This window comes from Agrobacterium sp. 22-221-1, from assembly GCF_053522445.1.
Map to the genome: position 1 here is coordinate 172,782 of NZ_JBNWCL010000006.1, position 57,671 is coordinate 230,452.

Here is a 57,671-nt window from a genome sequence, read left to right on the forward strand (position 1 = left end):
CGCCTCGATTGCCGCCGCCTCGTGCGGCCTCTTGCGTTTCATCGGCCAGCCGCGCGGAATGATCCAGCGTCCGCTGGTACGGGACGTGACAAGGAGGATTTCGACATCCTCGCCATTGCCGGCATAACGGAAGCAGAGCGCGGCATATTGCTGCCGGAAAGCGCCGGTGAAGAGCTTTTCCGGAACCGCAGCAAGCTGCTGGAGCAATGTCAGTGCACGAGCCGGGCGGGTTTTCCGGCTTTTCTTGGTGGGTTTCATATCCGTTGATAGTGCTGATTTTCCGGGTTGCATCAATGCCCCGCGTGCATTTATGACAGTTTTATGACAATCACCCCCCACAACTAGTAAAGCGCCATTGAGGGCCAATTCGCATGATGAGTATTTTTCGCAAGCTGATGCCGCGCGAGGACCGTTTCTTCGACATGTTCAGCAAACATTCCGAAACCGTCATCAAAGCGGCCCAGGCCCTTGACCAACTTTTGAGCGGCATCGACGTCGAGAAGAACTGCGACCTCATCGTCGCCCTTGAACATCAGGCGGACGACATCACCCGCGAGGTGCTGCTCGCCGTCAGGCGCAGCTTCATCACCCCCTTCGACCGCGGCGACATCAAGGATCTCATCCAGTCGATGGATGACGCCATCGACATGATGCACAAGACCGTCAAGACCATCCGTCTTTTCGAGCAAACGGAATTCGATCCGCTGATGAAGGAAATGGGTCATGAGATCGTGCGCGCAGCCGGCCTCATCGCGGAAGCCATTCCGCTTCTCAACAAGGTCGGCACGAATGCGCATCGCCTGTCATCCATCGCCGAAGAGGTGACCCGCGTCGAAGGCCGCTCCGACGAACTTCACGATTTGGGTCTCAAGGACCTCTTTCGCCGCCACGGCGCAAGCGGCAATGCCATGGCCTATATGATCGGCAGCGAGATCTACGGCGAACTCGAAAAGGTCGTCGACCGCTTCGAGGATGTGGCCAACGAGATCAGCGGCATCGTTATCGAGAACGTCTGATGGATGTCGCACTTGCCCTGCCGCTGCTAATCGGCCTTATCGCCATCGCGCTGTTCTTCGATTTTCTGAACGGTCTGCACGATGCCGCCAATTCCATCGCCACCATCGTCTCCACCCGTGTGCTGCGCCCGCAATATGCGGTCGCCTGGGCGGCCTTCTTCAACTTCATCGCCTTCCTGTTCTTCGGCCTGCATGTGGCAGAAACGCTCGGCACCGGCATCATCGATCCGGCCATCGTGTCGCCGCAGGTGATCTTCGCGGCGCTGATCGGCGCCATCGTCTGGAACATCGTCACCTGGATTTTCGGCATTCCCTCCAGCTCGTCGCACGCGCTGATCGGCGGGCTCGTGGGTGCGGGATTTGCGAAGGTGGGCTTCAATTCCATCGTCTGGTCGGGCCTGCTGAAAACCGTGGGCGCCATCTTCATGTCGCCGGCCATCGGCTTCTTCCTCGCCCTGCTTCTGGTGCTCACCGTCTCCTGGCTGTTCGTGCGGCAGACGCCCTTTGCCGTGGACCGCACCTTCCGCGTGATGCAGTTCATCTCCGCCTCGCTTTATTCGCTGGGACATGGCGGCAACGACGCGCAGAAAACCATGGGCATCATTGCCGTGCTGCTCTTCAGCCAGGGACATCTGGGCGAGAGTTTCTACGTGCCCTTCTGGGTGGTGATTTCCTGCCAGTCGGCCATGGCGCTCGGCACGCTGTTCGGCGGCTGGCGCATCGTCCATACGATGGGATCGAAGATCACCCGGCTGAACCCGATGCAGGGTTTCTGCGCCGAAACCGGCGGTGCGTTGACGCTGTTCGGTGCGACATGGCTCGGCATTCCGGTCTCGACCACCCACACGATCACCGGCGCCATCGTCGGCGTCGGTGCGGCCCGCCGCGTCTCGGCGGTGCGCTGGGGCCTTGCCGGCAACATCGTCATCGCCTGGATCGTGACCATGCCGGCGGCTGCGCTGATCTCCGCCGCGGTTTACGGGCTGACGTCGCTGTTCGGCTGACGCTTCATCCCTGCCCCGATTTGCCGCTCCTCCCGGAACAAAAGCCCCCCGTGGCTGTTGTTCCGGGGGACCAATGCGGATCGCGGACATGGCACGACAGGTTTTCTGGAAGGGTTATCTCAAGCTGTCACTGGTGACGGCCTCCGTCTCGCTGACGCCCGCGACGACGGAAGGCAACAAATACACCTTCCACATCCTCAATCGCAAAACCGGCAACCGCGTCGAAAGCCGTTATGTCGACAGCATCACCCACCGACCGGTCGCCGCCAAAAACCAGGTAAAAGGTTTTCCCCGCGCCGAGGACGATTACGTTCTGCTGGAAGATGACGAGATCGATGCGGTGGCGCTGGAAAGCACCCGCACCATCGATATCAAGACCTTCGTGCCGAAAGGATCGATCGACTGGATCTGGTACGACCGTCCGCATTTTCTGCGCCCGGAAGACAAGATCGGCACCGAAGCCTTCAGCGTCATTCGCGAAGCCATGAAGGTGAACGATGTTTTCGGCATCGCGCGCCTGGTAATCTACCGTCGTGAAAGGGCTGTGCTCCTCGAACCGTCGGGAAAAGGCATCATCCTGTGGACGCTGCATTACGGCGAAGAGGTACGCGAAAGCATCGACGCGCTGGAGCCGAAGATGAAAATCGACCGGCCATTGCTGGAAGCCATGGAAAAACGCATCGGCAAACAGGTGACGGGTTGGAAACCGGCTTTGGTGCAGGACCCCATTCAGAAGAAGATCAAGTCCCTGCTGAAGACCAAGGGCGAGGAGGTCTCCTCCTCGAAAAAGAAAACCGGCACGAAGGCACGCACCGGCGGCAATGTCATCAACATCATGGATGCGCTGAAGAAAAGCCTTGCTTCCGAAAAGAGAAGCTAAGGCTCACTGCCTTCAGCGGGCCTTTTTCGGAAGCGGCTCGGCAGCAGCAAAAAAGCCGTCCCAAGGGTCTTTTTTCAGCGCGGAAAGACGCGCGCCGATATTGTTGACGGTGAAATGGGCCGGGCCGATCTCGGCGGTGAGTTCCGACCATTCGAGCGGCGCTGAAATGGCGGCTCCCGGCCGCGCACGCGTCGAATAGGCCGCAACCGCCGTATTGCCCCTGCCATTGCGCAGATAGTCGATGAAAATACGGCCCTGCCGTTTCGCCTTGGTGGCGACTGAGAGATATTTCTCCGGCTCGGCCTTCGACATATCCGCCGCCATGGCCTTGGCAAAGGCTTTTACCGGGGCCCAGCCCGCCTGCGGCTTCAAGGGTGCGACGACATGCAACCCCTTGCCGCCCGACGTCTTGACGAAAGCGGCAAGTCCGGCCTCTTCGAAACGCCGCTTCAGTTCAAGTGCCGCTTCGATCACCTCTTCCCAAGCCACATCCTCGCCGGGGTCTATATCCATGGTGATCATGTCCGGCTTTTCCCAATTGGCAGTGGTCGCGCCCCATGGGTGGATTTCAAGCGCGGCGGACTGCACAAGCGCCATCAGGCCATCGAAATCGGTGATGCGGATCAGCGGTTCGCCGCCCTTGTCCTTGGGATCCCGGATCTGCTCGACGGCCTTGTTGATGCCGCGCCAGGCATGTTTCTGGAAAAATCGCTGCCCCTCTATGCCCTCCGGGCAGCGCAACAATGCCAGCGGCCGGTTGACGACAAAGGGCGCCATGTGCCGCCAGACCTGCGCATAATAATCGGCAAGCCCCTCCTTCTTCACACCGTCCTCCGGCCAATAAAGCCGGTCCGGATGGGTGAACTTGATCTTCGATTGCGGCGCCTGGGTATCGGACACGGCCTTCTCCTCGCGTTCGATTTCTGCTGCGGGTTTGTCTTCGCGCAGCCCCCGGAAGGAGGCGTGACGCAGATTGCCATCTCCCGACCATGCACGAAACTCCACTTCAGCGACCAGTTCCGGCTTGACGAAATGAAGATCGCGGCGGGCGAGCGCGGTGAGTTTCTCACCGAACGGGCTTTCCTTGCGCTCCAGCGGCTTCAGCCGGCCAAGCAGCATCTCCGCCATTTCGCCCGTATAACCCGTCCCGACACGCCCGACATGGCGCAGCTTGCCATTTTCATAAACACCGAGCGCCAGCGATCCGATGGCATGGTCGGATGTGGAAGAGACGGTATAACCGCCGATGACGAATTCCTGTCGCATCGAGCATTTGGATTTTACCCATTCGCCCTTGCGGCCTGAAACATATTTGCTGTTCCTGACTTTGGAAATGACACCCTCGAGGCTGAGCCGGCAGGCATGGTCCAGAACAAGCGCGCCACTTTCTTCGAAATGCTGGCTGTAGCGGAGATGAGGGTCACCCGCCGGCAGCAGCTTTTCGAGCAGCGCCTTTCGCTCGCTCAATGCCGCACCGCGCAGATCGCTGCCATCGAGATAGAGAAGGTCGAAGGCGTAAAACACGAAGCGGTCGCTGCGCCCTTCGCTCAGATCCTGCTGCAAGGCGGAGAAATCGGAGGCCCCGCTGTCGCGTTCAACGACGATTTCGCCGTCGATCAACACCGTTTCCACCGGCAGCGCCGTGAGAGCTCCTGTCACGGCGCTGCCGAATTTCTCCGTCCAGTCCAGCCCGCTGCGGGTCAGCAGTTGAAGCTTGCCCTGATCGACGCGCGCCTGCAGACGATAGCCGTCAAATTTGATTTCATGCAGCCAGCGATCTCCGTTAGGCGGTTTCGGCTTAAGCGTGGCGAGCGCCGGCTGCACGAAGGATGGCATGGCCAGTTTGCGTGCGCCTTTGGGCAGCGCATGCGCCTGTTTCCTGCCGGAGGCAGAAGCCACGGTCTTTTTCGATACCGTTTTGGAGTTCCAGGTATCTTTCGGTTTGGCTGCAACTTCCTCGACACTACGCCCGGTCTTTACGGATTCTGGCCGTTCTTCGAGAATATCCGCGCCGCCCTTATGCCTCGCCTCCTCGTCATCGCCCTTGATCAGCAGCCAGTTCTCCCGGCTTTCTCCGGGCTTTCCGTGCATGCGTACCAGATGCCATCGGCCTTTGAGCTTTTCGCCTTCCAGTTCGAATTCCAGATGGCCTTTGCGATAACCTTTCCGGGCGTCACCGATCGGTTGCCAGGTGCCACGATCCCAGACGATCACGGTGCCGCCGCCATATTGTCCTTTCGGGATGACGCCCTCGAAATCGCCATAGCTGAGCGGATGGTCCTCGACATGCACGGCAAGGCGCTTGTCCTCGGGATCGAGGCTCGGGCCGCGCGTCACCGCCCAGCTTTTCAGCACCCCGTCCATTTCCAGCCGAAAATCATAATGCAGGCGGCGGGCATCGTGTTTCTGTATCACGAAGCTCGAGCCCTGCTGTTCGGCCGTCGTCCCTTTGGGCTCCGGCGTCTTGTCGAAACTGCGCTTGGCGTTATAGGTCTGCAATCCCATGGATCAGCTCGCTTTCCGCGGGGCCTTGCGGCCCGCTGCCGTCGCCCTTTTCCTGCTGCCCGCTTCGGCCCCCGCGCTGCGACGCAGGGCCTCCTTGAGATCAATGATATTGTCTTCCTTGCGCGGCGGCGGCCTGGCGATTTCCCGGCCTTCGATCTTGGCTTTCACGAGTTCTGCGAGTGCATCATTATATCGATCGCTATAGTCTGCCGGGTCAAATGTGCCCGCACGCTTTTCGATGATGTGACCGGCCAGCTCCAGCATTTCCTCATCGAACTCGATATCGGGGATCGACTTGAAGACGGATGTCTGCGAACGGACTTCGTAGCTGAAGTTCAGCGTCGTAGCGACGAGAGCCTTACCGCTCGGACGGATCAGCAGGACACGGTTGCGGCGGAAAAGCACCGCTTCGCCGAGAGCTGCGACATTCTCGTCGTCCATTGCCCTGGCAAGAAGCGTAAGCGCCTCTTCGCCGCCCTCCCCGCTCGGCGCGAGATAATAGGACTTGTCGAAATAAAGCTTGTCGATCTCGTCACAGGGCAGGAAATGCCTAACGCTGATGACCTTGTCGCTTTCCGGCATCAGCTTCGCAATCTCGTCTCCCTCGATGACGATGTGGTCGCCATTGTCCAGCTCGTATCCCTTGACCTGATCCTCGCGGAGAACCGCGTCGCCGGTATCGCTGTCTACATATTGCCGCTCGACGCGGTGGCCGGTCTTGCGGTTGACGATATTGAAAGAGATTTTCTCCGCCGAGGTCAGCGCGGAATAAAGGCCGACTTCGCAGTTGAAATCGGCAAAGGCCAGATGGCCTCTCCAGCTCGCTCTCCGGTTCATGTCCGTCGTCCCTCGTCATCGCTGCGGGAAGACATGTCTCCGCGTCGGCCCTTGGCCAGAATACGCTCGATGGCGGGCACGTCCGCCTCCGCCAGAACCGGCACCGGATCGGACGCCATGGCTTCCAGCACCTCCGTCGACAGCCCGCCATTGCGTATAACCCATTCCATGGCCTCGCGGGTCTGCCGCTCCGCCTTCAACTGCGCATAAAGCGCCAGTATCAGCCGGTCGCGAACATCGAAGCTCTTCAAATTTCTGTCTGAACGTTCTGACTGCCGTTTCATTTCGAAATCCTCGAAGGCCTATCCGGCATTAGCGGGCATCGCCTCAGGCAATGCCCCTGCCGCCGGTCACACCATAAACCTCGCCATTGATGAAGCTCGCATCCTGCGACGCCAGCAGCACGTAAACGGGCGCCAGTTCCACCGGCTGTCCCGGGCGGCCGAAATCGCTGTCCTTGCCGAAATTCCTCACCTTCTCGTCCGGCTGGCCGCCGCTTGGCTGAAGAACCGTCCAGAACGGGCCGGGGGCGACGGAATTGGCGCGCACGCCCTTTTCGATAAGCTGCTTTGCAAGCGCTTTCGTATAAGCAACGATGCCGGCTTTCGTGGTGGCGTAGTCCAGCAGGATGGCGGAGGGCTCATAAGCCTGTATCGACGCTGTGGTGATTACCGACGAGCCCGGCTTGAGGTGGGGAACCGCCGCCTGCGCTATCCAGTGCAGTGCGTAGAGATTGGTCTTCATGGTAAGATCGAAATCGACTGTCGATAAGTCGTCGACGCTTTCTCGATATTGCTGCCTTGCCGCGTTGACGACCAGAATGTCCAGCCCGTTGAGATCGCCGGCCGCTTTCTCGACCAGTTCGCGGCACCAGGCCTCGTTGGTAATATCGCCGGGCAGCGCGACCGCCACGCGGCCCTCCGCCTCGATGAGCGCCACGACCTCCTCGGCGTCGGATTCTTCTTCCGGCAGATAGGAGATCGCCACATCCGCGCCTTCCCGCGCGAAGGCGATGGCAACCGCGCGGCCGATACCGGAATCGCCGCCGGTAATCAGCGCCTTGCGACCGGCAAGCTTGCCGGTGCCCTTATAGCTTTTTTCGCCATGATCGGGGAAAGGCGTCATATTCGTCACCAGACCCGGCATCTCCTGGGTCGGTGTCGAAAAGGGCGGGCGCGGATATTGGCTGCGTGGATCCTGAGGCTCGAGGCGGTCTGTCATCGCGGTCTCTCCCATCGATAGAGGTGCATCCGAGGCGCGTTCAGGACAGGCAATCGAACTATCCCGTCATGCTGATCGCCGGTGTCGCCGGGGTAACCGCGGCATGGACGCGCCATACGCAAGCCTAACGATCTGCCGTCGCTCTCGTTCCATGGGATGTGGGAAAGGCGGGGCGACGGCGTCTGCGCCGTCACCTCTTTTTATCAAACGGAATGTTTCTTCCGTGTGGTGGCGCTGACGACCTGAGCAGGCGCGACATCCGGTTTGCCGAAGAGATAACCCTGCGCCTGCGCGCAGCCCTCGTCGACCACCATGCGATATTGCGCATCCGTTTCAATTCCCTCCGCCGTCACCGGCAGATCGAGGCTGCGGCCGAGGCCGATCACCGCGCGCACGATGGCGCGGGCATTGTCATCGTCGCTCATGGCGGCGATGAAGCTGCGGTCGATCTTGATCTTGTCGAAGGGGAAGCTCTGCAGGTTGCTGAGCGAGGAATAACCCGTGCCGAAATCGTCCATGACGATGGCGACGCCGAGCGCCTTCAACTGGTTGAGGATGATCAACGTCGCCTTGCGGTCTTTCAGAAGCGCGGCTTCGGTGATTTCCAGTTCCAGCCGGTTGGGCGAAAGTCCGGTCTGCATCAGCACGGTGCAGACGACATGACCGAGATTGGCCAGCGAAAACTGCAATGGCGAAACGTTCACCGCGATCTTCAGGTGCGGCGCCCAGCCGGCCGCCTGACGGCAGGCCTCGCGCAGCACCCATTCACCGAGCGAGATGATGATACCGCTCTCCTCGGCAATTGGAATGAAGACATCCGGCGGCACCACACCTCGTGTCGGGTGCTGCCAGCGCACGAGCGCCTCGTAACCGACGACCTGGCCGCATTCGACCGAAAGGACCGGCTGATAATTCAACAGCAGCTCGTTGCGATTGATGGCAAGCCGCAAATCCGTTTCGAGCTGGCGGCGTTCTCGCGCCTCCTGATCCATCACCGGATCGTAGAAGGCCAATATGCCGCGCCCGCCCACCTTGGCGCGGTAGAGCGCCAGATCGGCGGCGTGCATGATGCTCTCATGGTCCTTCCCGTCCCGCGGGAAGACGGCGATGCCGATGCTGACGCCGACGGAGGTCGGATCGTTGGCAACATTCATCTTCAGCGCAAACATGCCAAGGATCGTTTCGGCCAGCAGGCGCGCCTCTTCCGCTTTGGTGTGCCGGGCAGTCAGGATGACGAATTCATCGCCGCCGAGACGGGCGACCACATCGCCTGCCCTTGCGCATTCATCGAGAATGGCGGCAACCTTTTTCAGAACGCGGTCCCCTTCGGCATGGCCGAATATGTCGTTGACCGCCTTGAACCGGTCGAGGTCGAGCGCCAGCAGCGCGAATTCGTCCTCCTCGTCGCAATGCTCGATCTGCTGGTGAAGACGGGTCTGGAACATGGTGCGGTTGGACAGGCCCGTCAGGACGTCGTGACGGGCGAGATATTCGATTTCCCGCTGCGCTTCGCGCTTTTCCGTCAGGTCACGGATAGCCATTACCTCGCAGGGGCGGCCGCGATATTCGATCGTGCGTACGCCGAGCTCGAATATCTGCGCCTGCCCGGCGCGCTCGCGAACCGCCTCCACCGGTGCGTGGCGTGGCAGATAAGCGGGCTGCCCGTCGATGGCCTTGAAGAGATCGTCGGGGTTTTGTCCGACCAGCGACGCTTCCTCCCGGCCCAGAAGGCCGGCAAAGCGGGTGTTAAGCTCCACGATCCGCCCATCGCGGACGACCGCGAGACCATCGAGCGTCGCATCCACAAGACCCTTGAGATCGACAAGGTAACGATCCACAAGAGCAGCGGCGGCAGTGGTGGACAGGATCAGGAACGTGACGCCGGAAATGGCGCAGATCATGATCAGCCGGGCGACATTGTCGGGGTCCGGCCCCGACACGGACGGATCCGGCGAAAGCACCGTGGCCGACATGGTCGTGAAATGCAGCGCGCAGATCGCGAAGATCGCCGATCCGGCCGGCGCGGCGATGCGCTGCCAGGAGCCGAGGCGGCGAAAAAGGAAAAAGGCGAGGAGAAAAGACGCCCAGGCAACCGCAAAACCACCCAGCACCGGCCCCCACCGATAGCTGATCGTGGCGGCGACATCCATTCCCGCCATGCCGACGAAATGCATGACGGCAACCGACAGCGTGACCAGCGTGCCGACGATCGCCGGGCTGTAAGCGGCCTGCGAGCGGCTGGTGAGCGCCAGCCAGAAACCGAAAACCGGAAGAACCGCCGAAAGAGCCGTGAAGGCGAAATCATAACCAATCGGGACCGCGCCCTTATAGGCGAGCATGGCGACGAAATGCGTGGCCCAGACGCTGAGCCCTCCGGCAAAGGCGGCAACCAGCACCCAATAGGGCTTGCGGCCAGCCGGACTTTCCTCCGCACGCAATAAAAGATGAAAAAAAGCAAACATGCCAAGCAGGCAGATAACAGCCGCAAGAAGCACGACCACCCGGTCGTGTTGTACGACAACGCATTCCAGAACCGTGAACATGACGCACTCTCCCAGCCTCTGAAGAACCGCTCACGGTGGCACTATGGGAGTGGTTTATTTATAAATCTCTAATGCAACTAATGATAAATGTAACGATCTGTTCTGCAACGTACAGAAAGGAACGGGCCGCACGCGGCGGCCCGTAAGGTTTTTCGCGTGCGACGCGACGGGGACCAAAGGAAAAGCCGTTTATTTCCAGCTTCGATAATCGGCTGCGGTGCATCCGAAAGGCGCCGGGCCATCGGCGAAACGCTCCTGCAGACGGGCGCATCCCCACTGGTTGAGCGCTGCCGGCAACATGTTGTTGATGTCCATTCCGGGCGAGTTGAACTGCGACGGGGCGCTGGTGACGTACCACAGCCAATAACCGATAACCGCGACGACGATGACAGCCACGATGGCAACGAAAGTCCCCAGTCTGCGCAGGAGGCCCGGTCCTTTCTTTATCGCCGAGGCCTGGGCCGCTGCAGCCTCCTGTGTCTCACGCGCGACCAACGGGGCAAGCGATGTCAGAGCTTCCGCCCGCTCCTGCTCCGTAAGGTCGATCCGTTCCAGCTGATCATCGAGCAGGACCGGCAAGGCGCTGTTTCCATGCAGGACCGCGAGCGCCACATCATGTTTGCCGGTATGGCCGACGACAACGGGAATGCAACCCCGCTCCAGATGCGTGAAGGATTGCCGCTTGGTTTTATCGTCCCTTACCGTATCGGCATAGGTGACGAAAAGACGGCTGCGTTTTTCGGCAACCGCCGTCAGCGCCACCGGAATGACGGTCAACGGTGCGGGTTTGCGCAGCTGCAGGCGAACCCGCAGGACCCGGATAAGCGTGAACAGCATCGCCAAACTGCCGAAACCGAGCAGGGCGACGAACACGCCGAGCGTGATGATGCGGTTCCAGAGCATGTCGAGACCCAGCGAAATCGTTGCGAGTTCCGGGTTCTTGGCGGAGATGACCAGCCCGGTTTCATAATCGCCGGAATGGAAATCGACGAACATGACCTCGACATCCTTCTTGTAGCTCACACCCGCATGGTCATAGGAAAGATCCGCCTCACAGGTCGTGAAGATTGCCTTGCGCGTCTTGCAGCTGCCGCTGATATCGCCGTTTTCAATCTCCAGCGGATCTTTGCTGATCTGATAGTCGCGCAATATGCCCGGGCCTTCGGCGACGAGCATGACGGCCGTGATGACCAGAAGCACCGGAATGGAAAAATAATAGGCTGCCGGCACTGAAATGACGCCACGTTTGAGGCTCAGCGGCCGCGACGGAAGTTTTATCTGTGCAAGGTTCATGGTCGTCAACGCATTCTTCGGGAGGTGGGTGAGCGGAGTTCACGACTCTCGCCCGACGGAAGGAATAGTGATCGGACGATCTAACCCGGTGAACTCCTTGAGAAAACCCCCGAAATTCCGGGATAATGACGATAATTCACCGCCCCGGCCGGGCTTCACGCCTGGCGGCGAATAAAAACGGGCGGTAAAACCGCCCGTTACAGTTTTTCAGAGGCTGTGGTTTGCCCTTAGTCCTTCGTGACCTTTTCCAGCCGGGTCGTCTGGCTGGGATGGCCCACATAATCCTTCACGCGCGCATTCAGCACGATCGGCTCAAACCTCTCGAACATCGGCAGCACCGCCGGCTTCTGGGCGACGAACATTTCCTGCATCTGGGTGTAGATTTCCCCGCGCTTCTTGGCGTCCGGCTCCAGCGAAGCCTTTGCCGTGAGCGCCGTCAGTTCCGGAATGTCCCAGGCCGAGCGCCAGACGAAATTGCCGGCGTTGTTGGCTGCCAGCGAATTGTCGGGGTTGCTGGAAAACTGCTCCATCGAGCCCAGCACATTCGGCATGTAGGCGCCGGTCTGCGGAATGAGCAGATCGAAATCCCGCGCGCGGTGGGCGGCAATCACGTCCGAACCGTTACCCTGCTGGATATTGACCTTGATGCCGATCTGGCTCAGCGAGGCCTGGATTGCGGTGGCGAGATCGATGCGCGGCGTCTGTGCAATCGTTTTCAGATTAAGCGTGAAGCCGTTCTCATAACCGGCCTCCTTGAGGAGGGCCTTCGCCTTCTCCACATCGAGCTTCCAGTCGGGGCTCGGAATGGCGTATTCGAAGTTTTCCGGCACCGGCACCGTGCGCGCCCGGCCATAGGGACCCATGATGGTCTTTTCCATGCCCTTGTAGTCGATGCCATAGGCAATCGCTTCGCGGACCTTGGGGTTGGACAAGGGCTCCTTGCCGGCATTCATGGACAGGACGTAGAAGCCGCCCGTCGGCACGCGCTGGATCTGGAAAACTTCCTTGTTGTTGAAGGTTGCAAGGTCGGCAGCCGTCAGCGCACTGGCGATGTCGATATCGCCGCGCTCCAGCATCAGGCGCTCCACCTGGCTTTCCGGCACATGCCTCACGATGACGCGGCGCATTTTCGGGCTGCCGGCCACATAATTCTTGTTGGCCTCGAGGATGATGATCTCGTTGGGCGACCAGCGATTGAGCGTAAAGGGACCGGAACCGGCGGAATTGGTTCTCAGCCAGCCATTGCCCCAGTCGCCACTGCTTTCATGCGACTTGAGTTCCTTGCTGTCGACGACGCTGGCAATGACCATGGCCAGACGGTAAAGAAGCAGCTCGGACGTGGTTTCGCCGGAAAGATCGATGCGTACCGTTTTTTCATCCGGCGCGCTCACCAGCTTGTCGACATTATCGGCATTATAGCCAACGCGCTTGAGGTTGGCCGCGGCCGCCTGGTTCATCTTCAACAGCCGGCTGAGCGAATAGACGACGTCTGCCGAGGTTACCGGATTGCCCGAGGCGAAATTGGCTTCGCGAAGATGGAAGGTGATGCCCTTGTCATCTATCTCCCAGCGCTCGGCAAGCTGCGGAGAAACCTTGCCCGAACCATCGACCGAAATCAGACGGTCATAAAGGTTGGACATGATTTCGTTGGCTTTTCCTTCGGTGGCCTGATGGGGATCAAGCGACAGCACCTGAGCCAGCGAGGTTCCGATGACAAGCTGGTCATTCGGTGTTTTGGCCAAGGCCGGCGCTGCCTGCACCAGCATGGCGCCCAGGGCCGTGGTGAATGCGAGACGGATCAATGATTTTCTCATACCTGCTCCTCCTACAGATCGGTAATTCATGTTTGTGAAAAAGCCCGCGACGCAGCGCGGCGTCGCGGGTCAGAACGGTCATAGATGTTTGTTATCAAGCGCTTCTATCAGCGCGGCGATGTAGCCGTAGCAGAAGGCGAAAGCGACACCGACGGCATCGCGCCCGGCAATCGTCGGCACATGGTCTGGCATGATCATGTAGCGATAACCGAGTTCGTGATAGAGTTTCAGCGAACGCACCATGTCCATGTCGCCCTCATCGGGGAACGTCTCCATGAAGGAGAGTTTGCCGCCGCTGATATTGCGGAAGTGGACGTTGAAGATCTTGTCGCGGCTGCCGAACCACCTGATAATGTCGTCGATTTCCTCGCGCGGATTGTCAAGCATCTCGCCGATCGACCCCTGGCAGAAATTCAGGCCGTGATAGGGGCTCTCGCGCATCTGCACGAATTTCTTCAGCCCCTCGACCGTGCCGAGAACGCGGGTGACGCCCCTGTAGCCCGGCGGCGTATAGGGATCATGCGGATGGCATGCCAGGCGCACGCGGTTGCTTTCGGCCACCGGCACCACACGCTCGAGGAAGTAATCGATGCGTTCCCAGTTCTCGTCTTCGGAAAGAACGCCAGCGAGACCCGGCGCTGCATCATGGTCCGCCTTGTCCCAGCGCCAGGCCTCGTTGAGCGAGCCGCCGCGGCCGCGCTCCATTTCGGTGCGCGGAATGCCGATGAGGTTGAGATTGTATTTCGCGGCAGGGATTCCGGCCCTGGCGATATTCTCTATCATCGTGCAGACGGCATCGATCTGCCGGTCGCGATCAGGACCGGCAAGCAGGATATCGGGATACGACGCCTGTTCGATGGGCCGCGACGGCAGCGGCAACTGCACCATGTCGAGAACGAGGCCAAAGCTTTCGACCTTGTCACGGTGGCGCTCAAAGTCCTCGAAAGTCCAGCTCGCGGGCTTTCCGGGCGGATCCGCGTTGATATTTTTGACGCCGAGCTGCGCCCAAACCTTAAAATCCTCGTCATCGCGCGCAGCAACCTGGGTGCCGACATACATCGATTCTCTCCTCTCTCCATGCAAGTCATCATATGACATCGCATGAAATAAGATGAGTGTCGAGATGCTATTGCGCTTCTGAAAGCAACCTGTATCGGCGCTGGCTCGCAAGCATATGTTCGCGCATAGCTTTTCGCGCCGCTTCCGGATCCTGTTCGACGATGGCGCGCAGGATTGCCTCGTGCTCGGCCTGCACTTTGCGAAGATAATTCGCGTCACCGGTTTCCGGCAGCGTCGGGAACTGTCCGCGCGGTATAGAGCGCGAACCGAACTGACGCAGAGCCTCCAGATAAAAGCGGTTGTTCGTGGCGATCGCGATGGCCGTGTGAAACTCGTAATCGGCATCGACAGTGGTTTCACGCGCATCGATGGCGCGGGCCATTTTCCGGTGCGCCGCAGAGATTGCTGCCTCCTGCTGGGCGGTGCGGCGATAGGCGGCGATTGCCGCCGCCTCCCCTTCCGTCGCAAGCCGGAACTCCAGCATTTCCAGCGTTTCCGCAATGGTTCCGACTTCGGATTGCGTCAGTTTCACGCCGGCCCATTCACTGGCATTACTGACGAAAACCCCCTTGCCCTGGATGGGAACGACATAGCCGGCGGAACGCAAATCTGCGATCGCCTCGCGAACGACGGTGCGGCTCACGCCGTAGCTGCGTTCAAGCTCCGGTTCGGTGGGAAGTTGATCACCGTTTTTCAGTTTTCCACTGCGAATTTCTGCGCTGAGATTATCGATGATCTGTTGTGCCCGCCTCTCCCGCGGCCTCGCTTTGTCGCCCATCATGCCACTCTTCCCTCTTGCAGAATACGAATCCCTTCGCTACTCATATTATGACATTGTCGCACATCATATGTTTTCATGTTAGCTCAGGGAGGAGTTGGGATGAAGTACCATCAAGAGTTTTTGCAAAGGAGAATTGCGCGTCTGTGGCGAGCAGTGCGCAATGGCTCGGCCGCTGACGGCGTTCTCACAGGAAAGTGCGGCCAGCAATGACGGAAATCTCACTGCGCGGGCTTGGACATCGTTTTCTGCAACTGATCGTCAGCCTCTTCATCCTGCTCTGCATCACCTTCATCATTGGCCGGGTCATGCCGAGCGATCCGGTCGGGGCAATCGTCGGCGAACTTGCCGATCCCAAGGCCTATGAGGCCATGCGAGCGCGGCTGGGGCTCGACCTGCCGCTTTACCAGCAATTCTTCATCTATCTGCGCGGCCTGCTGCATGGCGATTTCGGCATTGCGATCCTGACCGGCAACCCCGTGACCCGCGATCTGGCGCAGGCTTTCCCCGCCACTTTCGAACTCGCCACGCTGGCGATCATCATCTCGACGGTCATCGGCGTCCCGCTCGGTCTCGCCGCCGCCCTCTTCCGCGACACCTTCATCGACAAGTTCGCGCGCGTTTTTGCGCTGGTGGGACATTCGATACCGGTCTTCTGGTTCGGCATCGTCGGGCTGGTGATTTTCTATGCAAACCTCAACCTTGTCGCGGGGCCCGGCCGGGTCGATGTCTTTTACGAAGGCCTTGTGGAGCCGAATACGGGATTGATGCTCGTCGACACCCTCCTTGCGGGCGAGACGGAAATCTTCTGGAATGCGCTTGGACACATCATCCTGCCGGCGATCATCCTCGCCTATATGGCCATGGCCTATATTACCCGCATGACGAGGGCCTTCACCCTCGAACAGCTCAGCCAGGATTACGTCATCGCGGCACGGGCCAAGGGTGTCAGCCCCGCACGCACCATAACCCGCCATGTGCTGCCCAACATCGCCGTGCAGCTCATCACCGTGCTGGCGATCTCCTATGGCAACCTGCTGGAAGGCGCCGTGGTCACGGAGATCGTCTTCTCCTGGCCCGGCATCGGCCAATACATGACGAATGCGCTGCTCATCGGCGACATGAATGCGATTCTGGCCGCCACGATTGTCATCGGCTTCATTTTCATGTTGCTCAACTTCCTCGCCGATCTGGCCTACACCACGCTCGATCCCCGTACACGGGAGGCCGCACGATGACCGATATCGCGCACAACAACACCGTTGATCGTCCCAGCGCCCTGTCGCGCATCTCAACCACCACCGCGCGGACACTTCGAAAGCTCGCGGATGAACCGCTTGGAATGTTCGGCTTCGCCATTCTGGCCATTCTGGTTCTGGTCGCCATTTTCGCGCCGCTCATCGCGCCTTACGATCCTGCCCGTCAGGCTCTGGAAAACGCGCTTCAACCACCCAGCTGGACACATCTCGCCGGAACCGACGAATTCGGCCGCGATATTTTCAGCCGGCTTGTTTACGGCACCCGCATCACCATCCAGACGGTACTGTCAGTCTCGGTCATCGTCGGTCCTATCGGCCTTGCCATTGGCGTGATGGCCGGTTTCTTCGGCGGGCGAACCGACGCGATCCTGATGCGCGCGACCGATATCGTCCTGTCCTTCCCCTCGCTCGTGCTGGCGCTTGCCTTTGCGGCCGCCATGGGCGCCGGCCTCGGCACGGCGATCATTGCGATCTCGTTGACCGCGTGGCCGCCGATTGCGCGTCTTGCTCGGGCGGAAGCGCTTGTCGTGCGCAATACCGACTACGTCGCCGCCGCCCGTCTCTATGGCGCTTCGCCGCTGCGCATCCTTTTTCTATACATTGCGCCTATGTGCATTCCCTCGGTCATCGTTCGCCTGACGCTGAACATGGCCGGCATCATCCTGACGGCCGCTTCACTCGGCTTCCTTGGTCTCGGAGCCCAGCCGCCGCTGCCGGAATGGGGCGCGATGATCTCCAGCGGCCGTAAGTTCATGCTCGACTACTGGTGGGTCGCCGTCATGCCAGGCATCGCCATCCTGCTGACGAGCCTTGCCTTCAACATCGCCGGCGATACGCTGCGCGACCTTCTGGATCCGCGTCATGCCCGTTCCTGATAGCTCCCCCATCCTCTCGGTCCGCGACCTCAATGTCCGTTTCGGCCGCAACACCATTCCGGCGGTGTCCAACGTCAATTTCGACGTCGGGCGCGAAAGGGTCGGCATAGTCGGTGAGTCCGGTTCCGGAAAATCCACCACCGGCCGGGCCGCCATGCGGCTCCTGCCGAAAAGCGCAACGGTGACGGCGGAGCGGATGGATTTCCTGTCCGAACCGTTGCTCGAAAAATCCGAGCGGCAGATGGGTGCGATCCGCGGCAGCGAGATGGCGCTTATCATGCAGGACCCGCGTTATTCGCTGAACCCGGTGCTGCCCATCGGAAAGCAGGTGGCGGAGGCCGCCGAACTGCATCTGGCGCTGACCGGCAAGGCGGCGAGAGGTGCAGCACGCGACATGTTGCTGCGCGTGCGCATCAACGACCCCGACCGCGTGATGGCGCTTTATCCGCACCAGATATCGGGCGGCATGGGCCAGCGCGTGATGATCGCCATGATGCTGCTCGCCAAGCCCAAGCTGGTCATTGCCGACGAACCGACCTCGGCCCTCGATGTCAGCGTCCGCAAGGATGTGCTTTTGCTTCTGGACGAGATGGTGCGCGAGAATAATTCCGGCCTGATCCTCATCAGCCATGACATCCGCATGGTCGCGGCCTTCTGTGAGCGCGTGCTGGTCATGTATGGCGGGCGCGTCGTGGAAACGCTGACCAAGCTGGAAGATGCTCAGCATCCCTATACGCGGGGCCTGATCGCGGCGATGCCAGATCCCCGCAATCCGGTGCGGCGTCTCAGGGTGCTGGACCGTCAGGCCATCGATGCGGAGGTGATGCGATGATCACGGTAGACAAGCTCGACGTCGTCTACGGCGCAAGGGAAAACCGCAATCACGTCGTGCGCGGCGTCAGCCTCACGGTCAACAGGGGTGAAACGCTCGGCATCGTCGGCGAAAGCGGCTGCGGCAAGTCTACCTTGCTGCGGTCGCTGGCGGGGCTGGAAGCCGGCTGGACCGGCTCCATCAGCTTTAACGGCAAACCGGTCGGCAAGACCCGCAGTCGCGACGAACTGAAACTGGCGCAGATGGTGTTTCAGGACCCCTACGGTTCGCTGCACCCACGCCACCGCATCGGCCGGGCCCTCGCCGAACCGATCCGCGCCATGGGACTTGGCGATGGCTGGTCGAAAGTGCCTGCCGCCCTGCAACAGGTGGGCTTGCCCCCACATTTCGCCGAGCGCTTCCCGCATGAACTTTCCGGCGGCCAGCGGCAGCGCGTGGCAATCGCCCGCGCGCTGATCCTCGAACCGCCGATCCTGCTGCTCGACGAGCCGACATCCGCGCTCGACGTCTCCATCCAGGCGGAAATCCTGAACCTGCTTGCCGACCAGCGCGAAGAACGCGACCTCACCTTCGTTCTCGTCAGCCACGACCTCGCGGTGATCGCCCATATGTGCGACCGGGTGCTAGTCATGCAGAACGGCGTTTTTGTCGATGAGCTGACCAAGGCCGATCTTGAAGCGGGCGTTACCCATTCGGCCTATTCAGGCGAGCTGTTCGAAAGCAGTTTCCTGTAACGATCTCCCCCACAACGCTCACACCGGGCGGCCCATCCACGGCCGCCCGCTTTCTCCCATGGCGTAATTTCGGGGATTTCGCCCGACCGGCAGCGGCCAATCGCCGGCAACGGACGAGCGACCTTTTGGGCCGATAAATTTCACCACCGACTGCGCTCGAACCACCGAAACAATGCGTTCAGCATTTGTTCTGGATTGCTGTTTGAGTCTTTGCTAATCATTGCGACGACGGGGCAGACAATGGCCGGACATTCCGACGACTGCCATCTCTGAAGAAGGTTCTCACCCGTGGGGACAGGCAGGTTATCTAAGGATTGCTGGCATGGCGGTTGCCTATCTGGAAAAGCTCAACGAACAGCAACGCAGGGCGGTGGAGCATGGCGTTGGGCTGGCAGACGGGCACACGGCCGGGCCCCTGCTGATCATCGCCGGGGCCGGTTCGGGCAAGACCAATACGCTCGCCCACCGGGTTGCGCATCTGATCGTGAATGGCGCCGATCCCCGCCGCATTCTGCTGATGACGTTTTCCAGACGTGCCGCCACGGAAATGTCGCGGCGGGTCGAGCGTATCTGCAAACACGTTATCGGGGCGAATTCGGCAATCATGACAGACGCGCTGGCCTGGTCCGGCACGTTTCACGGCATCGGCGCGCGCCTGTTGCGCATCTATGCCGAGCAGATCGGGCTCAACATCGATTTCACTATCCATGACCGCGAGGATAGCGCCGACCTGATGAACCTCGCCCGGCACGAGCTGGGTTTTTCCAAAACCGAAAGCCGCTTTCCAACGAAGGGTACCTGTCTCGCGATCTATTCGCGTGTGGTGAATTCCCAGACACCGCTCAAGGAGATATTGCGCCAGCATTATCCCTGGGTCGCCAACTGGGAGAGCGAACTTAAGGAACTGTTTGCAGCCTATGTGGAGGCCAAGCAGGTCCAGAACGTGCTCGATTATGACGATCTCCTGCTTTACTGGGCCCAGATGGTCAGCGATCCCGTCCTTGCGGACGATATCGGCAACCGCTTCGATCATGTGATGGTCGACGAATATCAGGATACCAACCGGCTGCAGGCCTCGGTGCTGATGGCGCTCAAACCGGGCGGCCGCGGCCTGACCGTGGTGGGTGACGATGCGCAGTCGATCTATTCCTTCCGGGCGGCGACGGTGCGAAACATCCTCGATTTTCCGGCTTCCTTCAGCCCTGCTGCCGACATCATCACGCTAGACCGCAACTATCGCTCGACGCAGCCGATCCTTGCGGCCGCCAACGGCGTCATCGATCTGGCGCGCGAGCGGTTCACCAAGAACCTCTGGACCGAGCGGCAGTCGCTTGAGCGCCCGAAACTCGTGACGGTGAAGGACGAGACCGAACAGGCGAATTTCATCATCGACCAGATCCTCGCCAACCGCGAAACCGGCATGACGCTGAAACAGCAGGCCGTGCTGTTCCGCACCTCCAGCCATAGCGGCCCGCTTGAGGTGGAACTGACCCGCCGCAACATCCCCTTCGTCAAATTCGGCGGCCTGAAATTCCTGGACAGCGCCCATGTAAAGGACATGCTGGCCGTGCTGCGCTTCGCGCAGAACCCGCGCGACCGCGTCGCCGGTTTTCGCTTGCTACAGATGCTGCCCGGCGTCGGACCGAAAAAGGCCGGCAATATTCTCGATGCGATTGCGACAGACCCCGAGCCGCTGCTTGCCCTTGCCGAAATTCCGCCGCCACCGAAGACCGGCGACGACTGGGTGGCCTTCACGCAAATGCTGGCGGTCCTGCGACAGGCGCCGAATGACTGGCCGGGCCAGATCGGGCAGGCGCGACTGTGGTACGAACCGCATCTGGAACGCATCCATGAGGATGCGGACACCCGCAAGGCCGATTTGCTGCAGCTCGAGCAGATCGCCGGCGGCTACCCCTCGCGCGAGCGCTTTCTGACCGAGTTGACGCTCGATCCGCCCGACGCCACCAGCGATCAGGCCGGCGTGCCGCTGCTTGACGAGGATTATCTCAGCCTCTCCACCATCCATTCGGCAAAAGGCCAGGAATGGCGCTCCGTCTTCATCCTGAACGTGGTCGATGGCTGCATTCCCTCCGATCTCGGAGTCGGCACCACCCAGGAACTGGAGGAGGAACGCCGGCTGCTCTATGTCGCCATGACGCGCGCCAAGGACAGTCTGGCGCTGATCACGCCGCAACGTTTCTTCACCGGCGGCCAGAACCAGCAGGGCGACAGGCATGTCTACGCCGCAAGAACCCGCTTCATCCCGGCGACATTGCTGCAATTCTTCGAAACGGCAACCTGGCCACTGGTATCGGCCACCGCTTCCGAGCGCAGCGCGCAGCAGATCCGCATCGATGTGGGTGCGCGGATGCGGGCGATGTGGAAGTAAAAAGCGGGGCGTTCACCCCGCTCTCATGACTGGCGATGTCAGAACGTAACGCTGGCCGTGAGGCTGACATTGAAGGGCTCGCCTACGGCATTGGCATAGCTGGTGGAGCCGATGGACGAGGTGTAATAGGTCTTGTCGAAGATGTTCTTCAGATTGAGCTGCAGCGTCACCGGCTTTTCGAACTGAAGCGTGTAGGTGGCGAAGGCGTCGAAGACCGCATAGCCCGGCAGATTATAGGAATTGTCGTTGATGCCGGCGCGCTCACCCACCGCCCGCACACCGCCGCCGATGCGCAGCGTATTGCCGTTCGGACCGACCTCGCCGACATCATAGGCAAGGAAGAGCGAACCGGTGTGGCGCGCCACATTCGGCAAGCGCTTGCCGGCATAGGTGGGATCTTCGAGCACAAGCGCATCCGTATAGGCATAACTTGCGATGAGATCGAGATCGTCGGTCAGGCTGCCGGCAATATCGACCTCGACACCGCGTGAACGGACGAGGCCGGCGGCCTTCACCGTCGAGATGCCGCCGATATCTTCCGAATAGGCGACATTGCGCTTGCGGGAGTTGAACAGGGCGATATTGGCGTTCAGCCCGGCGAAGAGATCGAACTTGGCGCCCACTTCGTAGGAAATTCCCTCTTCCGGATCGAGCCCGCCATAATAGGCGCCGATGGATGATTGCGGACGGAAGGTTTTCGCCACATTGGCGTAAAGCGAGGCATTCGGAGTGAGCTTGTAGACCAGACCGGCATTGGGAATAAGCTCCCCACCATCCTTCTCGGTATTGACGACGAAGGGACGACCCTTGCCGGCATAAATGTCGTAATACTGGTAACGCAAACCGCCGACCGCGATCCATTGATCGTTAAGATGCAGGGCGTCCTGCATATAGATCGAGGCGGTGGAGAGCTCTTCCGTCTGGTCGCTGTCGACCGGCCTTACCGTGGTGCAGACCGGCAGGCGGCCATAGACAGGATTGTTGACGTTGAAATTCGTGGAATTCGCGCATCGCAACATGTCGGTGCGCAGGGTATCGCTGTAATCGTAGGACGCGCCGAACAGCAGGTCGTTGCGCAGTCCGCCGATTTCGGCCTCGCCCGTCAGGTCCGCCCGCAGCGCGTGATTGTAGATCGTGGAATATTGCGTCGCATCGGCCCGTCGCGTCACCTGCCCGGTGCGGGAATTATAACCCATCACGCGCGCCTGATTGTCCGAATATTCGTTGCGGCTATAGGCGTAATTCAGCGACAGCTTCCAGTCATCGGAGAGTTGGCGGTCTATGGCGATGCTCGCCAGATCGGATTTGCCGTCGGTGATGTTATAGGCTTCATCAAGGCGCAGGCGGCGGCTGATATTGATCGCCCTGCCGGTCGCCGGATCGAAGATCGTGCCGCGATCGAACGGTACGCTGTAATCCTCATACATATAGGAAACCGTAATATCGGTGTCCTCGCCGCTCCATTTCAGCGAAGGCGCGATCAGCCAGTTCTTTTTCTCACCGAAATTACGCCAGTAATCGCTGTTTTCCCCCTCGCCGATCAGGCGATAGGAGAAATCCGTGCCCGCAATCGGGCCGGTCACATCGAAACCGCCCGATGTGCCGTATTTGCCCGCCCCATAGGCGGAAAAGCGCGAATAGGCCTCCGCCGTGAACGTGTCTTCCGGCTTCTTCGTCACGACATTCACCATGCCGCCGGGATCGAGAATGCCGTAAAGCGTGGAGGCAGGCCCCTTCAGCACTTCCACCCGCTCGACCGTATCGTTGAAGGAATGCGGCAAGGCCGTCTTCAGCCCGTTGACGAGGATGGAGCCGTCGCGATTATCACCGAAACCACGGCGGATGACGGCATCCTGCGTGCCGCCGAGCGTATTTGCCTGGGTGACGCCGCTGACATTGGCCAGCGCTTCGTCCAGCGAGCGCGCCTGCTGGTCGCGCAGCACCTCGGCCGTCACCACATTGACCGATTGCGGAATGTCGAGGAGCGGCGTTTCGGTGCGTGTCGCCGTGCCCGTCGTCACCGGCTGATAACCGCGCGCACCTTTTTTGACATCGGCATTGACGGTTATGGTTTCGAGCACCGTCGTTCCATCAACATTTTTCTTCGGTGCCGCACTCTCCTGCGCGTAAGCAGGCAGGGCGACCCCGGCCAGAAGAAACGCCAGCAGCGCCCGCGAGCGCACCCCAATGATCATCGAACCGTCATGCATCGTATCTTGTCCCCGGCTGTCCCAAATCGTCATCGCGACGATGCACCGCTCTTTCAATTGATGAATGTAGTAGTCAACTTTATTTCCGCTTCAGCGCGGCAAAACGTCGGTACCGAAGGGTGCTTTCGCGCTTCCTGGCGTGTCATTTCAGCCCATGACAGCCGCTTTTTGCTCAAATCGACCGGCAAAAACTGCATTTTTGAACGCTATATACTTGACTACTACAGTCATCAATAATTCTGGTGGCAACGCATTCAGACGGTGACGAATTTGAACGACGGCATGAGACCCATAAGCACGGATACAGGCCTTGCGGCGCAGGCAATCGAGCTTGCCTATGGCGACACGCCGGTGCTTGCGGATATGTCCATCGATGTCACGCCGAACCGCTTCACCGTTCTGCTTGGCCCGAACGGCTCAGGAAAATCCACGCTTCTCAGCGCGCTTGCCCGCCTGCACCGGCCCGCGCGGGGCCATATTCTTCTCAACGGCAGCGATATCTTCCGCCACCCCACCAAGGAGGTGGCGAAAAAGCTCGGCATGCTGGCGCAGCAGAACCATACGCCGGAAGGGCTTTCGGTTTTCGATCTCGTCTCCCGGGGCCGTTACCCGCATCAGGGATTTCTGAAGCAATGGAGTGAGGAAGACGCCCGCGCGGTGGAAGAGGCGCTGTCCGTGACCGGCATGTCCGAACTGGCGGATCGAGCAGTCGACAGCCTTTCCGGCGGCCAGCGCCAGCGCGCCTGGATCGCCATGGCGCTGGCCCAGCAGACGGATATAATTCTTCTCGACGAGCCGACGACCTTTCTCGATCTGCACCACCAGATAGAGGTGCTGGACATGCTGGCGGGCCTCGTCAGCCGCCACAACCGCACGATCGTCGCGGTGCTGCATGACATCAATCTCGCCCTGCAATATGCCGATCACCTGATTTTCCTGAAGGACGGGCGGCTGCGGCACCGGCTGGAAACAGCGTCGGCCTGCGATGCCGGCATCATTGCCGATGTCTTCGACATGGCAGTTGCCCAGCTCACGCATCCGGTGACGGCGCGGCCGGTATTTCTTCCCCTGCCCGGACGGACCGGCGCGGCATGATGCCCAACGGAACCAGCGCAAGCACCCTTGCCCTGCGGGAGCGGGCCTATGGTCGCACACTAGCGGCAGCACTTCTCCTGCTGCTCACCATGCTGCTTCTGGTGCTGGCGCATATGGCCACCGGCCCGCGCCCCATCGCGCCGCACGTTCTGCAAGACCTGATATTCGCTTATGACGCCCGCAATTTCGACCAGCAGGTTTTGATGCGCCTGCGCCTGCCGCGTCTGCTGGCTGCGCTGCAGGCCGGGGCCTGCCTTGGAACAGCGGGGCTTCTGCTGCAGACCCTGCTTCGAAATCCGCTCGGCGAACCGCATATTCTGGGGTTGAATGCCGGGGCAAGCCTCGCTGTCGTTCTGGCGACAGTGCTGCCGCTCGGGCTGATCGCAACGCCGCTGCTCCGCCCATTACTGGCGGCCACGGGCGCGGGCATCAGCTTTTCGCTCGTGCTTCTCCTTGCTTCCGCTGGGCGGCAGGGGCTGACACCGGCAAAACTCGTCTTTTGCGGCATTGCGCTTTCCACGCTTGCCGCAACCCTCACCTCCGCCATCCTCATTCTCAATGAGGAAACATTGCAGCAGATGCGTTTCTGGCTGGTGGGCGATACGGCCGGCGTTTCGATCACAACCATCGCCGCCGCCCTGCCCGCGGCCGCGATCGCGCTCATCCTCGCTTTCGCCGTCGCTCCCCCGCTCGATCTTCTGGGGCTGGGCGAGAGCGCTGCCGCAGCACTCGGTGTGCCGGTCCGTTCGACGCGGATTCTGGCGCTTGTCTCCATATCGCTGTTCTGCGGCGCGGCCATCGCCGTCGTCGGCCCCATCGGCTTCGTCGGTCTGGTGGTGCCGCCGCTCGTCGCGCGCCTGAAAACGGGGCGGCTTCTGCTTGCCATACCCATCGCTGCACTCGGCGGCGCGGTTCTCCTGATCGCCGCCGATCTCGCCGCCCGCCTCATTCTCCTGCCGAAAGAACTACCGACGGGCGCGATGACCGGCCTTGTCGGCGCGCCGGTCTTTCTCTGGCTGGTGCGCAGGGTGCTGAAATGAACCGTTACCAAGTTGTCCGACTGGGGCGCTTTTCCGTCCGCTTCATGCCGTCGCGGCTCATCATTCTGCTGGCGCTTTTCCTCTGCCTCATGCTTGTCGCCCTGTGGTCGCTCACCGCCGGCAGCCAGCATATCCCCGCCTCCGCCCTGTGGTCGCTTATCACCACAACCAACACCGATCCCGCCATGACCCACGCACTCGTGGTTCTCGACTTCCGGCTCTCGCGTCTGGCGCTTGCGATGGTGGCCGGCGCCATGCTCGGCATTGCCGGCGCCATCATGCAGGCCACGACCCGCAACGGCCTTGCCGATCCCGGCCTGCTCGGCGTGCGCGAAGGCGCATCCCTTGCCGTGCTGGGCTGCCTGTTCCTGCTGCCTTCCCTGCCGGTCATGTTGCGCCCCGTTGCGGGCATTGCCGGCGGCATGGCAAGTGCCGCAATCGTTCTGACGCTCTCCGGCGCAACCTCGCGCCTGCGCTTCGTTCTGACCGGCATCGGCTTTTCATGGTTTTTATCAGCTTTGCTGCTTATCCTCATGGCATCGCTCGATATTCGCAATTTGCAGACAGCGATGATCTGGATGGCTGGCAACCTGCAGGGCGCAAGCTGGACTGCCGTTTCAATCCTCTCCGTCATCCTCGTCATCGCCCTTGGCCTTCTGCTGTTGACGGCGCGCGCCGCCGACGTGCAGGCGCTCGGCGATCATGCGGCAACCGCGCTTGGCGTCCATAGCCGCCTCCTTTCGGTGCTTCATGTCACGCTTGCCGTCACCCTCACCGCATCCTGCGTTTCCTTCACCGGCAGCATCGGTTTTGTCGGCCTGATCGGGCCGCATATCGCCCGGCTTCTGTTGCCCGGCGGCTCCTATCCCGGGCTTGTCTTAGGTGCAGGCCTGACAGGCGCAATTCTGGTCGCAGCCTCCGACACCATCGCCCGAACCGCCTTTTCACCTCTGGAGCTGCCGACCGGCCTCGTTCTTTCCGCCGTCGGCGCACCCACGCTCCTTACTCTTCTCTGGTTTCACCGGCATCGCCTATAGGTCCCCCATGCGCAAAACACTTCTCGCCCTTCTCCCGGCCGCCGCTTTTCTCCTCGGCACAGCCACCGCTCAGGCCGAAGAGACCAGCCGAAGCTTTACCGACGACCTCGGCCGCAGCGTTTCCATTCCGGCAAAGCCGAAGCGCATCGTAACGCTGCACGATATCGACCTCACCATTCCGCTGATCGAGCTGGGCGTGACGCCGGTGGGTAGCCACGGCCGCATGGGGGCGGACGGCAAACCCTATCTGCGCTCCAGCGCTATTCTGACCGGTGTTGATTTCGACAATAGCGACATCGCCTATATCGGCTCCATCAATGCCGATCTGGAGGCGATTATCGCCCTCAAGCCCGATCTCATCCTGACCGAACCGGATCGCCCCACCCCCGTTGAAAAACTGGCGCAGATCGCCCCCACCGTCGCCATCGACAATACCAAAGACGGCGCACCGCATATTTACAAGGTGCTGGCCGAACTCACCGGCACGCAGGAGCGTCTGGCCGTGCTGGACCGGCGCTACCGCGCGCAGATCGAAGCGCTGAAGGCATCGGTCGACACCGGCGCCACCACCGTTTCGGTGTTCCAGCCGCTCAACGGCAAGATCAGCGTCTACCACACCTATCGCGCGCTCGGCCGCGTGCTGCGGGACGCAGGGTTTCGTTTCCCGACCATCATCGACGCCATTCCGGAAGGCGACCGTATCGAGATCAGCGCCGAACGGCTGCCGGAACTCGATGCCGATATCATCTTCGATCCCTATCGTTCCGATACCGGCGCTTCGCCGCAGGCGGAAATCGACATGATGGAAACCGTGATACCGGGCTTCTGCAATTTTCTTCAGGCATGCCGCAACGGTCGGTACATCCTCCTGCCGCGCGAAGAAGCGATTTCCAACTCCTATGCCGCGCTCAGCCTCATGGTCTCCGCCGTCCAGTCGCATTTGACGGTGCGGCCGGCGCACGAAAAGTGACGGCAATGACCACTACGGACAAAAGCGCTTGCCTCCCGGCTTGGCGCGCTGCTAATTCGTGAAGAAGAGTAGAAAACTCAGCTTCACGGAAGAATCCATGCCGGCTGGCGAAACGCATACATCAAGGCTTCGGCGCACCGACCGTTTCGGAGAGCAGCTGCGCAAGCGTCGCGACCGCCTGTCGCCGGGCCTGCTTGCCGTTGCCGAATATATTGACGGCCATCGCCATGCCGTTCTCGCCAAATCGGCGCTGGAAATCGGCTTCGAGACCAATACCTCCGATGCGACCGTCATCCGCGCCATACAGGCGCTCGGCTTCCAGGGGCTGGTCGATCTCAAGGAAACGCTGGAGGCCTATCTGGGCGTGACGGATTCGCCCGTCGAAAAAATGGCGGCGACGACAAAATCCATATCCGGCAACTGCGATGCAGCGATAGATTTCGTGCTCGACAATCAGAATAACACGTTGGAGATGCTTTCAAGCGCTGAAAACCGCGAAGCCATGGCGGCGGCCGTGCGGCTTCTCTCGCAAGCGCGCGGCATCGGCGTGCTCGGCATCGGCGCCTCCGGCATCATCGCCACCTATGCGGCAAGGCTGTTCCAACGCTCGGGCGTCCATTCCTATGCGCTCAACGCCACCGGCATCGCGCTTGCCGAACAGTTGCTCGAGCTTGAAAACGGCCACGTCCTCATCATGCTCCTGCACGGCCGCGCCCACCGCGAAGCCCAGACCGCCATAGCCGAAGCCGGCCGCCTCGACATCCCGATCATCATGCTGCTCGGCCAGGAAGACAGCGTGCTCAAAAAACACGCCAACGCCAGCCTCTTCCTGCCCCGCGCCAAAAACGAAGGCGTGGCGCTCCATGCCCCCACCTTCATCGCCATGGAAACCATGGCTCTCGCCCTCTCCGCCGCCTGCCCCGAGCGAAGCCTTGAGACGCTGGAGCGGCTGGTGGAACTGAGGACGTCGATCAGGCCGCATAAGCGGTTATAAGAGCAGTTTTATTTGGCAATCTGTTGGCCGCCATAGACTTGCACCGAGAACGGATTGAACTGACGGGGATGCCCCCTTCGTCCGGCATCGGCGTATGATGCCTGCCTAGCGCCATTGTGACGCTCACGGAGGGAAGGCAGATGACACAGGTGCATATCCTCGCGATCGACCTCGCGAAGCGGAGCTTCCAAGTCTGTGGAACGGATGGCGGCGGGGCGGTTCTATTCAACAGGGTCCTATCACGGGCTCGTTTACAGCAGTTTTAAGCGAGCAGTCGCCTTGCATCGTTGCTATGGAAGCCTGCACCGCCAGCCATTTCTGGGGCCGGTTTGCTCAAAATCGCGACCACGACGTGCGGCTGATCCCGCCGATTTACGTGAAGCCGTTCGTCAAACGCCAGAAGAATGACGCAGCCGATCCGGCCGCGATCGCGGGGGCCGCGCTGCGCTCGAACATACACTACGTTGCGGTCAAGAGCACCGAGCATCAGGCAAGAGCGGAGGCGTTCCGGACCCATCAATGTTTTGTGCGCCAACGTACCCAACTCATCAATGCACTGCGCGGTCATCTGGCGGAGTTCGGAATAGTCATTGCCCAAGGCCCTGCCAATCTCAGTGCGGTTGCAGGCATGCTGTAAGCCTCCGGTGAAGCTTGCAATTACCCACATTTGAGTGTCGCTGCCATTTCGGTTCCGAGGCGAATATCTGTTAGCAGACTGAGGCCGTTGATCTGCCTGACACTGTTCGGGAGATTGACCGGCCTTATCTGGACCAGATTGGGTTGCTCACCGAAAAGATCGATGAGCTGAACCTCAAGCTTCGCGAGGCGACGACATCGAACGCCGAGAAGCGCCGGCTCTGCACCGTTCCCGGGGTTGGCCCTGTGACCGCCGGCGCGATCCTCGCCTTTGCACCTGACCTTCATACTTTCAAGAGCGGTAGGAACTTCGCCGCCTGGCTCGGTCTCGTCCCAAGGCAGCATTCAACGGGTGGGAAGACCCGCCTTGGTGGTGTCAGCAAGATGGGACAGACCGATATTCGCAGGTTGCTGGTTGTCGGAGCCATGAGCATTGTTCGATGGATCGTCCATAAGGGCGTCTTTCCCGACAACTGGCTCGGGCATATGCTCGGCCGGAAACCGAGAATGGTTGCCGCCGTCGCGCTGGCCAATAAGATGCCGCGCATCATATGGGCCATGATGATAAGGGAGCAGAATTACAGAATGGCGCGATCCGCTGCCTCTCTCGAAAGGCAATGGGGTAATGCCTGCGGCGTTAAGCCCCGGTGAGACGATCGACTGACGGAACGATGCGGAAAGGACTTCAATGTTCAGAATGGGGTAAACCAGTCCCGGGGCTCGAGCCAACCAAGCTCTCCGAACCGATGTGGACCCTGTTCTTCGAACTACATCCCGGCCCGTGGCTAATCGGGCCACATCGAGAGGCCCGACACACGACCGATAGAATTCCTCGTCCGCAAACATTCGTCAGAAAATTCTTCTTGCCAAACCGGGGCATCCACATACGCCACATCGTTTAGCATCCGGTACCTTTCCAGACATCTCCCTAAAACTGATGAAACAACGTTCACTACACTTCGTTCGGTAAGAATGCACAAGGGAGAACTACCAATTCCAACTCCAAACGCAGCGTCCTATCGACACTCTCTATCGAGATATCATAAAGTCCTTCATTGGATGGTACTTTAATCATGAGGTTTGTCCTACTGTGTAATTTCTGCACATCATTGCGTCCATCAATAATTATATTCCCACTTTGACTGATACAGTAGACAAAGTCTTGTTCATCTCGGATGCGCATCGGTATGAAAACCCAAATTCCTCTCAGCGCGTAAATCCGAACCCCGTCTGCCTCCAATCCTGCATCAGAAAGAGAAACAGAAACCACAGAATCTACAAAATTCTCGCAAAACATTCTTTGAAAATGGTACAAATTATATTCATATGCTTTTTTTAATATTATTTTTTCAGAATTAATACCTCCAAAATCGGGATAATAGTTGAGAAAGGTAACACGATCACTAAACCAATTAGGCATCCATGACGCAAAATTAGCTGGCCAATTCAAGACTGTAGATTGTTTGGCTTCAATGGCAAACGGGTACCTGTGAATCGCTATATTAAAATAAGTAGCCCACTCATCAAGGTTTCTACCCACAATATACTTAAGTTCGTTAGCTATCTCCATAGCCCACTTCGATTTAACAATCTGCGGACGATGAGCCGCAAAGCCATCATTGTTATAGCCAAAGTCATTAAGTATAGCGCCGGTATACCATTGCCCGCGATCAAAAGACGTTATACCAAATGAACTAGACTTCCATTCCGAGATGCTATCGTAATATTGATAAGCTTGATACTTACCTTCCTTTAAGAATTCTTCGGGCACGATAGCCGAAATAAGAATAGCGTCATCATCACATGCCAAAAATACATCATAGTCTTTATACAGGCGCTTATAAAAAACATTTCGAAGAGTATAATTACGCTCCTGATGATCCTCTGGCATACTGATCCCGGCCTCAGCCAGCAACTCCTCTTCATTAAAAATCTCGTATTTCACCTTGAAATTATCGAGGATTAGCTCGAATTCCGACGCAAATTTTTCCGACGTCAGAACCGAAACAGTACCAAAGGGGAAATTCCAATTCAAAAAAGATTCTATGGATTTCGAAAAATTGCTCGGATGAATGCTAATATAAACGAGCGGTATCTTTTCAGGAAGGTCAGAGGCAGACTGCCAATGATCTTCTATTGTGGAGTATATGAGTTTAGCGGCGGCACTCCAACTTTGACTTACGTCAGCAGACCTTTCATCACCGCGCAGCGATGGACTCTTGACCTCCAAAGCGAGCACTATCTTCAACTGTCGAAGAAAGCTGCTTTCTTCTTCCAGCTGAAATATTACGCCATTGCCAGCACTAAGCGCCTCGGGAAGAGCCCCGCCATTACTGACTAGAACACGACAACCTCTTGCCAATCCCTCTAAAACAGGCAAACCGTACCCCTCATAGAAAGACGGAACGATAAGCGCCGAAGCATTTAGATAAAGGTCCTCAAGAATTTGGTCATCAGCATTATTGAGCCAAATCAATTTATCAGAACTTTCATTCAGATATTCCAAGCGCTCAAAAAAACTCTGGCTTTCCCATCCTCGCTTCCCTACAATTATGACTTTGTATCCAAGTTCTGAAATAGCATCAATATTATCCAGGACAAGTTTGTAGTTTTTTCTTGGCTCTACAGTACCAACGCAAAGTACATATGGGGTCTTATACAGATGATTTCCTACAAAATTATCGACGACACTCTGACGGGATCCAAAATGATATCCCATCTCAATGACTTTAGTCGTCGGAATCCGAATATTCATACTGGCACATAATTTATCCAGATCCTCACACACGACTCGAGATATGCAGAACATTACATCCACATATGTAGTGACAGCCGCAAAATGTTCAGCGTAGCGCAGTACTGTCGTGGGATGCGAAAACTGCGGGAACAATATTGGCGCTGCATCATAATGAATGGCGAAAATAATAACACCATTCTTTTTTAGTTCGTAATATAGGCTGGATCGAGAGAGCGAATCCCCCCAAGATCCATCAACATCAAAAAATATGTCTCCCTTGGAAAACTCAACTTTTTCCGATGAGCATTTCTCGCAAGATTGTATTTCATCAATATTTTCAATTAAAAAATAACAGTCATTCTCCTTATTATAATAACAATAATTAACATCAACTAGATCTTCTAGCGCAAAGGATATATTTCGTACAACCCTTTGGATTCCCGTACGAGCTTTAGTGTCAATAGTGTTCGAGACGTCAATATAAATATTTCCACGAGATGAATCACTGTTGTTCTTGAAATTTCCGTGAAAACTACGACGGCCGTGCAGTCGTGCTTCAACCGAATTTGAAAGCGCCACACTCCTATCCAGTGCGGTTTGTCGATCAAACTCTTGCGTAGACCAAGCGGTTAAAGCTCCAGCGTCTGGAATTCTACGCAAATGTCTCCAATATAAAGCATAGCATAGCTCCCTTGAAGACAATTTTTCAAAATACTCATCCTCCTCTAATGGCATTCCAGCAGACGCGAGCGCCATACTTTTTAACGCCTCCATTGAAAGATTTTTCAGATCATGACTATCATAGGCTGAATTTTGAAGGCGATTAAATATATTTAAATACACCAAATCCAAAGTCTCAATATACTTCACCGCTTTTCTCCATACATACCTATAAACATTCGCGCCTTGTCGTAGGTTAGCGAGGCATTTCTAAAAACAACATCGCCATAATTCTTCTGATCAACACCAATTCCCTTGCCGTCATAGTTTTTTGCGATGCAATCCACATCGAAATCTTTTTGAGGTTTTGCTACTTTTGATTGAGGATCAATTTCTCTTTCTATCGGAGCCGTCAACGCTATCGAAGGAGATTCGAGAGCAACTAGGTTTGCAGAGTCTTGGGGCGATTGTTGGCGGCTTGGCCAAGGCATGGATTGATACTGCGGGCTATCCATCCATCGACGAAAGACACGATGAGGACGATTGTCTGACTTCAGCACCCAACTGCGAAACATACCGCGGGGCTTTCCATTTGCGTGAAACAAAAGACGCCTCACCGCTCTCCTTGGCATCCCTGAGCTATGCAGAAGCAAGCGCGCATAGGCCGGCTCATTAATACGTGTTTGAAGAGCCGTTACCGCGCTCCGCAAATGCGAAGCGCCAGCTTCCAAGGCGCCTGTTTTTTCGGAAAGTGCAGTTCTGATTTCTCTCCTGAATGTTGCGATCTCATCCCGCAGAGCATCGGCCTCACACCGCAAGTCAGAAACCTCAGAATTCAAATTTTCTGTTTGGACAACCAAAGCTGATGAGGTTGCCTTCAGCGCATCGGCCTCACACCGCAAATCAGAAACCTCAGAATTCAAATTTTCCGTTTGGACAACCAAAGCTGATGAGGTTGCCTTCAGCGCATCTGTCTGTGCGGCAAAAGCCGCGTCGAACCGACGAACACCGCCCAATAAGTCAAGTCCCAAACGAAGTTCAAATGCGGAATCAAGTTCGTGTGCTAGCGGTCCTGCGACCTGAGCTACAACGGCATAATCAAGAGAAACGGTCGTCAAGACGCTTTCAAAGTTGATTTCCGTCTCCGCCCTCCTCTCTGCTCCTTGAAGGCGCAGTATTATGTTTCTAAAAAAACCTGTATGCTCGGCTAAGAAGCTCGTAAGCAGAGGCGGGAGCGGTTTTCTATGGGTGGGGTCCAGATGGAAATTTACCAACCCAACAATTAGGTTTTCGGGATTAGGTGTTTCAAGAATCATAATGCCGCCCGGACGAAGAACGCGGCGGGCGTTGGCAATGAGTTCTCGCAGATCATCAAATGATATGTGCTCAATCAGATGGAAAGCTGACACAACTGCTAATGTGCCATCAGGAACTGCACGAAGAGCTTCCAAGCAATCCATGTTTTCAACTGCTAATCCTCGCTTTCGCGCCGCCGATAGCATATTTTCGTCGAGATCGACACCTCGCGCATCCAGCCCCACATCACCAGCCAGTTCCAGCCATTCGCCTCGCCCGCAGCCAAGGTCTAGCAATCGAGCGTCAGATTGCGCGGCCAAAGGCCTTAAAAAGGCTTCATAAACGCGCAAGCGCTCTCGAATTACAGCCGGATCCCCTCGAAAGCGAGCCTCAAAGTCCAAATAGAATGTGTCCGCCATTTCCCATCCGTCTTGTGTTATTCGAATACCCTCCTACAATTTGCAACGGTGCTGAATCAGAGATAGCATTCCACTTCAGAAAATATTAGGTCCGATATCCCGTTCATGTCCACCTTTCAATCTGTCTCTATGATTTCCAATAGTTCACGACAGACGTCATCCCAGCTACGCAGACGGGCTTGCCGGATTTTTGCTTCCAATTGCTCCAGATGCGCCGAATCCACAATCAGACGCTCACAAGCGGCCGCTATACTTTCAATGGATTCAGGATCACAATACTCGACCAAATCGCCGCCAACTTCCGGCAGTGAACTGCAGTTAGAGACAACAGCTGTCTTTCCATAAGAGAGAGCCTCCCCAACCGGCAATCCCCAACCTTCGTAAAGACTTGCCATGATAGTGAATTTGCAATTTCGATAAAGAAAAGCCAACTCTTCATCGCTCGGACTATCCACAATTTCAATCCAGCCGTAGAGATTTCCTGTCGCACTCAAAAGTCCCTCCAGCGACTGGATAAGCCACCCTTTGCGTCCGGCGAAAATCAAGCGAGGCAAATTATAGTTGCCTTTTTCCAGTAACATTTTCCAACAGTGTGCAATTCGCCAGACATTTTTGCGGGCCTCAATAGTACCAGCGCACAGGACATAAGGCACCGTTGCTATATGGCGAACAGTCTCCGAGAGTTCCGCCGTCTCGCAAAGAAAAGGGTAACTTTCCTTGTTCACTTCCTCTAACAATGGACCAAGTTTCCGTGGCTGAATTTCATTGTCGATACCTTGCTGAACAAGGGGCAGAGTGAGAACATCAAAGTTCAGGTTATAGCTTTTAAAAAAAGCAAGAAGGTCATTTTTTGTGGCATTGCTTATGGACAAATATTTGGTTGTATATCCCGCGCTATTAAGAAGCCAACTGTGGAAAGCAAGCGGCATCATACCCTGAGTCACATTTGGCATTAAAATAGGAATAAGATCATATACAAGCGTATAGCAGGTTATACCTGCCTCCTTTACCCGTTTAAATGTCTTTTCATGCATTGGAAGCCATGAAGCATCAAAATTCACCATAACTTCTCCGGGCTGACAATTTGCAAAAAAGTCATTCTTCGGCGCTTTTTCGAGTTTATTTTTCCTTTTCCGGGGGAATCTTTTTTCAAGCCACATTTCCGGCGTCATATTAAACCGGACGAAGCGGTCTTTCTGAGACAGGAGTGCAAATATATCAAATTTTGTGCGCTGAAAATAATACTTTAGCGTTTCCGATTTATATTTGAAAAGGACGTCAATATTTGTGCGCTCCCTGCCCCCATCAATATCCAGCGCATCGCGAAGCGCCTTTGGATTTGCAAGGTTTGCAACACCAAAATCGACAAGATTCACACAGACATAATTGTTTGTTGCGCGCTCATGAAAGCAAACAAAGACGTCAACATCATTTGTGTAATTCTTTAAACCAATAATGATATTGACTAGAACCCGCTGGATACCTGAAAATCTGTCGATCTTGAAGACATAATTTACCAAGCTGGATATATCAAAATATATTTTTCTTTTTTTCACCAACGGAGCCATTATTACCTCATAATCTGTATGTTGATCACAGACCAACACCGAATTTCATTGGCGTTGCTCAGACACGAATTCCCCAGTCGTCCAGAATTGACTGCAACGTGTTTCCCCAGTTTATCTTGGCCGCCATCCAAGTATTTCATTTGCCAAGCGCTTATCTCCAGCAGCGTGGGATACGTCGATAAGGCGCATTATGGCCGGGTCATCCTACATCGATGCTCGAGCGGGAAATACCCAGCAACAATTTAAGGATGTCTCCGATACGCGTTGACACGCTGGAAAACAAGGTCATATTAGTCATAGGTGATAAATCTCGTGAATAATTAAGGGCAATCAACACATACGTCACACAATATCCCTGACGTAACGAAGTCCCGTTTCGCCTTAAGATGATCGATCCCGGTTTGATTGCTCGATATTTCCCACCGAATAGAAGGAAGCACTTGGAACCAAATTCGTCACGGGTACGCCACGGTCCAAGTTGGCGGGCCACCAAGGTACGCGCCGTTTCACGGCCACACCGGTTTATTATTGACGGAATGAAATAACGTTGTTGCCGCGCATGAACGTGAGAGCGTCCTCTGCATCGATGGTTTTCGCGGCGACGTCCCAAGCCTCTACGTCGAATTCAAATTGCTAGTCCCAAGCATGACTAAAACATGTACGCATCGATCCTCGTTCCAGCGGTAAAAAGTCCTTGGCTCGAAAAAGAAATCCAAACATGAGAAGTGACCCGGCATTTGCGCCGCGACGCGACTCTGACTGCAGCGCAACAACCAAGGTGAGACGAAGGGTCAATGAAAGCTTTCCGCCCGCCGATTTCTTCCGAGCCGTCTATAGTTCTTGTTCTTCCGCAGGCCGATCGTGAGCGTCCGGCGAAGGCATTTTCGCTTGATCGAGAGGCCGATATTATAGGCCGCGTTTCATCTCGTCTGCCATAACGCGTTCGACCACATCCGGATCGCATTGTTCATCGACGAGAAACTGGCGGATTCCACCATCCCATGTCCGTATGTCGGCGAGGAGATTTTGGAGCTCGTCCACGCCGTTCTCGGTCAGGCCCTTTGTGCCGTATTCGCAGCCGTCGCGGACATAAAGCAATTCGCCTTCGCTGATATTATCCGAGTTGACGGTCACCTCTTCGATCAACTCGAGGTTCTCGCCGATCATCTCAGCGACCTCTTTGAGGGTATAGATGATCCTTGAGCGTGCCATCACGCAGCCTCGTAGCGTTTTTTTGCCGGAGTCCACTGCCACGGGAGCAGTTCTGTTGGTTTCCGCGCAGAACTGAGCCGGTGGGGATGCGGACTAAAACTTGGACCACCAGGAGGTAGTTCATGTATTCCCATGCTGACAGAATTCGCGCGGTCGAGCTGTATATCAAGCTCGGCAAGCGGGTTAAGGCGACGATCCGCCAGTTGGGTTATCCGACCAAGAATGCGCTGCGGAACTGGTATCGCGAGTACCAGCAGCATCAAGACCTACGCGTTCGTTGTGTGGCTCGCGCGCCGAAGTTTACTGAGGCCCAGAAGCAGACGGTGCTTGAGCACTACCGCACTCATGATCGCTGTATCTCTGCGACGATGAGAGCGTTGGGCTATCCGGGTCGTGGAACTTTGACCGCATGGGTTCGAGAGGCGTTTCCGGAGGCGAGAACTTCGATGATTGGTCGATCCTGGCGCCCGGCCTATCCCGACGCTTTGAAACAAGTCGCAGTTCTTGATCTTTGCAGTGGAGAGGAAAGTGCCCAGCAAATAGCCGAGCGGCTAGGTGTATGCCGGCCGACGTTGTACGCTTGGAGGAATGAGTTACTCGGTCAAGAGGCTGCCTCATCCATGAAACGCCGCAACACTTCTGCGCCAGCGCCGGAGTGCGAAGAACTCGAGCGACAGCTTGAAGCCCTCCAGCGCGATGTCCGACAATTACAGCTTGAACATGATCTGCTGAAGAAGGCCAATGAATTGCTAAAAAAAGGCCTGGGCGTCGATCTGCAACTCCTGAGTAATCGGGAAAAGACACAGCTGATTGACGCCCTCAAAGATACCTATCGATTGCCAGAACTGCTTTTGCAGGTGGGGATTGCGCGGAGCTCGTACTTCTACCACCGCACCCGAGTGAATCTGGAAGACAAGTATGTCGCCATCCGCCGCAGCCTGACGGAAATCTTCGAAAGCAACCATCGCTGCTACGGCTACCGCAGACTGCAGGCGTCACTGGCCAGGCAGAGCGTAACAATCTCGGAAAAGGTTGTGCAGCGATTGATGAAGCAGGAGAGTTTGGTGGTCGCCAGACCGCGGCGACGGCGTTTTGGCTCGTATATGGGAGAAATCAGTCCTGCGCCGGAGAACCTGATCAACCGGGACTTCAGAGCGAAAACACCGAACGAGAAATGGCTCACAGACATCACCGAATTCCAAATTCCAGCTGGAAAGGTGTACCTGTCGCCCATCATAGATTGCTTCGATGGCATGGTGATCAGTTGGTCAATTGGAACGCAACCGGATGCGGGGCTGGTCAACACGATGCTGGACGCCGCCATCGAGACCGTTACCGACGGCGAAGGCAGGACGATCGTCCACTGGAGTGCCCCCGTTTCGCCGGACATGTCGGCTAGAGCGCGTCCGCTTTACTCGGGATCATATCCGCACGATTTGAAGTAGTTGGCGCACTCTTGTGGTTCGAACAGCGTGACGATCTGGCCGACGGTATTCCATAAGCCCTCGACAGTCCGCTCGGCTTTGGCGCGTCGACGCGAGGCAGATGGGAGGGAAGTGAGCCCCGATTGGCTGCGCGTGGTTTTGGCTGCGGCGTAGCGCTGTCTGCCTCGTCCTCGGCATGAACGGCCGCCATGGCCGTTTCCAGGTCTTCCAGTGCGAGGTCGAATTGCTCGGGATCAGACTTCTCGGATTTGCGGCCAAAGGCTGCCTGTTTGAAAGCGGCGACTAGCTTCTCCAGCCGCTCGATCCGATCATCCTTGCGGACTTCACGAAGCTGCGACGCGATCAGCATCGCCTTTAGGGCAGCAATATCGTCTGGAAGATCGACCACATCCAACATTCTGGAAGTCTATCAAATTGGCCGTCATCTCGCTGCCGGAATTTGCGACCGAGTCATCGTGACGCACCTACTCGATTGCTCTCGGCGCTCTTGTCTCAACGGAGCGGACCCGCCGCCAGTCGAGCCCCGCAAATAGCGCCTCGAACTGGGCATGGCCCAAGGTCATCAGGCCGTCCCGAATGTCTGGCCAAGTGAACGTGTGCTCCTCCAGCCGTTTGTAGGCCATCACCAAGCCGCTGCCATCCCAGTAGATCAGCTTCAATCGGTCCGCCTTGCGTGATCGGAATACGAAGACCGTTCCCGTGAACGGGTCCTTGTGCAGTTCGTTCTTTACCAGCGCCGCCAATCCGTCGTGACCCTTGCGGAAATCGACAGGCTTGGTCGCCATCATGATCCGCACGCGGTTCGAGGGAAAGATCATGCCGGAACCGCACAAGCCCGCGCGACAGCGGCGATCCGGGCAACAGACGCGCCTTCTTCCAGACGGATCGTGACAGAGCCGACAATGATCTCGGGTCGGTTGGCTTTCTTGATAGGCGGCTCCGCAACGGGCGGTTCGACAATCACCGCAGCGAACTCTACCGCATCCTCGGGTGCGGGCAGAACCAACTTGCCCTGCCGTGCCATCGTCCGCCAGGTGGACAGGTGGTTCGGCTTCAGGCCGTGTCGCTCTGCGACCTCATTGACCAAGGCTCCGGGCCGAAGGCTCTCCGAAACGATCTGCGCCTTGACCTCGTCTGGCCAATGCCTATGCAGCTCACGTCCAGACTTCCTGGTCGTGAGAACCTCCAATGTACTCTCCATGGAGAAACTCCCGTTGCTCGTCCATGGATAGGCGATCACAGATCAGGGCGGCGAGGACAATGTGGGATTGGAACAGCGGTTACCGCTTTCGCAGCCAGACGTCAAGTGCACTGCGGCCGATCAATACGGCTCTCTCCTCATGCAATCGCAGAACCATCTCGTTGAGCGTGATATCCTTTTCATCTTCGATCATGCCGATGATGAAGTCCTCGTGAGCATCCAGGCGCGAGCCGCAGCGTCGGCCTTGTTTCGCCGGGGTCAACCGACCCTGCCGCGCACTCGCAATCCAGGCGATTGCTGTCGAAATTCCAATCCCAAATCGTGCTGCTGCTGAACGCGCCGACATGCCATTCCGTGACGCAACCAGTACGCGGCTACGCAGATCATCGCTGAACGCTCGGGTCATATTGCCTCCGACCAAATCACCAGTCGGAGGGAAGGAATCAGAATTCGGCAGCCAAGGGAATCCTCAACGCGATTCCGCGTTTAATGGACGCGCTCTAGGCACGCCGGTCAGCAGCGACATGATATTACAGATCGTGAGGATGTCTCTTTGTGCCGATATCGACACCGCGTGTTGTCGGGATTAATGACTGGGCCTGGCGCAAGGGTCAACACTATCGAACGATTATCTTCGATTTGGAGCGCAACCGTGTCCTTGCCCTGCTGCCGGATCGCAATGCCGAATCGCTCGCATGATAACTGAGGCGATACCCAGGCATCGAGGTGAACGCACCGGCGTCTACGGCGAAGGCGCTCTTCGTTAGCGTTTTTGCGTCAGCAAAAAATGCGTTAGAGTCACTTCTCAGCACAAATCAACAAACAGCCCTCATAATTCAGTCGGGTGGTTTCACTCCAGGCCATCCTGCTCTACATCGACTCTTCGCAAATCCGAAAAAAATCGCAACAGACTGAAATCGCTCACATTTTTTCGGGGGCAGTCTCTAAAATACTGAGCAAGTCGCGACACACTTCCTCCCAATTACGCATTTTCGCAGTGGAGATCCTCTTTTCCAACTCCTGGAGGCGCTGAGGATCGTTGATAAGGCGACGACAAGCCGCAGCAATACTCTCAATCGAGGTCGCATCACAATATTCGACATACTCACCACCAACCTCCGGCAGGGAGCTATTATTGGCCACGACTGCCGTTTTTCCATAGGAAAGCGCCTCGCCGACGGGCAATCCCCAGCCCTCGTAAAGACTTGCCATAATCGAAAATTTGCAGTTCCTGTATAGGAACGCCAACTCAGCGTCGCTGGGCGCTTCGACTACCTGAATCCAACCATCAAGATTACCCGAGCCTTTCAGGAAATTTTCGAACGCCTCAATGTGCCAGCCTTTTCTACCAGCGAACACAAGCCGTGGAAGGTCGTAGTTCCCTTCTTGAAGCAAGCGCTGCCAACTCTGAGCGATACGCCATACATTTTTCCGTGCCTCAATTGTTCCGGCACATAAAACATAAGGAACAGTCGTCACATTGCGTACATCGTCAGAAATTTCCGCCACTTCGTGCAGCCACGGATACGCATCTTTGTTAACTTGTGTAGACATAGGCCCCAAGGCCGTGGGAGAGATTTTCTTATCTATCCCCTGCTGCACTAGGGACAAGACCGCGACCTCGCGTTCGAAACCGTATTTGGCCAAAAAATCCTGTAGATCCCTTTTTGTAGCATTACTAATACACAGATATTTCGAGGTGTAGTCGACACTGTTTGCCAGCCATTTATGAAAGATAAGAGGCATCATCCCGTGGGTCGTCTGCGGTAGCAAAATGGGAATCAGGTCGTAGACAAGCGTATAGCATATTACGCCTTTCTCCTTGGCGGCGGAGAATGTTCTTTCATGTAAAGGCAACCACGAACTATCGAGATTGACCAAGGCATCTCCAGGACGACATATGGCTAGAAAACTCTTTCTTACCGTGTCCCTCCGAGCCCTTCCATCCTTAGGAAAGCGCATTTCCAGCCAACGCTCAGGCGTTATGTTGTATCTGAGAAACGAACTTTTCGAGCCAAGGAATGCCAAGATATCCAGTCTCGTTCGATGGAAGTAATATTTTGCAGCGTTCGATTTATATTTTGAAATTATACCTACATCTGCCGTACCTTTCGATTTTCCGACATTCAAAGCACCTCGAAGCGTCCGGGGATCATCGAAATTAGCTAAGTCAAACTCGTCAAAAGAAACGCACACATATTTTTTCCCCACACCTTCGTGGAAACATAAATAAAACTCTGCGTCCGACGTCGCATTCTCAAGCTTCGTTATTATGTTTACGAGAACTCGCTGAATTCCGGAGTACCGATCTATTTTCGAAACATACTCCACAAGGCTGGATATATCGAAAAACACGCGCTTTTTTTTATGTTCACTAGACATAGTGTCCCCAACTTCATATTGGACTCAAAGTAAAGTCGCGCATATAGAAAAATAAATTCTTCTTCGCTTGGTGCTTTCTATGGAGGAAATTTAAGGCTCCTTTCAGGCAAGTAACAAGGACAAGAAAAACTTCCCAGAAATCTTTACAGACTGCAGAGCATAAAAGGCAACGCGCAAACTTGAAACCTCAATGAGACTAATCGGTGACTGTAATGCAGCAGTGATTCTTTTTTCGATATAACGCTGCCAATACAAGATCCATATATATTTGACGCGTAAATCAATCCAATCGATCTCGTGACCGGCCTGAATTTATTCGCGCGCTCGCCAATAATCCAAAACCGAACGTAACGTTGTTTCCCAGGGGATTTGCGGCGACCATTGGAGAAGATGACCAGCTTTGGCCGAACTCCCTGCCACATAGCTCACTTCACTCGCTCGCATTCGAGCGGGATCTTCTAAGACTTGAATCTTGACTTGGGACATTGCAAGCAGACTGTCTAGAATATCTCCAATTCGGCGCGCGGTTCCAGAGGATAGATTTATGATCACGCCGTCCTTAAATCTCTCAGGAGGCAGAAGGGCCGCCGCCACATAAGCCGAGACTATATCGCTGACGTCTGTAAAATCACGCTGCGCTTCAAGGTTCCCAACCTTGATGATCGGTGGTTGCAAACCTTTTTCAATCCGTGCAATCTGCGCCGCGAAACCGGAGACTACGAAGTTTTCCGCCTGCCCCGGCCCGGTATGGTTAAATGGTCGAAATCGAACAGCATTCAGCCCACTTTTCGACATCTGGCCAATGAAGAGATCTGCCGCCGCTTTTGACGTTGCATAGACATTTGTCGGAGCAAGTAACGTTTCCTCGTCCAAAGGCCTTGTCGCACCGATAAAGCTGCTCCCATAAACCTCGGACGACCCGATATTTAGGAACAGGGCTTCAGGACAAAATTTGCGAACACTACATGCCAGCGCAATCGTTCCGTTAAGATTGACGGCAAATGTCTGTTTCGGAGAAGCAGAGGCTTCCAATACATGAGAGACCGCAGCCAAATGTATAACCACGGTCGGTCGCCAAGTCTCTATAACCTGTGCGACAGCCTCTTCGTCTTCAATGTCCAACGCAATTGAGACCTCAGTTCCTTGTGACTGAGCGGCAATGTCATTTCCACCTCCCTTGAAGGTGGAAATTATCTGAGCAGCCGGCGGGAGGACTTTTTGTAATTCCTCCCGCAGCCAACGTCCAACAAATCCATTCGCGCCCGTTATCAAGATACGGGGATTAGAGACAGAGTTTTGCTGCGCCATATTCACTTCGAAAGCCGACTGATATCCGCGTCAACCATTTCACAAATCATTTCTTCAAGCGTGATTGTGGCTTCCCAACCAAGCTTCTCTTTTGCTTTCTTGGGGTTACCAAGAAGTACGTCAACCTCGGCCGGGCGGAACAGCTCCGGATCGATCACGAGATAATCGTCAACATTCAGCCCAACGTGCCCGAAAGCGATCTTGCACATATCTCGAACGGTAACCGTGCGCCCTGTTGCAACGACATAGTCATCCGGGATTTCCTGCTGCAACATCAGCCACATTGCACGGACATAGTCCTTGGAGTGACCCCAGTCACGCTTCGCATCAATGTTGCCGAGGCGTAGCTCGTCGCGAAGCCCCAACTTAATTCTGGCCACACCGTCTGTAACCTTGCGGGTTACAAATTCGATCCCACGCAGCGGCGATTCATGATTGAACAGAATACCACTGGAGGCGTGCAAACCGAAACTCTCACGGTAGTTTACCGTCATCCAGTGCGCATAAAGTTTCGCAACAGCATAAGGGGAACGCGGATAAAACGGCGTCGTCTCGTTCTGCATCGCCTCCTGAATGAGGCCATACATCTCAGAAGAGGAAGCCTGATAAAAGCGCGCACCCGGCGCCTCAAGTCTCGTCGCCTCCAACATGTTTGCGCAACCGATGCCGGTCACCTGCCCCGTCAGCAGCGGCTGGTTCCAGGAAGACTTCACAAATGATTGCGCACCCAGATTGTATATTTCGTCGGGCTGCACTTCACGCATAATCCGAATTATGCTGGAGAGATCTGTAAGATTTCCATCAATAAAACGAACATGCCTGTCGATATTCAGCCACTTCAGCCTAGTATCATTGACATCTGCGGTACTGGAGCGACGCACCAAGCCGTATACTTCATAACCCTTCTCCAGCAAAAACTGCGAAAGATAGGCTCCATCCTGGCCAGTTAATCCGGTTACCAACGCCTTTTTCATATTCCACCTGTAATCTAATCAACCCAGATCTTCTGGTCATCCTGCGTTACATGCCAGCACGAATTCCAAAAAATGCGCAGGCAGCAACCCCTTCTATGATATTTGTCGGTATTTACCGAGTCCTTTTCTCTAAACGCACAGATATCCGTTACCCACGTGACCTCCGAAACGCTTCAAGTGGCTAAAAGCGTATTTTTCACCCCTAAAAGCATTTCAGATGCGACATTGCGCCATGTCCGCATCGAGGGTTTCCGTTCAGCGATCTCAAGACGCAGGGCTTCGTAATCTGCGTTATTCCCCAACAACTCACCCAAAACATTCGCCAACTCATCTGGCTTTTCCGGGTCGAAATAGCGCGCCAGATCGCCCCCCGCCTCTCGCAGTGCCGGAACGTCCGCCGCCAGTGCAGGTGTTCCGCACCATAACGCCTCGCTGATCGGCAAACCCCATCCTTCCATCCGACTGGGGAGAACAAGCGCAAATGCACGCTTATACAATTCCGCCAGTTCCGCCTGGTTCGGGTTGAGTACGAAATGAAATTTTGTGGACAGGGGCAGAAATCGCTTATTCTTTAGAAATTTCTCCACACGTTTGCGTCTCGCACCAGCCAACACGAGATTGGGGACATCCATTCCCCGCTCGTGAAGGGACATCATGGCCTCAACTACGCATTCCAGATTTTTCCTGCCATTATAGATTCCCACGCATAAGATGTAACGTCCGGACGGCCCGCGCTTCTCTATAGGTTCTGAGGTCGGGCGCAACTCGTTGCAAAGCGGCACGGCAATGACCTTTGATACAGGCGGTAACACGCCTTTCTCCGAAAAATGCAGAACCTCACGAGCTGTGAATTCCGAATTCGTGAGAATGAGTGACGATGCTTTAATCGCCACCTGATTGTCGTGCAGAAAATTCTTCGGGAAAGAGAATTGATTCCTGTGCGTGAAATCATGCAACGGGATCATGTCGTGCAGAAGTGGGACAAAGATCACGTTTGTTCCACGCGCTTCAAGGGCGGCCAGATAGTCGGACATAATCTTCGGCCTGCCCAGGGAGATCAGCACATGACCGGAGAGATCGACTTCCTTAGCCGAACCATCCGGGACCGTAGCCCATCGCCGCCGGTTTCTGAAATCGACGACCTTTCGAATAGCCCAATAAACGGAAGATTTGACGGGGTTATTGTTGAAGAGGCTTTGGCGCAGCCGAAGAGGGGTAGCAGAGGGAGGAAGATTGTGGTCCAGCACGCCGGTCGGCGATGCGTCTCCAACCCTTGGAAAAACTTCAAAAAACCGACCATGATACGGAGAATATATGACGTATCGGACTCTGGAATCCAATTTTGTCAGTTCGTAAGCGACCTCCATCACAGTTCTGGAGATACCATAATATTTAAATTTTACGCCTGAATTTAAAAAAAGTTCGGAAAGATCGAAAAAAACTTCAGTCATCTTACAGACATATCCTCATGCCCCACCAAGTGGCAGTTGACGCCGATGCAACGTTACTAAATCACCCACATCGGGGACACGCCCCGCTTTAAACCCTTAACCTTTGGCGCGGGCGGAGAGATGTGGGCGGCTTATACAGGTGGTTCCGAACTCTTGTCAAATGCGCTCATCACCCGTGAAAACTTCGGCAGTCATCGGTTCATCAAGCAAAAATTAGGTTGTTTCTATTCGCTGTGGAAAGCTCTATCCCGCATTTGAAGCGTCACCTCACGTTCGATATCACGAAAGTTAAGGGGCGATAGAAAGTTGAGAGGTTTCATTTTGAACACATACGCTCGAAAGATCACGCCGGTTCTTCTGGCCGGCGGTGCCGGTTCGCGGCTTTGGCCGGTATCGCGCGATCAGTTGCCCAAGCAGTTTCAGCCGCTGGTCGGCAATCTTTCGACCTATCAGCAGACGCTGCAGCGGGTGGGAGACAAGGGGCTTTATGCCGAGCCGCTGGTGATCACCAACGAGGATTTCCGTTTCTTCGCCCGCCGTCAGGCCGAAGAGATCGATCTGCCGGCAACCGTGGTGCTGGAGCCCGCCCGCCGCGACAGCGCCGCCGCCATGGCTGCCGCCGCCGTGCTGGCCGAGCGCCGCGAGCCCGGATGCCTGGTGCTGGCACTTGCCGCCGACCATGTGGTGCTCGATGCCGACAAGTTTTCAGACGCCGTGAAACTCGGCGCAAAAGCCGCCGATCAGGGCAATATCGTCGTCTTCGGCCTGGTGCCGACCGAACCGCGCACCTCCTACGGTTATATCAAGCCGGGCGAGGCGATCGATGGCGAAAAAGACCTCAGCACCGTCGACGCCTTCGTGGAAAAGCCGGATATGAAGACGGCGATCTCCTATCTGGAAAAGGGTTATCTCTGGAATTCCGGCAACTTCCTGTTCCGCTCCGATGTGATGATCGCCGAACTGAAGGCCTTCGCCCCGGAGATTCTTGCGGCGGTGACGCAGGCGGTCGAGCAATATGAAAGCGACCTCGGTTTCGTGCGCCTGCATCAGGCAAGCTTCGAGGCCTCGCCGAAAAACTCCATCGACTATGCGGTGATCGAGAAGACCAAACGCATGGCGGTGGTGCATGGCCATTTCCGCTGGTCGGATATCGGCAGTTGGGATGCGATCTGGGAGATCGCCGACAAGCGCGGCAACGACAATGCGCTGGAAGGCAACGGCGTCTTCATCGATTCCGAAGGCTGCCTCATCCATTCGACGCAATTGCTGACGACGGTGGTTGGCGCGAAGGACATGGTGGTGGTGGCCACCAAGGATGCGGTTCTGGTGGTGCCGAAAAACCGGGTGCAGGATGTGAAGGGTCTGGTGGAGACGCTGAAGGACGGCGAACACGCACCGCAGACGCAAAGCCACAAGCGCGTCTATCGCCCCTGGGGTTATATCGAACACATGTATGTGGACGAGCGTTACCGGGTTGGCCACATCACGGTCGATCCCGGCCACCGCATCTCGTTCCAGAAACATTATCACCGCTCGGAACACTGGATCGTCGTCAAGGGCACGGCGACGGTGACGATTGGCGAGGAGACCCGGCTGCTGACGGAGAACCAGTCGGTCTATATCCCGATCGGCCAGCCGCACCGGCTTGCCAATGAGGGGCAGATCCCGCTCGAGTTGGTCGAAATCCAGACCGGAGCCTATATCGGCGAGGACGATGTCATCCGCATCGAGGACGATTATAAAAGACGTTAACGGTGCATCTCGAATGTTCGACCGGGTCGGCGGGATGTTGACACTCGCCGGCCACCGCACTATTTGGTTCGCTTGAACAACGAGTCTGAGGACTTTTCCAGCGCCGAGAGAAATTATTAAGCCAGTTGATACGGGATTACGAAACGAAGTAGAATGCGGCTTAGCTATTCGGAACAGATAGTGGACTGGTTTCCTGGTCAAAAATGATCGAAATGGACAGCCATCAATTTCTCAAATCGTAGTGGTATCAGCTAACTAAGGATATCTCCGTGATCGGATCTTTTTTGTCTGAAAACGACAAGACGTTGCTGGTGCGACTTTTCAAAGAAAATTTCAGAAAGCATGTTGGCTGGTATTCTGCGGCAATTGCCGCGATGCTCGTCGTCGCCGGCACGACGTCTCTCAGCGCATGGATCATGCGCGATATCGTCAACAGCGTTTATCTGAAGCAGGGCTTTGACGTCGTTCTCGAGATTGCCTTTGCAGTCGCGGCCATCTTCATCGTCAAAGGCCTCGCAACCTTTGTGCAGAGCTATTATCTCAGCAAAGCTGGTAATAGCATCGTAGCGGAGCAACAACGCAAGATCTACGATCGGCTTCTGAAGCAGGGCGTTTCCTTCTTTCAGAATCTGCCGTCCTCGGAACTGCTGGTTCGCGTTACTTACAATGCACAGGCGGCACGCAGTGTCATCGATACGATTGTCACATCGTTCGTGCGTGACCTGTTTTCGCTTATCGGTCTGATTATCGTGATGTTCGCCCAGAATTTCCTCCTGAGTGCGATCTCCATGATTATTGGTCCTCTTGCCATCTTCAGCGTTCGGCTTGTCTTGCGCCGCGTACGCAAGATCATGGAGGCGGAGCTTGCTTCGCTCGGTGAGATTGTCAATGTCGTACAGGAAACCAGCATAGGTGTACGTGTCATCAAGGCATTCTCCCTTGAGAAGCTTATGCGTCAGCGCATGAACAAGGCGGTTTCCGACGTAGAGCAACGTGCCAATGGCATTGCCAAACTAGAGGCCGCAACCAGTCCCATCATGGAGACGCTATCAGGCCTCGCAATTGCTGTCGTTATTGCCGTGTCCGGCTATACGGTTCTCGAAAAAGGCGGTTCGCCGGGCGATTTGATGGCGTTTATTACCGCCCTGCTGCTCGCCTATGAACCGGCGAAACGCCTCGCCCGCATGCGGGTACAGATCGAAGGCGGCATGATTGGCGTGCGGATGATGTTTGAGGTGCTGGACGCGCCGCTGACGCTTGCCGAGAAAAAAGACGCCGAGCCTCTGCCCAAAGCGACAGGCGATGTCGAACTAAAAAATGTGAGCTTTGAATATGTTGCAGGCCAGCCCGTTCTGAAGGATGTCAGCCTGCTCTTCGAAGGTGGCAAGATGACTGCACTGGTCGGCCCATCCGGCAGCGGCAAATCCACCATCATCAATCTTATGATGCGCCTTTACGACCCGCAAACCGGTTCAGTAGAAATCAACGGTATGGATTTGCGCGACGTTTCTTTTTCGAGCTTGCGCGAGCACGTTTCTTACGTTGGGCAGGAAACATTCCTGTTTTCGGGATCCATAAGGCACAATATTTCCGTTGGCCGCGACAATGCCACCGAAGAAGAGATAATAGCCGCCGCCAAGGCAGCCAATGCGCACGATTTCATCATGAGCATGCCGGAAGGCTATGATAGCAGACTCGGTGAAAATGGCTCTGGATTGTCCGGGGGGCAGCGGCAGCGTGTTGCGATTGCCCGCGCCATGCTCAGAGACGCAGATATTTTGATCCTCGATGAAGCAACCAGCGCATTGGATTCGGAATCCGAAGCTCTCGTCAGAGATGCACTTGAACGATTGACGCTCAACAAGACATCAATCGTCATTGCTCACCGTCTCTCCACTATCAATCGTGCCGACAAGATTGTCGTTATGGATAATGGTGAAGTCGCCGAGCAGGGCAGCAGACGTGAGCTTCTTGCGAATGATGGCCTTTATAAACGGCTTCACAGCATCCAATTTGATGCCGATGTAGCTTAGTGGTAAAGATTCGACACACGAAAGGCGCGACTTTGATCTGCGCCGAGTGCGTCGGTTATGATAAACCGCTTGCTTGTAGCATATTAATTAATACTGACTGTCTCGCCGCCCTGAAAAGGAGGGTGGTGTATATGGCACGCCCACCGGCTGGGCGTGCTGAGTTCACCCACTGACCGCCAGCACGGCCTCTGCCTCATATATGGCGCAGACGATGTGATAAAACGTGCTTGCCGGCGCCGGTTCGTCGAGCATCGGCCTGTCGGCCGGCCATTTGTCGAACCACAGGCCCTTGACCGGCGTGTCGAGGAAAGGCTGCAGCGCGCCGATGGCGCTGAGGCCGGAGGCGAGGTAACGCTGCCGTTCCTCGCCGTTCGTAACGCTCGCCAGCCGCACCGCAGCCTTCAGCCATTCCGTCTGCGGCCACAACCGCGCCAGCCCGTCATGCACCGAAAAATCGTCGTAGAGGCTCATCACCGCCACCTTGCGGCGCGGGCAGATGCCGTAGGCCTCGCCGATCTCGAACAGCCGTTTTGCCTTGCCGATCGCTTCATCGTTTCCACGCAGGCTGCCCCAGCGCACCAGAAGCCAGGCCCATTCGAACTGGTGGCCCGGCTCCATGATCCGGCCCCTGTCGCTGTCATGCGGTGTCCAGTCATGGGCGAAGAATTCGCGCAAGCCGCCATTGCCGCCATCGATGAAGCGGTTAAGCGCAAGATCGGCGATCTCGTCGGCCAGCACCGACCACGGGCCGTCCGGGTCCTGCGCCTCCCAGGCCAGCATCGCCTCGAAGAGATGCATATGCGGATTGGAGCAGAGCGGCGTGCGCGGCGGGTTCGCTTCCTCGAAGCCGGCGACCGGATGTCTGTAGTCGCGTTCGAGGATGGCAAGGATATCGAGCGCCCGGTCGCGCATCTCGTCCCGGCGCTCGGGAAGGCTCGCCGCCGCCTGTGCGGCGGCAAACAGCGCAAAGGCCTGATTGTAGAGATCGAAGGAGGGATCGATCAGCTTGCCGGTCTGGTCGGCAAGGTTGCCATAAAGGCCGTTTTCGAGGCGATAGACCTTCTCGAACCAGGAGAGGCCATGCAGGAGCGCGTCTTTCCACGCCCCCTGCCAGCCATGCTGACCGGCGGCGGCGAAACAATAGGCCTGACGCGGCTGCACGCGGGCGCGGCGGTCATCGGAAAAAACCGGTTTCGCATCCTGGCCGAGACGTTCGTAAAAGCCGCCATCCGGCCGCGCCGAACCCGCCTCCCACCACAGGGGCAGGGCGTCCTCATCCAGCCATTTGCGTAATCTTCCGATCTCTTCGGCAAGCGTCTGCGCGATGTTCGGAAATTGCAATGTCATGCGTCAACTCTCTATTCTACGTCTTGGTAGGGACGAATACGCTAAGGGAACCCAGAAGCAAACGCTTGAATTTATGTTTTGTGACGCTGTCAACCACAAACACTATCATTTGCTCTCTCATAAAGCCGCGGCACGCGAGGCAGGGTATGTTTTGGCGAGCGCTGTAAAGGGAACCGAGTTACGCTACCGGCTAAGCGATGAAGATGAATTGCGGAGCGGCACAAGATTGAATATGGCTTCAAATATGAACAACTCGTCCATGATAGCCCGATTAAGCTTCCTCGATGGCCTGCGGGGTATCGCTGCGTTTGCCGTAGTTTTCTGGCATTGGCAGCATTTTTTTTTCAATGGAACCGTGCTGGGGCCACTCAGGACGGAGGCACAGCCATTTTACCAAGCATTCGCCTTGTTTTATCGGGAGGGCTGGCGGGCGGTACCGCTGTTTTTTGCTCTCTCTGGCGTGATTTTCTTCTGGTTAGCTGAAGAGAAGCTGACATCAAAAAAGCTGAGCCTCACAGCCTTCGCCGTCGACAGATTCAGCAGGATTTATCCGCTTTACATCATCACGTTTGTTTCGGTTTTCATTGTCCAGTGGTTTATTCGCGGAGAGACAGGAAGCTATTTTGTTTACGCATTTTACGACACCTATCACGCCGTACTGAACATACTCCTGATGTCAGCCTGGGGGCTCGAAGAGGGCTGGTCTTTCAATGCTCCGGTTTGGTCGATTTCTGTTGAAATCCTTCTCTACATCACCTTCGCTATTGGATGCATGCTCGGCAAAGCTCGGTACATATATTTCGTGGGGCTGCTCATCCTAGGGCATTTACTTCCAGCATCAGCTTACAAGGTTGCCAGCGGACTAACGCAATTTTATCTCGCAGGGCTTCTCTTCGCCGTGTTTAGGGGGGGTAAACGACAATTTGGCGACAGGGTCATTGCACCGTTTGTTTTCGTCGTACTTGTCTGCTGGTCGGTGTTGATTTTCGTTCCAGAGGCGAGGAAGTTCCTACTTGATACAATGGCATTTCCTTTAGGTATCATCGCCCTGACCGCATTGAATATGCGCTATCAGCGACGAATCCGCCTATTCGAATGGCTAGGTGATGTGAGTTATTCGGTCTACTTGTGGCACTTCCCACTTCAGTGCGTGTTTGTGCTGACCGCATTTCACCTAGGTTACGATAGGACCGTTTTCTACTCACCTACGGTCATGCTCGCATTCTTCGGAGTTGCGTCAGCCATCTCCATTCTGTCATTCTCGTATATTGAGCTTCCAGCAAAACAAATTCTCAGATCTCTACTAAAGGGCGGTCCATCGACGCTGGCGCAAACCAAACCGGTCAATCCCAACGGATAAGAGCGATTTTTCAGCTATTTTGGCGTCAGGATATCGCGAACAGGCTTGGTCAATCACACCGCAGGCAATGCAATGCGGATGATCTCGTCAATAAATTTCTCGACAATCGGCTGGGGTCACTGACCACTCCCCGTAAGAGTAGCGCAAGAAACTATCCCGCCAAGCAAGGAAGGCCTGCGCTTCTGTCGCCAGGCTTCTGGATTTCGGAATTTACTAACTCAGAGATTGACAATACGAGAGGGCCTTGCTGCAAAAGAGGCACGGGCCACCCGGTGTGAAACACGACGACTTTCCCTCTCTCGATGGATTACGGGCGATATCCGTTTCCTTGGTCCTGTTATTTCACATCAATGTACCTTGGTTCAGCGGCGGGTTGATCCACGGTAGGGCAGCCCTTTCACGGTTCTCATGGCAATGCCGGCGAATTCAGCCGCATATACAGCCCGGATGATTCGCTCAGACGCCCGGCGCTGCAATACCCGGTCGCGACGTTGCAGAAAAACGGTCCCGGCAGGGACGATGGTTGCCCAGCACCCCCCGGCCCGCCTTCGCATTGTCCGGTCCGAAACCATAGGCGGCCGGTGCAGACGCCTCATTTCCCAGACCCACGCCGTCTTCATGCGGATCACACATTCCAACGCCCTAGATTATCTCACCCGCCCGCATTCGCCGAGAAAATCGAGCAGGGCCCGGATGCGTGCCGGAAGCGGCCCGCGCTGGCCGACATAAACGGCATGAAACATCTCCGTCTCACCCGTATCGAGGTGATCGAGCACGGAGACAAGCCGGCCGGCGGCGATATCCTCCCGCACGGTGAAAGAGGCAAGGCGGACCAGCCCGACACCGGCAAGGGCAAGACGGCGAAGGCCCTCGCCATCGCTGACCTGCACGCGCCCTGTCGCCGGGATGACGACGGTTTTTCCGGCGTCCCGCAACGGCCACCCGTCGACTGACCGCGCGTAACCGAATCCGAGCCGATTGTGATCCTCCAGATCGGCGATGGTTTGCGGCACGCCGCAACGCTCCAGATAATCCGGGGCGGCGGCGATGATCATCCCTGTCTCACCGAGTTTCCGGGCAACGAGAGTTGAGCTTTTGAGCGGCCCGGCGCGCACCGCGACATCCATGCGTTCCGCAAGAAGGTCAACCACCATATCCGTCTGGACGATATCGAGCGTGATGCCCGGATGAAGCGACAGAAACCGTGGCAGGATGGGCGCAAGAATGTGCGTTGCATAAGAAGCGCTGGTGTTGATCCGCACGCGGCCGACAGGCTGCTCGCCCTCACCCGCGGCGCGTTCGGCTTCTTCGAGATCGGCGAGGATGCGGGTGGCCCTTTCATAGAAGGCGCAGCCCTCGGGCGTTATCTGAAGCTGCCGGGTGGAACGGTTGAGCAGGCGGGCGCCGAGGCGGCTTTCCAGCCGTGCGATCAGCTTGCTCACCGCCGAAGGCGTCATGTTTGCCGCCGCGGCCGCGCGGGAAAAACCGCCGAGTTCGACGACCCGCACGAAGATTTCCATCTCCCCTGCCCGGTTGATCTCCAGTCGCGCCATGATGACTTCATCTCACAAGTGATAGTATTTTCTGCATTCTATTTCATTGAAGAGCGAGCGTCTATCTTCAGACGGCGATTGAAACGCATCGCAATCTTCATCTGCCAGATCATGACGGGATGGACACAGCGCGGCGCGGCCATAGCCCCGCCCGCAACCATTTCGACGCAACAAAGGAACGCCCCATGGAATATCGCCATCTCGGCCAATCCGGCCTGAAAGTGCCGGTCTTGAGTTTCGGCACCGGAACTTTCGGCGGCGCAGGCCCGCTCTTCAGCAACTGGGGCAATTCAGACGCCACGGAAGCCCGGCGCCTGATCGATATTTGTCTGGAAGCCGGCGTCAACCTGTTCGATACCGCCGATGTCTATTCCAATGGCGCATCGGAGGACGTGCTCGGCGAAGCCGTCAAGGGAAGGCGCGACAGCGTTCTAATCTCAACCAAGACCAGCCTGCCGATGGGCGACGGTCCGAACGAGGCGGGCTCGTCCCGCTTCCGGCTGCTGCGCGCGGTGGATGACGCCCTGCGCCGCCTACAGACCGACTATATCGATATCCTTCAGCTCCATGCCTTCGATGCCTTCACACCGGTTGAGGAAGTGCTGTCGACGCTCGATACGCTCGTCCGCTCCGGCAAGGTGCGATATACCGGCGTCTCGAATTTTTCAGGCTGGCAGATCATGAAATCGCTTGCCGTCGCGGATCGATATGGCTGGCCGCGTTATGTGGCCAATCAGGTCTATTACTCCCTGATCGGCCGGGATTACGAGTGGGATCTGATGCCGCTCGGCGCGGATCAGGGTCTTGGCGCAATGGTCTGGAGCCCGCTTGGCTGGGGGCGGTTGACCGGAAAAATCCGTCGCGGCACGCCGCTGCCCGAAGGTAGCCGCCTGCATGAGACCGCCAGCTTCGGCCCGCCGGTTAATGATGAACATCTCTACCGCGTCATCGATGCGCTCGACGCTGTTGCGGAAGAAACCGGCAGGACGGTGCCGCAGGTCGCCCTCAACTGGCTGCTCAGACGCCCGACTGTCTCCACGGTCATCATCGGCGCGCGCAATGAGGAACAGCTTCGCCAGAACCTCGATGCCGTGGGATGGGAACTGACGTCCGCACAGGTAGCGAAGCTGGACGAGGCCAGCGAGACGACTGCTCCCTATCCGCATTTCCCGTATCAGCGCCAGGAGGGCTTTGCCAAGCTTAATCCACCGGCCGTAGCACATCAGACTATGCCGTTCTAAGGCAGGGTCGGGCCGCCTGAACTACGGGCGGCCTGACAGATGGTGAGCTTCAGGCGGTTTTGTTGGCGGAGCCTGCGTCCACCCGGCCCGAAAACCAGTTGGCCAGGATTGCGCCGGAAATATTGTGCCAGACGCTGAAAATAGCGCTCGGAACCGCGGCGAGAGGCGAAAAATAGGCCGTTGCAAGTGCCGCGCCAAGGCCCGAATTCTGCATGCCCACCTCAATCGCAATGGCCTTGCGCTTGGCAAGCGACAGGCCCGTTGCCTTTGCCGCGAGGTAACCGAGGAGATAGCCAAGCCCGTTATGCAGCACGACGACGGCAAAAATCATCAGTCCGGACTGGGCTATGGACGCCTTGGATCCTCCCACCACCGCCGAAACGATGAGGACGATGCCGATGACGCTTACTAGCGGCAATGCCGGAACGGCGGTCTTGACGAGACCGGGCAGGAGCTTCTGCAGGGCGGCGCCGAGAGCGAGCGGAACCAGAACGACTTTGACGATGCTAAGGAACATCGCCCAGCCGTCGACGGGCAGGAACTGGCTTGCGAACAGCCAGACGAGGAACGGCGTCACCAGCGGCGCGGCAAGCGTGGTGACCGAAGTGCAGGCAACGGACAAGGCGACATCGCCCTTGGAGAGATAGGTCATGACATTGGAGGATGTGCCGCCCGGGCAGCAGCCGACCAGAATGACGCCCGCCGCGACTTCCGGAGGCATGGGAATGATGCGGGTGAGCAGCACCGCCAGAAGCGGCATGATGAGAAACTGGCCGAGCACGCCGATCGTCACATCGAATGGCCTTTTTACGACCTCCCTGAAATCATCGACCGAAAGTGTGAGCCCCATTCCGAACATGATGATAGACAGAAGCGTGACGATCCACGGCGCAATCTGCTTGAACGTATCCGGAAAAAAGAAGCCGAGCACGGCAAACAGGATGACCCAGGCGGCAAAGGTCTTGCCTACAAAAGCCGAAACGGCTGCCAGTGTTTTCATTTCCATACTCCCAAGATGATCATGAAACCCCGTCTAGACTCCTATGGTGCCCTGTCAAGGTCATTACTCGGTTGCTAGACCTCGCGGTCGAAAACGATCCCTCCGCCACGATGCCGCCGTCGCCACAGGACTGCAATTTGGACGAAGGCTCATCTATCCGCTTCCCGTTGCGCCGAAGAGAGCCCGAGGGCCGCGCATACAAGGTCTCAGATGCTGGACTGCCTTTTCGTCGTGCATCCCGTTAGACTGGGTCGAACATCTCCCTGAATTCCGGATCGGCAAAATAGGCAAGCTTGTCAGCGAATATTGGTCGTTGTCCGGCCAGGAACAGCAATTGCCCTTTCGCCGGCAGATTGCGAACCTCATCAGGTGTGAGTAGCGGTCGGCTGGTATGCTGTTGGCTGTAGGAGATGCCGGTCTTATCAGAATCGAGCGCTCTGGCCATAGTCTGGAACACGACCGTTTCCTGTCCGAGCAAATCAGAGATGAGGCGGGCGCTGTCATGATCGTTGACGCCGAAGACCTGCAGCACGCCGGCATTTGACAGGAAGGTTCCGGCGCGGTGACCGTATGTGGCGCGCAGCTGATGGATGTCCTGGAGGATGGGCCAAAGCTGGACACCATAGCCCGCCATCAGTCCCATCGCGCGTTCGACTGGCGCCAGATGCCCAAGCGATGCGAACTCATCGAGCAGATAGAGAACCGGTGTCGCCGGCTTTGCCGAATCGCGGGCCATTTCGAGCAGGCTTTGCGAGACAAGCAGGCGCAGCCAGCGCGAATAGGTCGAGAGACGATCAGGCGGAAGAACGAGGAACACCGTCACATTGCTGTGCTTGAGATCGGCAAACCGGAAATCCGAGCGACTGAGGACGGCCGTCATACGCGGTGAATCAAGAAAATGCGTATGGCGTTGCGCTGCGGACAGAACGCCTGCAGCTTCGCGATCGGATTTTCCGAGGTGGCGGTTTGCGGCGCGCGCGACAAGGCCTCTTGCCGCATCGCTGTCCTGCATACGCTTGAGCAGTGTAGCAAACTGTTCCGGAGCAAGGGTGAGATAGTCGCGAAGTGTTGCAAGGTGCCTGCCACTCAAGGGCTCCGCCGCAACGATCTCGAGCAGCAATCCCGCAATAAGCGCTTTTGCCTCCTCGTTCCAATGCGCCTCTCCCGCCATTCCCGGTTCGTCGAACACGAGAGCGTCGGCAAGGGTACTGGCGTCTTCCGCAACATCGAGGCTGTGGGGATCGAGCATGGCCAGGGGGTTGAAGGCTGCCGAGGGTCTGCCGGTGATCCCGAAAGGATCGAGCACATGAACCGGACCGAATTTCTGGCGAGCACGGCCGGTGATCCTTGCATTCTCGCCTTTTGGATCGGCGCAGATCACGGAACGGTCGGCGGTCAACAGATTTGGGATGATCGTACCGATACCCTTGCCGGTTCGCGTCGGCGCCATCGTGAGGAGATGGGCCGGGCCATCATAGCGCAGGGGCTTGGCCGTCTTCATATCACGACCGATCAGGAGGCCGGAGCCGGATGCGGTGAGAGCGGCTATCTCCTTGTCTGTCGCAAAGCGGGCGGAGCCGTGGGTATCATCGTCACTTTCCCCGAAATGCAAAATGAGCGCGCTGGTGATGAACCGGAAGGTGATGACGGCAAGCGCCAGCAGGGTGAGGAAATCGGGGAGGATGTAGACAAGCGAGCCGCGCCCGAAACC

General features: G+C 56.8%; 42 protein-coding genes and 6 pseudogenes (2 of these 48 cut by a window edge). 20 read left to right on the top strand and 28 right to left on the bottom strand.

Features of this window, described 5'->3' with window-relative positions; translation table 11 throughout:
- Positions 1-258: the beginning of an NUDIX hydrolase gene (locus tag ACQZ5N_RS11585; protein WP_080818981.1), read on the bottom strand. The gene continues 285 nt to the left of window position 1, outside the view; only the first 258 of its 543 coding nucleotides appear in the window; the start codon lies at positions 256-258; the stop codon falls past the left edge of the window.
- Between the two features lie 113 nt (positions 259-371).
- Between ACQZ5N_RS11585 and ACQZ5N_RS11590 the strand changes: the two genes are divergently transcribed.
- The 3 genes from ACQZ5N_RS11590 to ku (ACQZ5N_RS11600) all read left to right on the top strand — a co-directional run bounded on the left by ACQZ5N_RS11590 (position 372) and on the right by ku (ACQZ5N_RS11600) (position 2,900).
- A complete protein-coding gene (locus tag ACQZ5N_RS11590) occupies positions 372-1,016 on the top strand; it encodes a DUF47 domain-containing protein (protein ID WP_448732958.1) in 645 nt (214 codons plus the stop codon).
- Entirely contained in the window at positions 1,016-2,020 is a 1,005-nt protein-coding gene (locus ACQZ5N_RS11595) for an inorganic phosphate transporter (protein ID WP_003521775.1), read from the top strand. Before ACQZ5N_RS11590 ends, ACQZ5N_RS11595 begins: the two co-directional genes overlap by 1 nt.
- Before the next feature lie 88 nt (positions 2,021-2,108).
- Positions 2,109-2,900 carry a non-homologous end joining protein Ku gene (gene ku, locus ACQZ5N_RS11600; protein WP_174046520.1) on the top strand — a complete coding sequence of 264 codons (792 nt, stop codon included), beginning with the start codon at positions 2,109-2,111 and terminating at the stop codon, positions 2,898-2,900.
- A 12-nt stretch (positions 2,901-2,912) separates the two neighbouring features.
- Here the strand turns inward: ku (ACQZ5N_RS11600) and ligD are convergent, their stop codons facing one another.
- From ligD to ACQZ5N_RS11645, 9 genes are all read right to left on the bottom strand, one after another.
- Entirely contained in the window at positions 2,913-5,405 is a 2,493-nt protein-coding gene (gene ligD / locus ACQZ5N_RS11605) for a DNA ligase D (RefSeq protein WP_448732959.1), read from the bottom strand.
- Positions 5,406-5,408: 3 nt separating this feature from the next.
- Positions 5,409-6,242, bottom strand: a complete 834-nt coding sequence (gene ku, locus ACQZ5N_RS11610; RefSeq protein ID WP_104679976.1) for a non-homologous end joining protein Ku — start codon at positions 6,240-6,242, stop codon at positions 5,409-5,411.
- On the bottom strand, positions 6,239-6,526 hold the full coding sequence (locus tag ACQZ5N_RS11615; RefSeq protein ID WP_448732960.1) for a hypothetical protein: 288 nt from the start codon (positions 6,524-6,526) through the stop codon (positions 6,239-6,241). Before ACQZ5N_RS11615 ends, ku (ACQZ5N_RS11610) begins: the two co-directional genes overlap by 4 nt.
- A 43-nt stretch (positions 6,527-6,569) precedes the next feature.
- Positions 6,570-7,463, bottom strand: a complete 894-nt coding sequence (locus ACQZ5N_RS11620) for an SDR family oxidoreductase (RefSeq protein ID WP_448732961.1) — start codon at positions 7,461-7,463, stop codon at positions 6,570-6,572.
- A gap of 203 nt (positions 7,464-7,666) precedes the next feature.
- Positions 7,667-10,006: a bifunctional diguanylate cyclase/phosphodiesterase gene (locus ACQZ5N_RS11625; RefSeq protein ID WP_448732962.1), complete on the bottom strand. Its 2,340-nt coding sequence runs from the start codon at positions 10,004-10,006 to the stop codon at positions 7,667-7,669.
- Between the two features lie 189 nt (positions 10,007-10,195).
- Positions 10,196-11,299: a hypothetical protein gene (locus tag ACQZ5N_RS11630; protein ID WP_448733036.1), complete on the bottom strand. Its 1,104-nt coding sequence runs from the start codon at positions 11,297-11,299 to the stop codon at positions 10,196-10,198.
- Between the two features lie 227 nt (positions 11,300-11,526).
- Entirely contained in the window at positions 11,527-13,113 is a 1,587-nt protein-coding gene (locus ACQZ5N_RS11635; RefSeq protein WP_448732963.1) for an ABC transporter substrate-binding protein, read from the bottom strand.
- 78 nt (positions 13,114-13,191) lie between these two features.
- The gene (locus ACQZ5N_RS11640; protein WP_003521785.1) at positions 13,192-14,172 is read right to left on the bottom strand and encodes a mannonate dehydratase; all 981 of its coding nucleotides are present in this window, start codon (positions 14,170-14,172) and stop codon (positions 13,192-13,194) included.
- A 67-nt stretch (positions 14,173-14,239) separates the two neighbouring features.
- On the bottom strand, positions 14,240-14,953 hold the full coding sequence (locus tag ACQZ5N_RS11645; protein ID WP_003521787.1) for a FadR/GntR family transcriptional regulator: 714 nt from the start codon (positions 14,951-14,953) through the stop codon (positions 14,240-14,242).
- A 206-nt stretch (positions 14,954-15,159) separates the two neighbouring features.
- Here ACQZ5N_RS11645 and ACQZ5N_RS11650 point away from each other — a divergent pair, with 206 nt between their 5' ends.
- From ACQZ5N_RS11650 to ACQZ5N_RS11670, 5 genes are all read left to right on the top strand, one after another.
- Positions 15,160-16,188, top strand: coding sequence for an ABC transporter permease (locus tag ACQZ5N_RS11650; protein WP_425644724.1), 1,029 nt, complete (start codon positions 15,160-15,162; stop codon positions 16,186-16,188).
- On the top strand, positions 16,185-17,084 hold the full coding sequence (locus ACQZ5N_RS11655) for an ABC transporter permease (protein ID WP_020809292.1): 900 nt from the start codon (positions 16,185-16,187) through the stop codon (positions 17,082-17,084). The genes ACQZ5N_RS11650 and ACQZ5N_RS11655 overlap by 4 nt, the downstream gene beginning before the upstream one ends.
- Positions 17,071-17,916 (top strand): ABC transporter ATP-binding protein, encoded by an 846-nt coding sequence (locus ACQZ5N_RS11660; protein WP_174046508.1) that lies wholly within the window; start codon positions 17,071-17,073, stop codon positions 17,914-17,916. The genes ACQZ5N_RS11655 and ACQZ5N_RS11660 overlap by 14 nt, the downstream gene beginning before the upstream one ends.
- Positions 17,913-18,650: an ABC transporter ATP-binding protein gene (locus ACQZ5N_RS11665; RefSeq protein ID WP_104679970.1), complete on the top strand. Its 738-nt coding sequence runs from the start codon at positions 17,913-17,915 to the stop codon at positions 18,648-18,650. Before ACQZ5N_RS11660 ends, ACQZ5N_RS11665 begins: the two co-directional genes overlap by 4 nt.
- 322 nt (positions 18,651-18,972) lie before the next feature.
- A complete protein-coding gene (locus ACQZ5N_RS11670) occupies positions 18,973-21,039 on the top strand; it encodes an ATP-dependent helicase (RefSeq protein WP_448732964.1) in 2,067 nt (688 codons plus the stop codon).
- 38 nt (positions 21,040-21,077) lie between these two features.
- On the opposite strand, the gene ACQZ5N_RS11675 is transcribed toward ACQZ5N_RS11670, so the two are convergent.
- A complete protein-coding gene (locus ACQZ5N_RS11675) occupies positions 21,078-23,249 on the bottom strand; it encodes a TonB-dependent siderophore receptor (protein WP_448732965.1) in 2,172 nt (723 codons plus the stop codon).
- A gap of 282 nt (positions 23,250-23,531) precedes the next feature.
- On the opposite strand from ACQZ5N_RS11675, the gene ACQZ5N_RS11680 reads away from it, so the two are divergent.
- The 6 genes and pseudogenes from ACQZ5N_RS11680 to ACQZ5N_RS11705 all read left to right on the top strand — a co-directional run bounded on the left by ACQZ5N_RS11680 (position 23,532) and on the right by ACQZ5N_RS11705 (position 29,672).
- Complete coding sequence (locus ACQZ5N_RS11680) at positions 23,532-24,344, top strand: ABC transporter ATP-binding protein (protein ID WP_448732966.1); 813 nt, start codon at positions 23,532-23,534, stop codon at positions 24,342-24,344.
- Positions 24,341-25,384, top strand: a complete 1,044-nt coding sequence (locus tag ACQZ5N_RS11685; RefSeq protein WP_448732967.1) for a FecCD family ABC transporter permease — start codon at positions 24,341-24,343, stop codon at positions 25,382-25,384. The genes ACQZ5N_RS11680 and ACQZ5N_RS11685 overlap by 4 nt, the downstream gene beginning before the upstream one ends.
- Complete coding sequence (locus tag ACQZ5N_RS11690; RefSeq protein ID WP_448732968.1) at positions 25,381-26,421, top strand: FecCD family ABC transporter permease; 1,041 nt, start codon at positions 25,381-25,383, stop codon at positions 26,419-26,421. The genes ACQZ5N_RS11685 and ACQZ5N_RS11690 overlap by 4 nt, the downstream gene beginning before the upstream one ends.
- A gap of 7 nt (positions 26,422-26,428) precedes the next feature.
- A complete protein-coding gene (locus ACQZ5N_RS11695) occupies positions 26,429-27,391 on the top strand; it encodes an ABC transporter substrate-binding protein (RefSeq protein ID WP_448732969.1) in 963 nt (320 codons plus the stop codon).
- Positions 27,392-27,488: 97 nt separating this feature from the next.
- Complete coding sequence (locus ACQZ5N_RS11700) at positions 27,489-28,385, top strand: MurR/RpiR family transcriptional regulator (RefSeq protein WP_448732970.1); 897 nt, start codon at positions 27,489-27,491, stop codon at positions 28,383-28,385.
- Positions 28,386-28,525: 140 nt separating this feature from the next.
- Positions 28,526-29,672, top strand: a pseudogene (locus tag ACQZ5N_RS11705) (IS110 family RNA-guided transposase).
- A gap of 301 nt (positions 29,673-29,973) precedes the next feature.
- Here the strand turns inward: ACQZ5N_RS11705 and ACQZ5N_RS11710 are convergent.
- The 4 genes from ACQZ5N_RS11710 to ACQZ5N_RS11725 all read right to left on the bottom strand — a co-directional run bounded on the left by ACQZ5N_RS11710 (position 29,974) and on the right by ACQZ5N_RS11725 (position 36,913).
- Positions 29,974-32,628 carry a glycosyltransferase gene (locus ACQZ5N_RS11710; RefSeq protein WP_448732971.1) on the bottom strand — a complete coding sequence of 885 codons (2,655 nt, stop codon included), beginning with the start codon at positions 32,626-32,628 and terminating at the stop codon, positions 29,974-29,976.
- Positions 32,625-34,133: a class I SAM-dependent methyltransferase gene (locus tag ACQZ5N_RS11715; protein WP_448732972.1), complete on the bottom strand. Its 1,509-nt coding sequence runs from the start codon at positions 34,131-34,133 to the stop codon at positions 32,625-32,627. Before ACQZ5N_RS11715 ends, ACQZ5N_RS11710 begins: the two co-directional genes overlap by 4 nt.
- Before the next feature lie 116 nt (positions 34,134-34,249).
- Positions 34,250-35,701, bottom strand: a complete 1,452-nt coding sequence (locus ACQZ5N_RS11720) for a glycosyltransferase family 4 protein (RefSeq protein WP_080853498.1) — start codon at positions 35,699-35,701, stop codon at positions 34,250-34,252.
- Between the two features lie 906 nt (positions 35,702-36,607).
- Positions 36,608-36,913, bottom strand: a complete 306-nt coding sequence (locus tag ACQZ5N_RS11725; RefSeq protein ID WP_448733037.1) for a hypothetical protein — start codon at positions 36,911-36,913, stop codon at positions 36,608-36,610.
- A gap of 122 nt (positions 36,914-37,035) precedes the next feature.
- On the opposite strand from ACQZ5N_RS11725, the pseudogene ACQZ5N_RS11730 reads away from it, so the two are divergent.
- Positions 37,036-38,277, top strand: a pseudogene (locus ACQZ5N_RS11730) (IS3 family transposase); the annotation flags it as partial.
- Between the two features lie 47 nt (positions 38,278-38,324).
- Here ACQZ5N_RS11730 and ACQZ5N_RS11735 read toward each other — a convergent pair.
- The 9 genes and pseudogenes from ACQZ5N_RS11735 to ACQZ5N_RS11775 all read right to left on the bottom strand — a co-directional run.
- Positions 38,325-38,444 (bottom strand): annotated as a pseudogene (locus ACQZ5N_RS11735) (IS630 family transposase); the annotation flags it as partial.
- Between the two features lie 2 nt (positions 38,445-38,446).
- Positions 38,447-38,755: pseudogene (locus ACQZ5N_RS11740) on the bottom strand (transposase domain-containing protein); the annotation flags it as partial.
- A 67-nt stretch (positions 38,756-38,822) separates the two neighbouring features.
- Positions 38,823-39,176, bottom strand: coding sequence for an IS66 family insertion sequence element accessory protein TnpB (tnpB, locus tag ACQZ5N_RS11745; RefSeq protein WP_448732973.1), 354 nt, complete (start codon positions 39,174-39,176; stop codon positions 38,823-38,825).
- Complete coding sequence (tnpA, locus tag ACQZ5N_RS11750) at positions 39,173-39,559, bottom strand: IS66-like element accessory protein TnpA (RefSeq protein ID WP_448732974.1); 387 nt, start codon at positions 39,557-39,559, stop codon at positions 39,173-39,175. The genes tnpB and tnpA overlap by 4 nt, the downstream gene beginning before the upstream one ends.
- A gap of 82 nt (positions 39,560-39,641) precedes the next feature.
- Positions 39,642-39,965: pseudogene (locus ACQZ5N_RS11755) on the bottom strand (IS630 family transposase); the annotation flags it as partial.
- A 515-nt stretch (positions 39,966-40,480) separates the two neighbouring features.
- A complete protein-coding gene (locus tag ACQZ5N_RS11760; RefSeq protein ID WP_448732975.1) occupies positions 40,481-41,941 on the bottom strand; it encodes a glycosyltransferase family 4 protein in 1,461 nt (486 codons plus the stop codon).
- A 312-nt stretch (positions 41,942-42,253) separates the two neighbouring features.
- Positions 42,254-43,249: a GDP-mannose 4,6-dehydratase gene (locus ACQZ5N_RS11765; RefSeq protein WP_269833003.1), complete on the bottom strand. Its 996-nt coding sequence runs from the start codon at positions 43,247-43,249 to the stop codon at positions 42,254-42,256.
- Positions 43,250-43,251: 2 nt separating this feature from the next.
- Positions 43,252-44,223, bottom strand: coding sequence for a GDP-mannose 4,6-dehydratase (gmd, locus tag ACQZ5N_RS11770; RefSeq protein ID WP_020811463.1), 972 nt, complete (start codon positions 44,221-44,223; stop codon positions 43,252-43,254).
- 173 nt (positions 44,224-44,396) lie between these two features.
- Positions 44,397-45,674, bottom strand: a complete 1,278-nt coding sequence (locus ACQZ5N_RS11775; RefSeq protein WP_448732976.1) for a glycosyltransferase family 4 protein — start codon at positions 45,672-45,674, stop codon at positions 44,397-44,399.
- Positions 45,675-45,995: 321 nt separating this feature from the next.
- Here ACQZ5N_RS11775 and ACQZ5N_RS11780 point away from each other — a divergent pair, with 321 nt between their 5' ends.
- The gene (locus ACQZ5N_RS11780) at positions 45,996-47,426 is read left to right on the top strand and encodes a mannose-1-phosphate guanylyltransferase/mannose-6-phosphate isomerase (protein WP_448732977.1); all 1,431 of its coding nucleotides are present in this window, start codon (positions 45,996-45,998) and stop codon (positions 47,424-47,426) included.
- Between the two features lie 269 nt (positions 47,427-47,695).
- Positions 47,696-49,459, top strand: coding sequence for an ABC transporter ATP-binding protein (locus ACQZ5N_RS11785; protein ID WP_174058794.1), 1,764 nt, complete (start codon positions 47,696-47,698; stop codon positions 49,457-49,459).
- 162 nt (positions 49,460-49,621) lie between these two features.
- On the opposite strand, the gene ACQZ5N_RS11790 is transcribed toward ACQZ5N_RS11785, so the two are convergent.
- Positions 49,622-50,806, bottom strand: coding sequence for an AGE family epimerase/isomerase (locus tag ACQZ5N_RS11790; protein ID WP_448732978.1), 1,185 nt, complete (start codon positions 50,804-50,806; stop codon positions 49,622-49,624).
- Between ACQZ5N_RS11790 and ACQZ5N_RS11795 the strand changes: the two genes are divergently transcribed.
- Both ACQZ5N_RS11795 and ACQZ5N_RS11800 read left to right on the top strand, forming a co-directional pair.
- On the top strand, positions 50,805-52,166 hold the full coding sequence (locus tag ACQZ5N_RS11795; RefSeq protein ID WP_448732979.1) for an acyltransferase family protein: 1,362 nt from the start codon (positions 50,805-50,807) through the stop codon (positions 52,164-52,166). The genes ACQZ5N_RS11790 and ACQZ5N_RS11795 overlap by 2 nt on opposite strands.
- A 361-nt stretch (positions 52,167-52,527) precedes the next feature.
- Positions 52,528-52,672, top strand: a pseudogene (locus ACQZ5N_RS11800) (NagC family transcriptional regulator); the annotation flags it as partial.
- A 141-nt stretch (positions 52,673-52,813) separates the two neighbouring features.
- Here ACQZ5N_RS11800 and ACQZ5N_RS11805 read toward each other — a convergent pair.
- Positions 52,814-53,719, bottom strand: a complete 906-nt coding sequence (locus ACQZ5N_RS11805) for a LysR family transcriptional regulator (protein WP_448732980.1) — start codon at positions 53,717-53,719, stop codon at positions 52,814-52,816.
- Between the two features lie 185 nt (positions 53,720-53,904).
- Here ACQZ5N_RS11805 and ACQZ5N_RS11810 point away from each other — a divergent pair, with 185 nt between their 5' ends.
- Positions 53,905-54,960, top strand: a complete 1,056-nt coding sequence (locus tag ACQZ5N_RS11810) for an aldo/keto reductase (RefSeq protein WP_448732981.1) — start codon at positions 53,905-53,907, stop codon at positions 54,958-54,960.
- A gap of 49 nt (positions 54,961-55,009) precedes the next feature.
- Here ACQZ5N_RS11810 and ACQZ5N_RS11815 read toward each other — a convergent pair whose 3' ends face one another.
- Together ACQZ5N_RS11815 and ACQZ5N_RS11820 are read right to left on the bottom strand one after the other, a co-directional pair.
- A complete protein-coding gene (locus tag ACQZ5N_RS11815; protein WP_020808814.1) occupies positions 55,010-55,960 on the bottom strand; it encodes a bile acid:sodium symporter family protein in 951 nt (316 codons plus the stop codon).
- 241 nt (positions 55,961-56,201) lie between these two features.
- Positions 56,202-57,671, bottom strand: partial view of a type IV secretory system conjugative DNA transfer family protein gene (locus ACQZ5N_RS11820; RefSeq protein WP_448732982.1) — the 3' portion only. Its footprint extends 195 nt past the window's final position; only the last 1,470 of its 1,665 coding nucleotides appear in the window; its start codon lies off the right edge, out of view — the gene reads right to left on this strand; it ends in the stop codon at positions 56,202-56,204.

What these genes read in the sequence shown, in the direction of transcription:
- tnpA (WP_448732974.1), bottom strand. Translation starts at nt 39,559, where the DNA reads ATGGAGAGTACATTGGAGGTTCTCACGACCAGGAAGTCTGGACGTGAG.
- ACQZ5N_RS11595 (WP_003521775.1), top strand. Translation starts at nt 1,016, where the DNA reads ATGGATGTCGCACTTGCCCTGCCGCTGCTAATCGGCCTTATCGCCATC.
- ACQZ5N_RS11690 (WP_448732968.1), top strand. Translation starts at nt 25,381, where the DNA reads ATGAACCGTTACCAAGTTGTCCGACTGGGGCGCTTTTCCGTCCGCTTC.
- ACQZ5N_RS11720 (WP_080853498.1), bottom strand. Translation starts at nt 35,701, where the DNA reads ATGGCTCCGTTGGTGAAAAAAAGAAAAATATATTTTGATATATCCAGC.
- ACQZ5N_RS11590 (WP_448732958.1), top strand. Translation starts at nt 372, where the DNA reads ATGATGAGTATTTTTCGCAAGCTGATGCCGCGCGAGGACCGTTTCTTC.
- ACQZ5N_RS11665 (WP_104679970.1), top strand. Translation starts at nt 17,913, where the DNA reads ATGATCACGGTAGACAAGCTCGACGTCGTCTACGGCGCAAGGGAAAAC.
- ACQZ5N_RS11760 (WP_448732975.1), bottom strand. Translation starts at nt 41,941, where the DNA reads ATGTCTAGTGAACATAAAAAAAAGCGCGTGTTTTTCGATATATCCAGC.
- ACQZ5N_RS11815 (WP_020808814.1), bottom strand. Translation starts at nt 55,960, where the DNA reads ATGAAAACACTGGCAGCCGTTTCGGCTTTTGTAGGCAAGACCTTTGCC.
- ACQZ5N_RS11810 (WP_448732981.1), top strand. Translation starts at nt 53,905, where the DNA reads ATGGAATATCGCCATCTCGGCCAATCCGGCCTGAAAGTGCCGGTCTTG.
- ACQZ5N_RS11630 (WP_448733036.1), bottom strand. Translation starts at nt 11,299, where the DNA reads ATGAACCTTGCACAGATAAAACTTCCGTCGCGGCCGCTGAGCCTCAAA.
- ku (WP_174046520.1), top strand. Translation starts at nt 2,109, where the DNA reads ATGGCACGACAGGTTTTCTGGAAGGGTTATCTCAAGCTGTCACTGGTG.
- ACQZ5N_RS11625 (WP_448732962.1), bottom strand. Translation starts at nt 10,006, where the DNA reads ATGTTCACGGTTCTGGAATGCGTTGTCGTACAACACGACCGGGTGGTC.
- ACQZ5N_RS11695 (WP_448732969.1), top strand. Translation starts at nt 26,429, where the DNA reads ATGCGCAAAACACTTCTCGCCCTTCTCCCGGCCGCCGCTTTTCTCCTC.
- ACQZ5N_RS11615 (WP_448732960.1), bottom strand. Translation starts at nt 6,526, where the DNA reads ATGAAACGGCAGTCAGAACGTTCAGACAGAAATTTGAAGAGCTTCGAT.
- ACQZ5N_RS11725 (WP_448733037.1), bottom strand. Translation starts at nt 36,913, where the DNA reads ATGGCACGCTCAAGGATCATCTATACCCTCAAAGAGGTCGCTGAGATG.
- ACQZ5N_RS11620 (WP_448732961.1), bottom strand. Translation starts at nt 7,463, where the DNA reads ATGACAGACCGCCTCGAGCCTCAGGATCCACGCAGCCAATATCCGCGC.
- ACQZ5N_RS11670 (WP_448732964.1), top strand. Translation starts at nt 18,973, where the DNA reads ATGGCGGTTGCCTATCTGGAAAAGCTCAACGAACAGCAACGCAGGGCG.
- ACQZ5N_RS11655 (WP_020809292.1), top strand. Translation starts at nt 16,185, where the DNA reads ATGACCGATATCGCGCACAACAACACCGTTGATCGTCCCAGCGCCCTG.
- ligD (WP_448732959.1), bottom strand. Translation starts at nt 5,405, where the DNA reads ATGGGATTGCAGACCTATAACGCCAAGCGCAGTTTCGACAAGACGCCG.
- tnpB (WP_448732973.1), bottom strand. Translation starts at nt 39,176, where the DNA reads ATGATCTTTCCCTCGAACCGCGTGCGGATCATGATGGCGACCAAGCCT.
- ACQZ5N_RS11640 (WP_003521785.1), bottom strand. Translation starts at nt 14,172, where the DNA reads ATGTATGTCGGCACCCAGGTTGCTGCGCGCGATGACGAGGATTTTAAG.
- ACQZ5N_RS11790 (WP_448732978.1), bottom strand. Translation starts at nt 50,806, where the DNA reads ATGACATTGCAATTTCCGAACATCGCGCAGACGCTTGCCGAAGAGATC.
- gmd (WP_020811463.1), bottom strand. Translation starts at nt 44,223, where the DNA reads ATGAAAAAGGCGTTGGTAACCGGATTAACTGGCCAGGATGGAGCCTAT.
- ACQZ5N_RS11645 (WP_003521787.1), bottom strand. Translation starts at nt 14,953, where the DNA reads ATGATGGGCGACAAAGCGAGGCCGCGGGAGAGGCGGGCACAACAGATC.
- ku (WP_104679976.1), bottom strand. Translation starts at nt 6,242, where the DNA reads ATGAACCGGAGAGCGAGCTGGAGAGGCCATCTGGCCTTTGCCGATTTC.
- ACQZ5N_RS11685 (WP_448732967.1), top strand. Translation starts at nt 24,341, where the DNA reads ATGATGCCCAACGGAACCAGCGCAAGCACCCTTGCCCTGCGGGAGCGG.
- ACQZ5N_RS11775 (WP_448732976.1), bottom strand. Translation starts at nt 45,674, where the DNA reads ATGACTGAAGTTTTTTTCGATCTTTCCGAACTTTTTTTAAATTCAGGC.
- ACQZ5N_RS11805 (WP_448732980.1), bottom strand. Translation starts at nt 53,719, where the DNA reads ATGGCGCGACTGGAGATCAACCGGGCAGGGGAGATGGAAATCTTCGTG.
- ACQZ5N_RS11715 (WP_448732972.1), bottom strand. Translation starts at nt 34,133, where the DNA reads ATGGCGGACACATTCTATTTGGACTTTGAGGCTCGCTTTCGAGGGGAT.
- ACQZ5N_RS11660 (WP_174046508.1), top strand. Translation starts at nt 17,071, where the DNA reads ATGCCCGTTCCTGATAGCTCCCCCATCCTCTCGGTCCGCGACCTCAAT.
- ACQZ5N_RS11675 (WP_448732965.1), bottom strand. Translation starts at nt 23,249, where the DNA reads ATGCATGACGGTTCGATGATCATTGGGGTGCGCTCGCGGGCGCTGCTG.
- ACQZ5N_RS11650 (WP_425644724.1), top strand. Translation starts at nt 15,160, where the DNA reads ATGACGGAAATCTCACTGCGCGGGCTTGGACATCGTTTTCTGCAACTG.
- ACQZ5N_RS11635 (WP_448732963.1), bottom strand. Translation starts at nt 13,113, where the DNA reads ATGAGAAAATCATTGATCCGTCTCGCATTCACCACGGCCCTGGGCGCC.
- ACQZ5N_RS11680 (WP_448732966.1), top strand. Translation starts at nt 23,532, where the DNA reads ATGAGACCCATAAGCACGGATACAGGCCTTGCGGCGCAGGCAATCGAG.
- ACQZ5N_RS11765 (WP_269833003.1), bottom strand. Translation starts at nt 43,249, where the DNA reads ATGGCGCAGCAAAACTCTGTCTCTAATCCCCGTATCTTGATAACGGGC.
- ACQZ5N_RS11700 (WP_448732970.1), top strand. Translation starts at nt 27,489, where the DNA reads ATGCCGGCTGGCGAAACGCATACATCAAGGCTTCGGCGCACCGACCGT.
- ACQZ5N_RS11795 (WP_448732979.1), top strand. Translation starts at nt 50,805, where the DNA reads ATGCGTCAACTCTCTATTCTACGTCTTGGTAGGGACGAATACGCTAAG.